Source organism: Actinomadura rugatobispora, from assembly GCF_042656285.1.
In the GTDB taxonomy this organism is placed as follows: Bacteria; Actinomycetota; Actinomycetes; order Streptosporangiales; family Streptosporangiaceae; genus Spirillospora; species Spirillospora rugatobispora.
Map to the genome: position 1 here is coordinate 1 of NZ_JBHSON010000070.1, position 53,815 is coordinate 53,815.

Annotated in this window: 56 protein-coding genes and 1 pseudogene (1 of these 57 cut by a window edge); 29 read left to right on the plus strand and 28 right to left on the minus strand. The window is 71.5% G+C overall.

Annotation, left to right across the window (positions count from 1 at the left end):
* From ACFPZN_RS38065 to ACFPZN_RS38075, 3 genes are all read left to right on the plus strand, one after another.
* On the plus strand, positions 1–612 hold a 612-nt coding region (locus ACFPZN_RS38065; RefSeq protein ID WP_378287372.1), incomplete at its 5' end, for a DUF5753 domain-containing protein.
* Positions 609–818, plus strand: coding sequence for a DUF397 domain-containing protein (locus tag ACFPZN_RS38070; RefSeq protein WP_378287373.1), 210 nt, complete (start codon positions 609–611; stop codon positions 816–818). The genes ACFPZN_RS38065 and ACFPZN_RS38070, both read left to right, overlap by 4 nt.
* A 59-nt stretch (positions 819–877) precedes the next feature.
* Positions 878–1,078 (plus strand): DUF397 domain-containing protein, encoded by a 201-nt coding sequence (locus ACFPZN_RS38075; RefSeq protein ID WP_378287374.1) that lies wholly within the window; start codon positions 878–880, stop codon positions 1,076–1,078.
* A 5-nt stretch (positions 1,079–1,083) separates the two neighbouring features.
* Here ACFPZN_RS38075 and ACFPZN_RS38080 read toward each other — a convergent pair whose 3' ends face one another.
* From ACFPZN_RS38080 to ACFPZN_RS38100, 5 genes are read right to left on the minus strand one after another with little or no spacing between them, the layout of a single operon-like run.
* Entirely contained in the window at positions 1,084–1,905 is an 822-nt protein-coding gene (locus ACFPZN_RS38080) for a phosphotransferase (protein ID WP_378287375.1), read from the minus strand.
* A gap of 22 nt (positions 1,906–1,927) precedes the next feature.
* On the minus strand, positions 1,928–2,209 hold the full coding sequence (locus tag ACFPZN_RS38085) for an aldo-keto reductase family protein (RefSeq protein WP_378287376.1): 282 nt from the start codon (positions 2,207–2,209) through the stop codon (positions 1,928–1,930).
* Between the two features lie 50 nt (positions 2,210–2,259).
* A complete protein-coding gene (locus ACFPZN_RS38090; RefSeq protein WP_378287437.1) occupies positions 2,260–2,832 on the minus strand; it encodes an aldo/keto reductase in 573 nt (190 codons plus the stop codon).
* The gene (locus tag ACFPZN_RS38095) at positions 2,832–4,016 is read right to left on the minus strand and encodes a cupin domain-containing protein (protein WP_378287377.1); all 1,185 of its coding nucleotides are present in this window, start codon (positions 4,014–4,016) and stop codon (positions 2,832–2,834) included. The genes ACFPZN_RS38090 and ACFPZN_RS38095 overlap by 1 nt, the downstream gene beginning before the upstream one ends.
* A gap of 9 nt (positions 4,017–4,025) precedes the next feature.
* Positions 4,026–4,151, minus strand: a complete 126-nt coding sequence (locus tag ACFPZN_RS38100) for a hypothetical protein (protein ID WP_378287378.1) — start codon at positions 4,149–4,151, stop codon at positions 4,026–4,028.
* A gap of 653 nt (positions 4,152–4,804) precedes the next feature.
* On the opposite strand from ACFPZN_RS38100, the gene ACFPZN_RS38105 reads away from it, so the two are divergent.
* Both ACFPZN_RS38105 and ACFPZN_RS38110 read left to right on the plus strand, forming a co-directional pair.
* Complete coding sequence (locus tag ACFPZN_RS38105) at positions 4,805–5,251, plus strand: SLOG cluster 4 domain-containing protein (RefSeq protein ID WP_378287379.1); 447 nt, start codon at positions 4,805–4,807, stop codon at positions 5,249–5,251.
* Positions 5,244–5,930, plus strand: a complete 687-nt coding sequence (locus ACFPZN_RS38110; RefSeq protein WP_378287380.1) for a RibD family protein — start codon at positions 5,244–5,246, stop codon at positions 5,928–5,930. Before ACFPZN_RS38105 ends, ACFPZN_RS38110 begins: the two co-directional genes overlap by 8 nt.
* A gap of 293 nt (positions 5,931–6,223) precedes the next feature.
* On the opposite strand, the gene ACFPZN_RS38115 is transcribed toward ACFPZN_RS38110, so the two are convergent.
* Positions 6,224–6,562: an acetyl-coenzyme A synthetase N-terminal domain-containing protein gene (locus ACFPZN_RS38115; protein WP_378287438.1), complete on the minus strand. Its 339-nt coding sequence runs from the start codon at positions 6,560–6,562 to the stop codon at positions 6,224–6,226.
* A gap of 122 nt (positions 6,563–6,684) precedes the next feature.
* Positions 6,685–7,167 carry a MaoC family dehydratase gene (locus ACFPZN_RS38120; protein WP_378287381.1) on the minus strand — a complete coding sequence of 161 codons (483 nt, stop codon included), beginning with the start codon at positions 7,165–7,167 and terminating at the stop codon, positions 6,685–6,687.
* Positions 7,168–7,345: 178 nt separating this feature from the next.
* On the opposite strand from ACFPZN_RS38120, the gene ACFPZN_RS38125 reads away from it, so the two are divergent.
* Both ACFPZN_RS38125 and ACFPZN_RS38130 read left to right on the plus strand, forming a co-directional pair.
* Complete coding sequence (locus ACFPZN_RS38125) at positions 7,346–7,555, plus strand: DUF397 domain-containing protein (RefSeq protein WP_378287382.1); 210 nt, start codon at positions 7,346–7,348, stop codon at positions 7,553–7,555.
* An 80-nt stretch (positions 7,556–7,635) separates the two neighbouring features.
* Positions 7,636–8,226 (plus strand): dihydrofolate reductase family protein, encoded by a 591-nt coding sequence (locus tag ACFPZN_RS38130; protein WP_378287383.1) that lies wholly within the window; start codon positions 7,636–7,638, stop codon positions 8,224–8,226.
* A 105-nt stretch (positions 8,227–8,331) separates the two neighbouring features.
* On the opposite strand, the gene ACFPZN_RS38135 is transcribed toward ACFPZN_RS38130, so the two are convergent.
* The 3 genes from ACFPZN_RS38135 to ACFPZN_RS38145 form a co-directional block, all read right to left on the minus strand.
* Positions 8,332–9,564, minus strand: coding sequence for a hypothetical protein (locus ACFPZN_RS38135; RefSeq protein WP_378287384.1), 1,233 nt, complete (start codon positions 9,562–9,564; stop codon positions 8,332–8,334).
* 18 nt (positions 9,565–9,582) lie between these two features.
* The gene (locus ACFPZN_RS38140; RefSeq protein ID WP_378287385.1) at positions 9,583–10,473 is read right to left on the minus strand and encodes a hypothetical protein; all 891 of its coding nucleotides are present in this window, start codon (positions 10,471–10,473) and stop codon (positions 9,583–9,585) included.
* Between the two features lie 194 nt (positions 10,474–10,667).
* Positions 10,668–12,440, minus strand: a complete 1,773-nt coding sequence (locus ACFPZN_RS38145; RefSeq protein ID WP_378287386.1) for a helix-turn-helix domain-containing protein — start codon at positions 12,438–12,440, stop codon at positions 10,668–10,670.
* Positions 12,441–12,577: 137 nt separating this feature from the next.
* On the opposite strand from ACFPZN_RS38145, the gene ACFPZN_RS38150 reads away from it, so the two are divergent.
* From ACFPZN_RS38150 to ACFPZN_RS38175, 6 genes are read left to right on the plus strand one after another with little or no spacing between them, the layout of a single operon-like run.
* A complete protein-coding gene (locus tag ACFPZN_RS38150; RefSeq protein WP_378287387.1) occupies positions 12,578–14,044 on the plus strand; it encodes an aldehyde dehydrogenase in 1,467 nt (488 codons plus the stop codon).
* A 53-nt stretch (positions 14,045–14,097) separates the two neighbouring features.
* Complete coding sequence (locus tag ACFPZN_RS38155) at positions 14,098–15,516, plus strand: MFS transporter (RefSeq protein ID WP_378287388.1); 1,419 nt, start codon at positions 14,098–14,100, stop codon at positions 15,514–15,516.
* Positions 15,513–16,703: an FAD binding domain-containing protein gene (locus ACFPZN_RS38160; RefSeq protein ID WP_378287389.1), complete on the plus strand. Its 1,191-nt coding sequence runs from the start codon at positions 15,513–15,515 to the stop codon at positions 16,701–16,703. Before ACFPZN_RS38155 ends, ACFPZN_RS38160 begins: the two co-directional genes overlap by 4 nt.
* A gap of 26 nt (positions 16,704–16,729) precedes the next feature.
* Complete coding sequence (locus ACFPZN_RS38165) at positions 16,730–17,182, plus strand: cupin domain-containing protein (protein WP_378287390.1); 453 nt, start codon at positions 16,730–16,732, stop codon at positions 17,180–17,182.
* Positions 17,179–18,153 (plus strand): amidohydrolase family protein, encoded by a 975-nt coding sequence (locus tag ACFPZN_RS38170; protein WP_378287392.1) that lies wholly within the window; start codon positions 17,179–17,181, stop codon positions 18,151–18,153. Before ACFPZN_RS38165 ends, ACFPZN_RS38170 begins: the two co-directional genes overlap by 4 nt.
* Positions 18,150–19,238 (plus strand): NADH:flavin oxidoreductase/NADH oxidase, encoded by a 1,089-nt coding sequence (locus tag ACFPZN_RS38175; protein ID WP_378287393.1) that lies wholly within the window; start codon positions 18,150–18,152, stop codon positions 19,236–19,238. The genes ACFPZN_RS38170 and ACFPZN_RS38175 overlap by 4 nt, the downstream gene beginning before the upstream one ends.
* Positions 19,239–19,332: 94 nt before the next feature.
* Here the strand turns inward: ACFPZN_RS38175 and ACFPZN_RS38180 are convergent, their stop codons facing one another.
* The 3 genes from ACFPZN_RS38180 to sigE form a co-directional block, all read right to left on the minus strand.
* Entirely contained in the window at positions 19,333–19,881 is a 549-nt protein-coding gene (locus ACFPZN_RS38180; RefSeq protein WP_378287394.1) for a YceI family protein, read from the minus strand.
* Between the two features lie 106 nt (positions 19,882–19,987).
* Positions 19,988–20,800 (minus strand): alpha/beta fold hydrolase, encoded by an 813-nt coding sequence (locus ACFPZN_RS38185; protein WP_378287395.1) that lies wholly within the window; start codon positions 20,798–20,800, stop codon positions 19,988–19,990.
* A gap of 166 nt (positions 20,801–20,966) precedes the next feature.
* Complete coding sequence (gene sigE, locus ACFPZN_RS38190) at positions 20,967–21,533, minus strand: RNA polymerase sigma factor SigE (protein ID WP_378287439.1); 567 nt, start codon at positions 21,531–21,533, stop codon at positions 20,967–20,969.
* A gap of 402 nt (positions 21,534–21,935) precedes the next feature.
* On the opposite strand from sigE, the gene ACFPZN_RS38195 reads away from it, so the two are divergent.
* The 3 genes from ACFPZN_RS38195 (at position 21,936) to ACFPZN_RS38205 (ending at position 26,276) form a co-directional block, all read left to right on the plus strand.
* Complete coding sequence (locus ACFPZN_RS38195) at positions 21,936–23,513, plus strand: acyl-CoA synthetase (protein ID WP_378287396.1); 1,578 nt, start codon at positions 21,936–21,938, stop codon at positions 23,511–23,513.
* A gap of 131 nt (positions 23,514–23,644) precedes the next feature.
* Positions 23,645–24,604, plus strand: a complete 960-nt coding sequence (locus tag ACFPZN_RS38200) for a PIG-L deacetylase family protein (protein ID WP_378287398.1) — start codon at positions 23,645–23,647, stop codon at positions 24,602–24,604.
* 133 nt (positions 24,605–24,737) lie between these two features.
* The gene (locus ACFPZN_RS38205) at positions 24,738–26,276 is read left to right on the plus strand and encodes a serine/threonine-protein kinase (RefSeq protein WP_378287399.1); all 1,539 of its coding nucleotides are present in this window, start codon (positions 24,738–24,740) and stop codon (positions 26,274–26,276) included.
* A 27-nt stretch (positions 26,277–26,303) separates the two neighbouring features.
* Here ACFPZN_RS38205 and rho read toward each other — a convergent pair.
* The 3 genes and pseudogenes from rho to ACFPZN_RS38220 all read right to left on the minus strand — a co-directional run.
* Positions 26,304–27,371 (minus strand): annotated as a pseudogene (gene rho / locus ACFPZN_RS38210) (transcription termination factor Rho); the annotation flags it as partial.
* 635 nt (positions 27,372–28,006) lie between these two features.
* Positions 28,007–28,861, minus strand: a complete 855-nt coding sequence (locus tag ACFPZN_RS38215) for a hypothetical protein (protein WP_378287400.1) — start codon at positions 28,859–28,861, stop codon at positions 28,007–28,009.
* Positions 28,858–30,813 (minus strand): PEP/pyruvate-binding domain-containing protein, encoded by a 1,956-nt coding sequence (locus ACFPZN_RS38220; protein ID WP_378287401.1) that lies wholly within the window; start codon positions 30,811–30,813, stop codon positions 28,858–28,860. The genes ACFPZN_RS38215 and ACFPZN_RS38220 overlap by 4 nt, the downstream gene beginning before the upstream one ends.
* 174 nt (positions 30,814–30,987) lie before the next feature.
* On the opposite strand from ACFPZN_RS38220, the gene ACFPZN_RS38225 reads away from it, so the two are divergent.
* Positions 30,988–31,767 carry an enoyl-CoA hydratase/isomerase family protein gene (locus ACFPZN_RS38225; protein WP_378287402.1) on the plus strand — a complete coding sequence of 260 codons (780 nt, stop codon included), beginning with the start codon at positions 30,988–30,990 and terminating at the stop codon, positions 31,765–31,767.
* Positions 31,768–31,787: 20 nt separating this feature from the next.
* Here the strand turns inward: ACFPZN_RS38225 and ACFPZN_RS38230 are convergent, their stop codons facing one another.
* From ACFPZN_RS38230 to ACFPZN_RS38245, 4 genes are all read right to left on the minus strand, one after another.
* On the minus strand, positions 31,788–32,672 hold the full coding sequence (locus ACFPZN_RS38230) for a hypothetical protein (protein ID WP_378287404.1): 885 nt from the start codon (positions 32,670–32,672) through the stop codon (positions 31,788–31,790).
* 123 nt (positions 32,673–32,795) lie between these two features.
* Positions 32,796–33,437: a LuxR C-terminal-related transcriptional regulator gene (locus tag ACFPZN_RS38235; RefSeq protein WP_378287405.1), complete on the minus strand. Its 642-nt coding sequence runs from the start codon at positions 33,435–33,437 to the stop codon at positions 32,796–32,798.
* 13 nt (positions 33,438–33,450) lie between these two features.
* Positions 33,451–34,761: a sensor histidine kinase gene (locus tag ACFPZN_RS38240; protein WP_378287406.1), complete on the minus strand. Its 1,311-nt coding sequence runs from the start codon at positions 34,759–34,761 to the stop codon at positions 33,451–33,453.
* Between the two features lie 111 nt (positions 34,762–34,872).
* The gene (locus ACFPZN_RS38245) at positions 34,873–35,565 is read right to left on the minus strand and encodes a polysaccharide deacetylase family protein (RefSeq protein ID WP_378287407.1); all 693 of its coding nucleotides are present in this window, start codon (positions 35,563–35,565) and stop codon (positions 34,873–34,875) included.
* 270 nt (positions 35,566–35,835) lie between these two features.
* On the opposite strand from ACFPZN_RS38245, the gene ACFPZN_RS38250 reads away from it, so the two are divergent.
* A complete protein-coding gene (locus tag ACFPZN_RS38250) occupies positions 35,836–36,597 on the plus strand; it encodes an ABC transporter permease (protein WP_378287408.1) in 762 nt (253 codons plus the stop codon).
* Positions 36,598–36,603: 6 nt separating this feature from the next.
* Here the strand turns inward: ACFPZN_RS38250 and ACFPZN_RS38255 are convergent, their stop codons facing one another.
* Positions 36,604–37,359 carry an IclR family transcriptional regulator gene (locus ACFPZN_RS38255; RefSeq protein ID WP_378287409.1) on the minus strand — a complete coding sequence of 252 codons (756 nt, stop codon included), beginning with the start codon at positions 37,357–37,359 and terminating at the stop codon, positions 36,604–36,606.
* Between the two features lie 109 nt (positions 37,360–37,468).
* Here ACFPZN_RS38255 and ACFPZN_RS38260 point away from each other — a divergent pair, with 109 nt between their 5' ends.
* Positions 37,469–38,740, plus strand: coding sequence for an amino acid deaminase (locus tag ACFPZN_RS38260; RefSeq protein WP_378287410.1), 1,272 nt, complete (start codon positions 37,469–37,471; stop codon positions 38,738–38,740).
* Positions 38,740–40,341: an N-acyl-D-amino-acid deacylase family protein gene (locus ACFPZN_RS38265; protein ID WP_378287411.1), complete on the plus strand. Its 1,602-nt coding sequence runs from the start codon at positions 38,740–38,742 to the stop codon at positions 40,339–40,341. Before ACFPZN_RS38260 ends, ACFPZN_RS38265 begins: the two co-directional genes overlap by 1 nt.
* A 44-nt stretch (positions 40,342–40,385) precedes the next feature.
* Here ACFPZN_RS38265 and ACFPZN_RS38270 read toward each other — a convergent pair whose 3' ends face one another.
* Together ACFPZN_RS38270 and ACFPZN_RS38275 are read right to left on the minus strand one after the other, a co-directional pair.
* Complete coding sequence (locus ACFPZN_RS38270) at positions 40,386–40,970, minus strand: hypothetical protein (protein ID WP_378287412.1); 585 nt, start codon at positions 40,968–40,970, stop codon at positions 40,386–40,388.
* A 56-nt stretch (positions 40,971–41,026) separates the two neighbouring features.
* Entirely contained in the window at positions 41,027–41,470 is a 444-nt protein-coding gene (locus tag ACFPZN_RS38275) for a YbaB/EbfC family nucleoid-associated protein (RefSeq protein ID WP_378287413.1), read from the minus strand.
* Between the two features lie 205 nt (positions 41,471–41,675).
* On the opposite strand from ACFPZN_RS38275, the gene ACFPZN_RS38280 reads away from it, so the two are divergent.
* Positions 41,676–42,035 carry a hypothetical protein gene (locus ACFPZN_RS38280; RefSeq protein WP_378287415.1) on the plus strand — a complete coding sequence of 120 codons (360 nt, stop codon included), beginning with the start codon at positions 41,676–41,678 and terminating at the stop codon, positions 42,033–42,035.
* 655 nt (positions 42,036–42,690) lie between these two features.
* A complete protein-coding gene (locus ACFPZN_RS38285) occupies positions 42,691–43,350 on the plus strand; it encodes a hypothetical protein (RefSeq protein WP_378287417.1) in 660 nt (219 codons plus the stop codon).
* A 61-nt stretch (positions 43,351–43,411) separates the two neighbouring features.
* On the opposite strand, the gene ACFPZN_RS38290 is transcribed toward ACFPZN_RS38285, so the two are convergent.
* Both ACFPZN_RS38290 and ACFPZN_RS38295 read right to left on the minus strand, forming a co-directional pair.
* Complete coding sequence (locus ACFPZN_RS38290) at positions 43,412–43,909, minus strand: DUF5825 family protein (RefSeq protein WP_378287419.1); 498 nt, start codon at positions 43,907–43,909, stop codon at positions 43,412–43,414.
* A complete protein-coding gene (locus tag ACFPZN_RS38295) occupies positions 43,906–45,858 on the minus strand; it encodes a RiPP maturation radical SAM C-methyltransferase (RefSeq protein WP_378287420.1) in 1,953 nt (650 codons plus the stop codon). Before ACFPZN_RS38295 ends, ACFPZN_RS38290 begins: the two co-directional genes overlap by 4 nt.
* Positions 45,859–45,957: 99 nt before the next feature.
* On the opposite strand from ACFPZN_RS38295, the gene ACFPZN_RS38300 reads away from it, so the two are divergent.
* Positions 45,958–47,184, plus strand: a complete 1,227-nt coding sequence (locus ACFPZN_RS38300) for an MFS transporter (RefSeq protein WP_378287421.1) — start codon at positions 45,958–45,960, stop codon at positions 47,182–47,184.
* Positions 47,185–47,218: 34 nt separating this feature from the next.
* Here ACFPZN_RS38300 and ACFPZN_RS38305 read toward each other — a convergent pair whose 3' ends face one another.
* The gene (locus ACFPZN_RS38305; protein ID WP_378287422.1) at positions 47,219–48,106 is read right to left on the minus strand and encodes an SRPBCC domain-containing protein; all 888 of its coding nucleotides are present in this window, start codon (positions 48,104–48,106) and stop codon (positions 47,219–47,221) included.
* Complete coding sequence (locus ACFPZN_RS38310) at positions 48,099–48,656, minus strand: helix-turn-helix domain-containing protein (protein WP_378287423.1); 558 nt, start codon at positions 48,654–48,656, stop codon at positions 48,099–48,101. The genes ACFPZN_RS38305 and ACFPZN_RS38310 overlap by 8 nt, the downstream gene beginning before the upstream one ends.
* A gap of 79 nt (positions 48,657–48,735) precedes the next feature.
* Here ACFPZN_RS38310 and ACFPZN_RS38315 point away from each other — a divergent pair, with 79 nt between their 5' ends.
* Positions 48,736–49,752 carry a hypothetical protein gene (locus ACFPZN_RS38315; protein WP_378287424.1) on the plus strand — a complete coding sequence of 339 codons (1,017 nt, stop codon included), beginning with the start codon at positions 48,736–48,738 and terminating at the stop codon, positions 49,750–49,752.
* Between the two features lie 16 nt (positions 49,753–49,768).
* Here the strand turns inward: ACFPZN_RS38315 and ACFPZN_RS38320 are convergent, their stop codons facing one another.
* Positions 49,769–50,290: a hypothetical protein gene (locus ACFPZN_RS38320; RefSeq protein ID WP_378287425.1), complete on the minus strand. Its 522-nt coding sequence runs from the start codon at positions 50,288–50,290 to the stop codon at positions 49,769–49,771.
* Positions 50,291–50,414: 124 nt separating this feature from the next.
* Here ACFPZN_RS38320 and ACFPZN_RS38325 point away from each other — a divergent pair, with 124 nt between their 5' ends.
* From ACFPZN_RS38325 to ACFPZN_RS38345, 5 genes are all read left to right on the plus strand, one after another.
* Entirely contained in the window at positions 50,415–51,086 is a 672-nt protein-coding gene (locus ACFPZN_RS38325) for a TetR/AcrR family transcriptional regulator (RefSeq protein ID WP_378287426.1), read from the plus strand.
* A gap of 121 nt (positions 51,087–51,207) precedes the next feature.
* A complete protein-coding gene (locus tag ACFPZN_RS38330) occupies positions 51,208–51,810 on the plus strand; it encodes a PadR family transcriptional regulator (RefSeq protein WP_378287427.1) in 603 nt (200 codons plus the stop codon).
* 116 nt (positions 51,811–51,926) lie between these two features.
* Complete coding sequence (locus ACFPZN_RS38335) at positions 51,927–52,307, plus strand: SgcJ/EcaC family oxidoreductase (RefSeq protein WP_378287429.1); 381 nt, start codon at positions 51,927–51,929, stop codon at positions 52,305–52,307.
* Positions 52,304–52,696, plus strand: coding sequence for a hypothetical protein (locus tag ACFPZN_RS38340; RefSeq protein WP_378287430.1), 393 nt, complete (start codon positions 52,304–52,306; stop codon positions 52,694–52,696). Before ACFPZN_RS38335 ends, ACFPZN_RS38340 begins: the two co-directional genes overlap by 4 nt.
* A 348-nt stretch (positions 52,697–53,044) precedes the next feature.
* On the plus strand, positions 53,045–53,815 hold the 5' portion of the coding sequence (locus tag ACFPZN_RS38345) for a serine/threonine-protein kinase (protein WP_378287431.1). 753 nt of this gene lie beyond the right edge of the window; only the first 771 of its 1,524 coding nucleotides appear in the window; it begins with the start codon at positions 53,045–53,047; the stop codon falls past the right edge of the window.

Below are 53,815 nucleotides of genomic sequence, written 5' to 3' on the forward strand. Positions count from 1 at the left end.
ACGCTGGATCGCCCGGTGGAAGGCCGCCCTCAACGCCTTCGACATCGCTTTCGAAGGCCGCCTCACCACCGCCGGCAGCTGACCTCAGCAATATCGAGTCACACCGTTAACTGGACAGACCCGACGCTCGTGAATGGTCTTCTCCAGACCGAGGGCTACGCCCGCACAGTCCTCGGAAGCAACCAGGTCCCCGAGAAGGCCGAACGTCTCTTGCAGGAGCGCATGGAACGTCAGCGGATCCTCACTCGCCAGCATCCGCCGCACGCGTGGTTCGTCATGGATGAGATGGTGCTACGACGGATCGTCGGCAGCCGGGAGATCATGCGCGAGCAACTCGCCCACCTTCTGGAATTTAGCGAGCGCCCAACCAGCATGGTGCACATCGTGCCGCTCGACACGGGCTACCACGAAGGACTCGGAGGAACGTTCACCATCCTTGACCTGAGGGACGGCAAGAACGTCGCCTACACCGAATCTACGGGCGAAGGCGTCCTCATCAATGACCGCGCCTCAGTCGCAAGGCGCCTCGTACGCTATGACATGGTGCGCGGTCACGCACTCCCCGTCGACAAGTCGCAGGACTTGATCAAGAGTGTGATGGAGGAGCTATGAGCATGGACGATCCGGCGATCATCCACTGGCGCAAGAGCAGCCACAGCGACGATCACGGCGGTGACTGCGTCGAGGTGGCAGACCTGGCTTCCGTGATCGGTGTGCGTGATTCCAAGGACCCCGATGGTCCGAAGCTGGCCTTTGACGCCGCCGCGTGGGGTGCGTTCACGCGCCGTGTCAAGGCTGGTGTGCTCGACCTGGGCTGAGGCGGATGCGTTGTGCCCACGGTCTGGACCGGGGCCGTGGGCCAGCGGATGATGCGCGCATGGATTCTCAAGCTCTCCAGTGGCGCAAGAGCAGCCACAGCGACCAGCACGGCGGTGAGTGTGTCGAGGTCGCGGACCTGGCTCCTGTGATCGGTGTCCGTGATTCCAAGGATCCGGATGGTCCCAGGCTGGCCTTCGATGCCGCTGCGTGGGGTGCGTTCACGCGCCGTGTCAAGGCTGGTGTGCACGACCTGGGCTGATCCGCTCAGATCGCTGATGCCAGCAACTGATGGACGTGCTTTCGTATGTGGGGCGCGAGGCGGGCGTGGGTGGGGTCGCGGTCGGCGGCTTGGAGGAGGATCGCGGCGACGGTGAGCCTGGCGAGTCGGCCCTGTGGTGTGGTCAGGATGTCGGCGAAGTTGTGATGGACGCGGGCGGCAAGTTCGGGGTTGGGGAGTGTGTAGGCGTGGAGGTGGGCGGCGTCGAAGCCGTGGGGGGCGGGGCCGAAGCCTTCCCAGTCGAGGATGGTGAGTTTCGGGCTGGTGAGGTTGGCCCAGTGGAGGTCGCCGTGGGCCAGGCTCCATCGTTGGACGGCGGTGTCGATGCCGATGTCGCCGAGGTATCGGGGGATGGTGCGGTGGATGTACTCCTGGCTGATGACGGGCTGGCGGTCGTGCGGGGCTGGAGTTGTGCTGAGGGCGTCGGTGGCCTGGCGCAGTTGGGTCCACCACGCGTCGGGGAGGGTGATCGGTTCGGTGAGGTCGGGTGTGGGTGAGCAGACGGGGGTCGGCTCGTAGGTGGTGAGTTCGGCGCGGTAGACGTGCGCGTCATGCGTCCAGTGGGTGGTGCGGAGCAGGCGGGGACGCGGGATTTGGGTGGGGAGCAGTGTGGTGGCTTGCTGGGTTCCGGTCCATAGCTTGCCGCCCTCCTTGCCTGCTGGGGCTTCGAGCAGGCGGAGCCATGCGCGTCCGGAGTGCGTGGTGACGGGGCCGCTGAGGGTGCGGCCACTGTGGCCCCATACCTTGGGCGTCTGGTCGAGCGGTGTGAGCTCGAGTCGCGTCGTTGCGGCGGTGAAGGCTGAGCGCATCCTTTCGGCCAAGGCGGGGTCGTCAGGCTCGGAGAAGATGGCAGATCTCCTTGAGGTGCGAGGGCGGGACGGCCGGAGTCCGGAACGCGGTCAGGGCCTCGTGCCAGTGTGCCGCAGTGGATGCTGACAGCAGGGCACCGGTTAATCCTGGTGTGGACGCCACGATGGCAAGGGTCGCCGCGACGGGTGACAGGCATGGGTTGATGAGGGCGGCGAGTTCGTTGGTGACCATGTCGACGAGTTCGCCGCCGTTCAGCGGGGCCGAAGCCCAAACCTGCAAGCCCGCTTCCGCGGCCTCGGCCACTGGGCCGACCCCGTTCAATGCTCCGGCGAGGGGCGTTATGTGTACGAGGTTCACGGGCAACTGGATCGCGCGTAGGTGGTGGTTGGTGCCGCCTGCGGCGTCTCGCGCGGCGTTGAGGAGGTGGTGCACGCTGAAGGCGCCGTGGGTGAAACCGCTCCAGGTGGCGACGCCGTAGCCGGCGATTTTGCCGTCATGAACCGCCTTTCACAGGTCGCGAAGGCTCGTGTGATCTGGTGAAGTAGGCGCCGGGGATCGGTGTGGGCGTCATGCTCGGGGTTGTGCAGGTAAAGCAGGTCGAGGCGTTGGCGGTCCAGTTCGGCGCCGGTGGTGGCGATCTGGTAGTCGAGATAGGCCGGACTGATGGAGTGGCATCGGGTGGCATCCCGCGCCGCGATGACTCCAGCGCGTAGGGCCGCTTGGGCCTGCGTGCGGGTCATGTGCCCGACCTTGGAGAAGAGGCGCACCTCGGGATGGGCGGCCACGATGTGGGCCAGCTGGGCTTGCGCGGTTCCTTGGGCGTAGACGGGGGCGGTGTCGATGGTAGTGACCCCTGCTGAGACGGCCACGCGTGCGGCGGCGGAGACGTCACGGCAGCGGTACGTCCCCAAACCCAGAAGTGCCATCACGCGTCGCTCACGGCCACGACGCCGGCCTGGAGGAACTGGTGCAGCAATTCGGCGACCTGTTCCGGAGCGATTCCCGCAGCCGCGGAGAGGCGGCCGACGCCCGTCTCCCGGCCGGAGGCGAGCATGTCCAGCAGGGGTGCCGCCTCGGCTGCAAGTATCCAGCGTTGCCCGGCGGCCTCCAACGCCACGGTTTGACCAGCATCGCGGATCAGGGCACGTGGCGCTGTCAGCCGGACCCTGAGGTCGGCGTCTGAGGGCTGCGCACTGACGGCGTGTGGAAGGGAGAAGCCGCCGTGGGACCCGTAGGCGGCGTCTCGCGCGGCCAGGTAGTTCTCGATGATCGATGGGTCGTCGAGTCGTTCGGATAGCAGCTCGGCGGCATGTCGGCGCCAGGCTGATCGGGTAGCTTCGTCAGCCCAACGCGGAAGGTCGGCGCGCATGGACTGGTGGGCTCGTAGCTCATCCACCAGCCAGGAGAGCAGATCGATGCCCGTGTGCGTGGCCAGGCCACAGGTCAGGTGAAGCGAAGGCCGTCCGGTGGACGCGGCCGCTGCGTGCCACCATCCGCGGGGGACGTGCAGAACGTCTCCTGCCTCGAGGGTGAAGGCGTCGGTGGGGTGCTCGGGTGGTGTGTCGTCGAAGTCGATGTCTCGGTAGAGCGGCGTGAGTCGTGTCGGGCCATAGACACGCCATCGTTTCGCTCCGGCCACCTGGATGACGATGACGTCGTGATCGTCCCAGTGAACGCCGAAGCCTTCTTTAGAGGTCCAAGAGGCGTATGCGTTGACCTGCACACCGGTGCGCAGGTGCCGCTCCAGCCTGCTTGCCATGTCGCGGATCGGCGGGTGCATCTCCTCGATCGCGTCCAGGACCAGGGTTGCACCGTCACGCAGCTGTGCTGCGAGGAGGTGCGGCTGCGGGGCGTTCCAGGGTTGCATCCGCCGGTATGTGCGCTGCTCGCAGTAATCGGAGGTCGGCACGGTCGTCCCGTTGATGGCCAGCCGCAGCCGGGGCGGCTCCAGACGATGAGTGTTCAGGATCTCGTTCAACGCAGGCCAGCTCAGCAGCCCGGCGAACCGGTCCCGCTCCGCAGCGGGGGCGGGGAAGACGCGGTGGGTGCGGCCCAGGTCCTGGGCGAGGAATCTCTCCCCGCCCAGGACCTCGACGATCAGGTCGATCATGATCGTGGTTCAGCCGTCGTTCAGGTCGGACTTGCCGGTGGATCCGCCGTCGGAGGGCTGAGTGGCACGCCCGCGGGCCGCCACGATCTTCTCCACGGCCACCACCAGGCCGCTGCTGCCGTTCTCGTCCTTCACTGGGACTCCTTCCTGGCCGACCGCCCCCTGCGGCCGGACTTGCCGAGCCCTACTCTGTGGTCCGTCCCGCGTTTTGCGGCAGGGAATGAGCACGTCGTCTGTGACCGTGGAACCGCCCCACGGGTCACTCCCAACGAATGCGCTTGCCCGCCGCCTGCGGGTCGCTAGGCTTGGGGCCGGGGTGACAAACCAATCAAGGACGAATGGCGACGTGGCCAGGCGCAGGGTCTTCGATCCCGGAGCCGTTCCCATGGGGTTCTGGTGCGGCGACGATGTTCAGCGATGCCTTACCGAAAGGGACGTGGCGAGCCTGTTCCGCCTGTTCCTCAACGAGTTCCCCGACTGCACACAGACCCAGCTCGCCTTTCTCACCCAACACGACCGCTCCGACATCTCCAACTGGGTCAGAGGCACCCGCCAAGGCCGAGTCTCCGACATCGAAGTCCTCCCGCATCGCCGACGGCCTGCACATACCCGACCAGAGCCGCCTCCTGCTCGGGCTCGCCCCAGCAGCCCACAACCCCGATCCCAGAGCCGACCGGCCGCCCATGCCACCGCGCGTCACCACGCACAGTGGCACTGAAGTGCGAACCAGGTCTGGTCCCGTACACATCGCCATCTGTGGCAGCCGGGCACCCGATACCGACGCCGTTGTGATCGACGCGGTCGTCCGGTGCCTGGCACGACTGGTCATGAGCCGCGGTTACAAGGTCAGCCACGGCCCGGTCGGCGTGGGCATCGAGGTCATGACCTACATCGCTGACCAGTACCGCCCACCCGACATCACCTTGGCCATAGGACTCTTCGGCCATCGCCACGTCGTCCAGGGCGCCGAGTTCGTCATCGTGCTCGGTGGCGCGGCCGGCACCCAAACCGAGATCGACCTCGCCCACTCGCTGGGCAAGAAGATCATCGTGTTGCCCGCGAGCGGAGGTAGGGCGCGGCGCTTCTACCAGCAGGCGATTCGAGACCAACGCCTGTGCTCATGGATGACCCACGAGCACTTTGCCTCTCTGAACGCCTGCGAGGACTCCGCCGAGGATTTCGTTCGGATCGTCGAGCAGTTGATCCACGACCACCATGGAGCCCCATGTGACTGAACGTCCCTACGTACTGCTGTCCTGCGCGGCCTCGATCGATGGCTACATCGACGACTCGACCGACAAGCGGCTGCTGCTGTCCAACGATGAAGACTTCGACCGTGTAGACGAAGTCCGGGCTGGCAGCGACGCGATCCTTGTCGGCGCCAACACCATTCGGCGTGACAACCCCCGGCTGCTCGTCCGGGCCCGGGAACGCCGTGAAGACCGTCTCGCCCGTGGCCTCCCCGAAAGCCCGATCAAGGTCACCTTCACCAACCATGGCGATCTCGACCCGGAGGCCAAGTTCTTCGCCGCGGGCGAGGTGGAAAAGATCGTGTACTGCGCCGGTGCCGCGGTGGACAAATGCCGTGGCCGCCTCGGCGACGCCGCAACTGTGGTGAACGCCGGCGACACAGTTCAGTTGGAGAAGGTCCTGGACGATCTCGCCATGCGAGGCGTCCAGCGGTTGATGGTGGAAGGCGGCGGCACCGTCCACACCCAGTTCCTCACCCAAGGGCTCGCCAACGAGCTCCAGCTCGTCATCGCCCCCTTCTTCGTCGGTGAGACCGACGCCCCCCGCTTCGTAGGTGGCGGAGCTTTCCCTCACCACCCCGGCAACCGGATGAAAGTCGCCGAAGTATGCTTGATCGGCGACGTCATCCTCGCGCGATACATCCTGGACGAAACCAACAAGTGAGCACCCCCACACCTCGCAGAGGTGCCCGAACCCGTGGTGTGGGCACGTCTCCCGAATGAACCGCCCCACCAGGGGCGGGTTGCGTTGCGTCGTGTGCGGGCTCGCTGGCCTGGCCGACGACATCGCCGCCGTGAAGGTCCACCGAAGGGCGCGCACGGCGTCGGTATTTGTCAGCATGCCCGCCCCTCCCCCCACCCCGTGGCGGGAGAAGGGTGATGCGACCCGCGCACCACGGCCAGTGGCGGCCGGGAGCGCAACAAGGTGTGAACGGCCGAGCCGCAAGCTCGGCCCGTTCACGGCCGAGAAGCTGACCTTGAGGAAGCCCAAGCGAAGATCAGGCGGCGCAGCCCGGCCGCCACCCGTGTCACCGTGTCGCGCAACTGGGTCGCGGTGAGGCTCTGTGGTGGCCGGGTCTCGCTGTAGGCGCGCACCACGATGTCGTCGGGGGCCACACCGGGAAGGCGGAGAACGTTGGCCGCGTAGTTGAGCCGCGACCCGGGGAACCAGACGGCGCCGGCCACATCGTCGAGTCGCGACCGGCCCGTTTCCGGCGGCACCTGCCATTTCACGTCGAAGTGCTCGGCGATCGACGTCCAGAAGTTTTCGAGATCGCGCACCGACCATTCCCACAGCGAGAGGTAATCGTCGAGGCGGAGCCCGCGGTCATGGCGGAGCCATGCTCAGGTGGGCGCCGATCCGGGAGGCGTCCAGCACACCGGGCGGGGGCCGCCAGAGGACTTCGGGCTCGTTCATCTCATCCCTCCGCGGTCCGCAGGAATATGAGGGCCTTCATGTCCAGGACGACCTTGCCGTCCTGGTTGATCAGTTGCGGCCGGAAGTGCACGAGGCCGCGGTCGGGCCTGCTGGTGGATCGGACCGCGTCAGTGACCGTGAGCCGGAGCCGCAGCGTGTCGGCCGGCCGTACGGGGACGAGCCACCGCAGGTCGTCGACGCCCGGACTGCCGAAACCGGCGGTCCTCGGCAGATAGTGCTCGGTCAGCAACCGCATCATCAGCGCGGTGGTGTGCCAGCCGCTCGCGATCAGGCCGCCGAAGGGGCCGTCCGAGGCGGCGGCCGGGTCGGTATGGAACGACTGCAGGTCGAAGGCCCCCGCGAAGTCGAGTATTTCTTTTTCGGTGACCTCGATCTGCCCATTGTGCTCATAGGTCATGCCGGGTACGAAGTCCTCGAACCGCCGGTCTTCCTGGGGAATTGCGAACAGGTCGTTCTGGGTCATGGCGATCGCCCCTCGAGGTCTGCCGGAAGACTTACCGTCCGGCACATCCTACGATCGTGGTGCCGAACTGCGAGTCGCCTGATCATCGCGGCACCCTTGGGGATAGAATCGCCATTCTCCCTGCTTTTCGGTCCCGCCGTGGCGATCACCACATTGACTCGGCGGGGTGCCTGCACGCATGGACTCTCAAGCTCTCCGGTGGCGCAAGAGCAGCCGCAGCGACGATCACGGTGGTGAGTGCGTCGAGGTGGCGGACCTGGCTCCTGTGATCGGTTTGCGTGATTCCAAGGACCCGGATGGTCCCCGGCCGGCCTTCGATGCGGCCGCGCGGGGTGCGTTCGTGTGTCGTGTCAAGGGTGGTGCGCACGACGGAAGGTGCGGGCGATGAGTTCTCCGGGCCGGGGAGGTCTACAGGGGAGAAGTCGGGGCAACGGGTGCTCCGGCTCCAGCCGATGGCCGGGAGAGCGCATGCGTGAGCTGATGGTCGACATGTTCAGCACCGTCGACGGGTACGGCGGTGGCGGGCCGCGGTCGGCCCCGTACTGGGGGTACATCGGGCCGGGGCTGTCCGAATGGATGGACGCCCAGCTCGCCGAGGAGCACGTCATGCTCATGGGCGCGACGTCGTACCGGCAGATGGCCGAGATCGTCGCGAGCGTCGACGACCCGACCTTCCCCCGGATGGCGGAACTCCCCAAGATCGTGTTCTCCAAGACGCTGCGGCCGCCGCTGACGTGGGCGAACACCACGCTCGTCGACGAGCCGGTCGAGACGGCCGTGCCCGCGCTGAAGGCCCTGGACGACGGGCTGCCGATGCGCACCATCGGCAGCGCGTCCCTGGTCCGCAGCCTCTTCCGGCTCGGGCTGGTCGACCGTGTCCGGGTGATGTTCTTCCCCATGATCCACGGTGTGGAGGGGGAAGCGCCGGTCTTCGACGAACTGCCCGTGGCCGATCTGGACCTCGTCGGCACCACCGTGATCGACGACCGCCTCGTCCTGCTCGACTACCGCACCGGCGGCGAGCGGCTCGCGACGTCCCCCCGGAGTGCCGGCGCGTGAACCGCCGCCCCTAGATCGTTGATGGGAGATGTCGGTGCTGGTCAATGGCCACAGGCCGCCCCAGGAGGCGTGGTGGGACACATCGCGCCCTTCAGCGATATCCCATCAACGGTCCAGGGGGACGGGGTCGTAGGGCGGGCCGGAGCGGGCCAGGGTGGCGGTGTCCGTCGCGTCGTGGCGGCGCAGGGTTTCGTGGACCAGGGAGGCTCCGCGGTCCAGGTCGTCGCGGACCGTGACCTCGATCATGACCTTCTCGGCGACGGAGCCGCCGCCCGGCGCCTGGCGGAAGGTGCCGCCACCGATCTCGGCACGGCCCAGCCCGGCCTGCTTGAGGGCATCGCTGAGATCGGCCGCCACGGTACGGGCGTGGGCCTGCGGGCGGCCCTCGACGGCCAGAGTCAGGGTCAGCTCCCAGAAACGGGCCGTAGCCAGGAGGCTGCGGCCGAACCAGCGTTTCACCAGGGAGCCTTGGTCGAGGCCGGCCAACGCTTCGATCGCCCAGCACGATTCCGCCCGGCTCACCGGGTCCTCCAAGGCGCGCAGCAGGACGGGCTGGGCGAAACCGGCGGTGCGCAGTGCCCGGGCCAGTGGGACGAGGTCGTGGTGGCCGCGGGCGGTGGAGCAGCGCTGCAGGGCGGAACGGACGGCGGCGTCCTGGAGAGCAGGGTCGGCGGCCACGGCGGCGAGGGCATGCCGGGCGCGGTCGAGGAGGGCGGCCCAGGCCGCGAACGGGAAGTCGTCGGAGTCGGGGGCTCGCAGCGAGTAGAGCGGCCGCTCGATCGAGATGTCGAGGGGTTGGTCGACGGCGGGATGGCCGTCCGGGCGGGTCGTCCAGAGCAGGCCGGTGCCGCGCAGATCGCGCAGCTCGTACCACTCTCGGGTCTCAGGGCGGAGGCCGCTGACGGTGCCAGGACGCACCAGGTGGAAGGCGCCGTCCACGAGCGGGGCCATCGCGTCCGGGTCGTCCTGCTCGTCCAGGACGGCGAAGCGGGCCAGCAGGGCGAGGAATGGCCCCGGGTGACGCAGCTCGGCATCGCGCAGCGCCGCGGCCCGGGCCAGCAGGTCCAGCTCGGACCAGCGCATCACGTGCGGGTGGAAGTGGGCCTGGTCATCCCAGCCGACCTGGATGGGCTCCGCCGTGCCGGGGACGGCGACGGCGAGTTCGAAGGCGCCGTAGGCGAGGTCCACGTCGAGGACGAGCGCGTGGCCGTCGCCTACGTCGAATTCAGCGCGGCAAGGCTCCTCCTCTTCAAAGTCGGGGGCATCGTCCTCGAAGAGGTAGGCGGACCAGAAGCCGGGCTCGGCCATCCGGGCCTTCAGACCGTCGTCAAGCGGCATGGAGAGCAACCTAGAGGATTAGGGGGACAAGCCGATGCGGTAGAGGGCGAGGGCGGCGAATCCGAGGAGTGAGCGGTCCCAGGGGATGGGGAACGCGGTGATCTCGTCGGGGTGGTCGGGGGCCTCGGCGAGTATCTGGAGCGCGGCGTCGGGCAGCCGGTCGCCGAGGCGGAGCGCGAGGGCGACGGCGGCGGTGAGCTGGACGGCGAGGCTTTCGGTGGTGAGCAGGGACGTCAGCCGGTGGTCGATGGCGGGTTCGGCCGGGGCGAGGTAGCCGAGGGTGAGATTGGCGCTCGCGCGCGGTATCTCCTGGGTCGCCGGGATCTCCAGGAGCCGCGAGACGGTGAGCCCGGTGGCGGGGAACCAGGCGAGGAGTTCGGCCGCGCCCGCGGCGACCAGCGGGTCGGGGTCGTCGGTCCACGCGGCGAACCGGTCGCTGAGCACGGCCGCCGCGAGGTAGGCGTCGCGGTCCCAGGACGCCGCGACCGCTTCGGCTTCCTCGGGTTCGTCGCGGTCGTCGTCGCCGTAGAGCCACGCGACGACGGCCGCTACGGCAGTGCCGGTCACGTTCTCGGCCGGGGTTAGGGCGAAGGGGAGGTGGGTGTCGTCGCGGTCTCCCAGCGCGATGATGCGGAGGAGGTCGAGCACGGCCGCCCGGTCCGGGGTCGCCGGGTCGTCCACCAGTGCGGTCAGGAACGGGACGACATGGCAGCTCACCTGCCAGCGGGTTCCCTGGTGGTAGACGTTCCCGCGGAGCCGGTGATGGGCCTGGCGGCGTTCCTCCTCGTCCGCTGACAGGAGTGCCTTGAGCTGGCCGGGGACGTCCACGGCCGGGCCGTAGGCGCGGTGGAGCTCAGCCCAGCCGACCGACTCCAGGCCGCTGAGGGGGCTCTCCGCCGAGGTGTTCATGAGCGCTGCTCGCGTTGTGGGAAGAGGCACTGCGGCAGGACGCTACTGCTCCACGAAGTCTGGGACGACGGCGGGGCGGCGTGTCAGGGTGGGTACCGGGGGTTCAACGAGCACACGCTTTACGGCATCCCCGTCCAGCACTGGGCGTGGATCCAGGGGTTCTTCGCGGTGTTCAGCGGGGTGCTGATGCTCGTCTAAGGGGCGGCGCCCTCGGCCACGTCGAGCAGGACCAGGGCGGCCCGGACGTTGACGACGGTCTCCGGCTGGGACAGGTCCAGGCCCGACACGGTTTCGATGCGGCGCAGCCGCTGGCTGACGGTGTTGGGGTGGACGTTGAGCCGCCGCGCCGTCTCGCGCCGGTCGAGCCCGGCGTCGAGGTGGACGCGGAGCGTGTGCAGGAGTTCGGTTCCGCGTTCGCGGTCGTGGTGGCGGACGTCCGCGAGCGTGCGGTCGGCGAAGGCGAGGAGTTGGGCGCTGTCGTCCAGTTGTAGGAGCAGGCCGCCGATGCCCAGGTCGTCCACCGTCACCGTGGACGCGGGCCGTCCCGCTCTGGCCGCGACGGTGAGGGCGCCGAGCGCCGTCCGGTAGGACTGGACGATGCCGTGGTGGGCAGGGGCGGACACCGCGACCATCGCCTCCGTGACCCCGGGCACGGACGTCAGCGCCTTCCGCACCCTCTCCCCGATCTCCCGAGGGCGGGCGTCCTCCGCCGGCCACAGCACCACGAGCGCTTGGCGGTGCAGGGCGACGAGGGGTCTCGGGACGAATCCGGAGGCCAGGTGGGTGACCGCGGCCAGTGCCCGCTCGGCCAGGGCGGTCTGGGCGGGCTCGATCCGGCAGACCAGTGCCAGATGCGGGCGGGACAGGTCGTGCCCGAGCAGTTCGGCGCGTTCGCGGAGCGGGCCTGAGGCGGGGTCGGTGCCGCCGAGGATGTCGGCGAGCAGTTCCCCGCGCAGCCGCTGCTCGACCTCGGCGGCGGTGCGGAGCCGGAACAGTTCGAGGGACAGCACGATCGAGGCGTGTTCGAGGGCCCGCTCGTCCAGGGGCGTGAGGGGCTCGGTGCCGCGCGGCAGCCAGAGCCGGGCGACCACCGAGCCCTCCAGGAGCACCCCGATGACCACGTGCTCCCCGTGCTGCCGGACGAGGTCCGTTCCGGGCCTGGCCGTGCTCGTGCTGCGGATCTCGGCGCCGGGCAGGTCCTCCAGGGGGCCGGCGTGCGCCATGACCTCGCCGCGGGCGTCCTCGACCAGCACCGGCCTGGCCAGCAGGTCCGACACCGCGGCGGCGATGCCGTCGACGCCGCCCGCCCGGAGGGCGACGCGGAGCAGGCTTTCGTGGATCCGTTCGGAGCGGGTGACCAGCTCGTGCTGGTGGCGGAGGTCGTCGAGCATCCTGGCGGAGGTGAGCGCGATCGCGGCGTGGTCGGCCAGCAGCCGCAGCCGGTCGATCTCCAGCGGCGTGAAGTCGTGGACGGCGGAGTGGTAGCTGTTCAGCGTGCCGACCACCGCCGGGCCCGTGACCAGCGGCACCGACAGCATCGAGCGGTAGCCCTGTTCGCGGGCCACGCCCGCCCAGCTGAAGTCGGGCTCGGCCGAGATGTCGGCGACCGCGACCGGCCGCCCGGACCGGAACGCCCGGCTCGACGGAGCCCCGCCCCGCGCGCCGGTCTCCAGGCGCACCGGCCGGTCGGAGTTGACCCGCGCGACGTACTCCTCCGTCAGCCCGCTCCAGCCGGCGATGACCAGGTTCCGCCCGGCGGCGTCCGGGACGAGGACGCCGCAGAAGTCGAGGCCGAGCAGCGACCGCGCGGTCTCCGCGATCAGGTCGAGGACCTCGCGCAGTCCGCGGCCCGAGTTGACGGCCGCGGTGAGGGCTCCGACTGCGTCCAGCCAGCGGCGCAGCTCGGCGAGCGACTCAGTGTCGGGCCGGTGGTTGGGCAGGTGGTCCGGTTCGTTCGTCGGGGTCACGATCTGAATGGTAGGCGGAACATAGATCACCGGAAAGAGTGTTCCGCCATACATATAAATCTGGTCTGTCCGATTCCATACTCGATCGCACCGGCGCATCGGGACGCCGGTCCCACCCCGCGTTGGAAAGGCACCGCATGACGCAGACAGACGCCGCCGCGGCGGCCCGGCCCGTCCTGAACCCGGCCACCGGCGAGGTGATCCAGACCGTCGCCGACAGCACGATCGCCGAGGTCGACGACGCCGTGCGCACCGCCCGCGCCGCGTTCACCGGCGGGCCCTGGCCCGCGCTGCCGCGCAGCGAGCGCGCCCGCCACCTGCTGCGCGCCGCCGACGCCGTCGAGTCCGCCGCCGAGACGCTCTACCGGCTGGAGACGCGCAACAACGGGCGCCCCATCACCGAGACCAGGGCCCAGCTCTCCCGCGTCCCCGAATGGTTCCGCTACAACGCGGGGCTGCTCGCCGCCCAGCGGGACGCCGTCCTCCCGTCCGACGGCCCGTACCTGACCTACCAGCGCCGCGCGCCCCTGGGCGTCTGCGGGATCATCACCCCGTTCAACCATCCGCTGCTGATCCTGGCGCGCAGCCTGTCCGCCGCGCTCGCCACCGGGAACACCGTGGTGGTCAAGCCGTCCGAGACCACCCCGCTGTCCACGCTGGCGCTGGTCGAGGTGCTGCGCGAGGCGGGCCTGCCGGACGGCGTGGTGAACGTGGTGACCGGCGGCCGGGACGTCGGGGAGCACCTCACGGCCCACCCCGGCGTCGCCAAGATCACGCTGACCGGGGGCACGGAGGCCGGACGCGCCGCCGCCGTCGCGACCGCCGCACGGTTCGCCCGGGTCACGGCCGAACTCGGCGGCAAGACCCCGATCCTGGTGTTCGACGACGCCGACCCGGCGGCCGCCGCCGAGGGCGCCGCGTTCGCGGCGTTCGTCGCCGCCGGGCAGTCGTGCGTCGCCGGCTCCCGCTTCCTGGTGCAGCGCGGGATCCACGACGAGTTCGTCGCCGCCCTCGCCCGCCGGGCCGAGTCGATCCGCATCGGCGACCCCGCCGACCCCGCGACGCGCCTCGGGCCGCTGATCAGCGCCGTCCAGCGCGACCGGGTGCTGCGGATGATCGACGTCGGCGTCGAGGAGGGCGCCCGCCTGGTGACGGGCGGCGGCGTCCCGGGCGACCTGCCCGGCCCGCTGCGCGGGGGCTTCTACGTGCGGCCGACGGTCCTGGCCGGCGCGACCAACGCGATGCGGGTCGCCCAGGAGGAGATCTTCGGGCCGGTCGCGGTGGTCGTGCCGTTCGACGACGAGGACGACGCCGTCGCCAAGGCCAACGACAACCGGTACGGCCTCGGCGCCGGCGTCTGGACCCGCGACGTCGCCCGCGCCCACCGGGTCGCGGACCGCCTGGTCGCCGGGATGGTGTGGGTGAACGACCACCACCGGCTCGAACCGTCGCTGCCGTGGGGCGGGACGAAGGAGTCCGGGACGGGCCGGGACGCCGGGACCGAGAGCTTCGACGACTTCACCTGGATCAAGACGGTCGTCGTGCGCACCGCCGCCGACGACGCCGACTGGTACGGCCGGGACGAACCCGGCCGCCTCAACTGACCTCCCCCACCCCCTCTGATCCACCGATCCGTCGCACGAACGAAGGGATCGCCATGCCCTCCCACCCCACCCCGGCACCGCCTCCGCGGGGCTGGCGCGCCGAGATCACCCGCACCCAGTGGCTCGTCCTGTTCGGGACGACCATGGGCTGGGCCCTCGACGGGTTCGCGGGAAGCCTCTACACGCTGGTCCTCGGACCGGCCATGACCGAGCTGCTGCCCAACAGCGGCATCGCCGTCGACGGCGGGAGCATCGGCCTCTACGGCGGGCTCACCGCCGCCCTGTTCCTGTTCGGCTGGGGCACCGGCGGCATCCTGTTCGGCATCCTCGCCGACTACTTCGGCCGGGTCCGGGTGCTGTCGGTCGGGATCGTCACCTACGCGGTCTTCACCGCGCTCGCGGCGTTCGCCGACACGTGGTGGCAGCTCGGCGTCCTGCGGTTCGTCGCGGGACTCGGCTCCGGCGTGGAGGCCCCGGTCGGGGCCGCGCTGGTGGCCGAGGTCTGGCGCAACCGGCACCGGGCCCGCGCCTGCGGCGTGATGATGTCGGGGTACGCCCTGGGATTCTTCGTCGCCGCGCTCGCGTACGCGGTCCTCGGCGGCTACGGCTGGCGCCTCATGATGGGCATCGCGGTCGCGCCGGCGCTGCTGGTGTGGTTCATCCGCCGCCACGTCCCCGAGCCCCCGGAGATCAAGGACACGATCGAGGCCCGGCGGACGCGCAAGGCGCTGGGGCATCGCGCGGAGGAGGACCGGTTCGTCCTGCGCCGCCTGCTCACCCCGCCGCTGCTGCACCGGACCCTCGTCGGGACCGCCCTGGCCACCGGTTCCCTGCTCGCCTTCTGGAGCGTGTCGACCTGGTACCCGCAGGTGCTGCGCGAGGCGGCGACGGCGGCGGCCCTGCCCGCGGACGCCGTCAAGGACCGGGTGGCCACGGCGTCCATGCTGTTCAACGCCGGAGGCGTCCTCGGCTACGCCACCTGGGGCTTCCTCGCCGACGCCATCGGCCGCCGGAAGACGTTCGCGCTCAGCTTCGCGATCTCCGCGGCGAGCGTGCTGTTCCTCTTCCCCTTCGACCGCTCGTACGGCGTGTTCCTGCTCGTCATCCCGGTGGCCGGGTTCGGGCTGTACGGGGCGCTGTCCGGCATCCTCGTGTACGGGCCGGAGCTGTTCCCGCCCAGCGTCCGCGCGACCGGCATGGCCCTCTACAACGGGATCGGCCGTTTCATCACCGCCTCCGGGCCCCTGGTCGCCGGTGTCATCGCGGCGTCCTGGTTCGGCGGTGATCTCGGCCTGGCCACCACGTGCGTGGTCGCCGTCGGCATGCTCGGCGCGATCGGGCTGTTCTTCGCGCCGGAGACCCGCGGGGCGCCGCTCCCGACCGACCCGGTCCCGGTCGTCCCGGCCCCGGTCGCTCCGGCGCCCGGTGCCGCGCCCGCCACCACGACGACCGGAGAGGAGACCAGGTCATGAGCGTCTACGACGGCGCGCGAGCCGTGGTCATCGGCGGCTCCATCGGCGGACTCACCGCCGCCCTGCTCCTGCGCGACCTGGGCTTCCGGACGGAGGTCTTCGAGCGCACCCCGGCGGCCCTGGACGGGCGCGGCAGCGGGATCGTCCTGCAGCCGGACACGCTGCGCTGGTTCAACGAGCGCAGCACCCAGCGCCCGGACGCGCTCAGCACCACCACCGAGTGGGTCCAGTACCTCGGCCCCGGCAACGAGATCATCGACCGGGACCGCCGTTCCTGGAGCTACACCTCGTGGGGCACGTTCTACCGGGCGCTGCTCGCCGACTTCGGGCTCGACCGCTACCGGCTCGGCGAGTTCGCGTGCGGCTTCGACCAGGACGAGCGCGGGGCGACGGTCCGCTTCGTGAGCGGCCGCCGGGAGACCGCCGACCTGGTGGTCTTCGCCGACGGCATCACCTCGGTCGGGCGGGAGCGGCTGGATCCCGCCGCCCGGCTCACCTACTCGGGGTACGTGGGGTGGCGCGGGACCGTCCCCGAGCACGAGCTGACCGAGTCCACGCGGGAGCTGCTGGGCGACGCCATCTCATACAGCGTGGTGCCCCACTCCCACATCACGCTCTACCCGATCCCGGGCGAGGGCGGCACCGGGCCGCGCGACCGGTTGATGAACTACGTCTGGTACCGGAACGTGCCGGAGGGCGCGGAGCTGTCGGAGATGCTGCTCGACAAGCGCGGTTTCCCCGGCAAGGTGTCGCTCCATCCCGGGCAGGTGCAGGACCGCTACGTCGAGGAGATGCGCGAGGCCGCCGGGCGGATGCTCGCGCCCGCCGCCGCCGAGGTGGTGACGGCGACGGCCGCTCCGTACGTGCAGGTGGTGTCGGACGTGCGCGCGTCCCGGATGGCCGACGGGCGGGTCGCGCTGATCGGTGACGCCGCCTGCGCCGCCCGCCCGCACGCCGCGGCGGGCACGGCCAAGGCCGCGGCGGACGCGTGGGCGCTCGTCGTGGCGCTCGAAGAGGCCAGGGGCGACATTCCGGCCGCCCTGCGCAAATGGGAGCCCGCCCAGCTCGAGCTGAGCGCGCGCCTACTCGAACGCGTCGTCGCGATGGGGGAGCGTTCGCAGTTCAGCAACACCTGGATCCCGGGGGACCCGAGCCTGCGGTTCGGCCTCTACGGCCCCGGCCAATAGCGACCAGTAACGAACGGAGAGACACCATGACGGACACCTCGTTCCTGAGCGACCTGCCCCTGGCCGGGGAATTGGTCGCGACCGGCTTCGACGGCTGGTCCGAGGAACTGCGCGAGGAGTTCGAGACGTACGCCCACGACGGGCACGTCGGGTCGCGCCTGCTCAGTGAGAACGAGCGCGTGCGGGTCTGGGAGATCCGGCTCGCGCCCGGCGAGCGCTGGCACGCCCACCGGCACGTCCTGGACTACTTCTGGACGGCGGTGGACGCGGGCCGCAGCCGCCAGCACACCAGCGACGGCACCACGCGGGAGGTGGCCTACACCGCCGGCGAGACGCGTCACTTCACCTTCGGCCCCGGCGAGTACCTGCTGCACGACATCGAGAACATCGGTGACGGGGAGCTCGTGTTCACCACCGTGGAGCACCTGGACAGCGCGAACGAGCCCCTGGACGTCCACCGTGAGAGGCGGACGCCATGAGCGGCGTGATCGACGGCGGCGTGATCGACGTCCATGCCCACTGGCTGCCGCCCGAGCTGTTCGACCTCCCTCCCGGAGCGCCCTACGGCCCCATGCGGGACCGTGACGGCGAGCTGTACCTGGGCGAAATCCCGCTGTCCATCGAGACGCGCGCGATGAGCGACGTGCGGGCGATCCACGACGACATGCGGGCCGGAGGGGTGGGCGTGCGGGTGCTGTCCGCGCCACCGTTCGCGTTCCCCGTCGCGGGCCCGGCGACCGGCTACGTCACCGCGTACAACGAGGCCCTCGGCGCCCTCGTCGCGGACGCCGGCGGCACCCTCGCCGGTCTGGGCATGGTCTCGTTCGACGATCCCGCCGAGACGAGCGCCCAGCTGGAGAGCCTGGCCGCGGCACCCGGAATCGCCGGCGCGGCGATCCCGCCGCTGGTCGCGGGCGCCTCCCTGGACCGGGGCGCGCTGCTGCACGTCCTGACCGAGGCCGAACGGCTCGGCCTGGCGGTGCTGGTGCACCCCATGCAGCTGCCCCGGCCGGAGTGGGGCGACCACTACCTGGCCAACCTCATCGGCAACCCGGTGGAGACCGCGACCGCCGTCGCCGCGCTGCTGCTGGGCGGCGTCAAGGAACGGCTCCCCCGGCTGCGGATCTGCTTCGTCCACGGCGGCGGCTGCGCGCCCGGACTGCTCGGACGGTGGGAGCACGGCTGGCGCACGCGCGCCGACGTCCGGAGAAGCTCCGCGCGCCCGCCGCGCGAGACATTCCGGGAGCTGTACTTCGACACCGTCACCCACGACGCCGGCCAGCTCCGCCTGCTCGCCGCGCACGCCGGCGCGGACGCGGTCGTCTGCGGCAGCGACTACCCGTTCGACATGGCGCAGCAGGACCCGGTCGGGTTCGCGACCGGCGCCGGGCTCGACGCCGAGGCCCTCACGGGCAACGCCCGGACCTTCCTTCACGGTGACGGATCATGACGCGCCTGTTCACACCGATCACCCTGCGGGCTCTGACGATCAAGAACCGGGCCTGGCTCTCGCCCATGTGCCAGTACAGCGTCGAGACGGGCGACGGCGTCCCGGCGGACTGGCATCTGGTCCACCTCGGCGCCCGCGCGGCGGGCGGCTTCGGGCTGATCCTCACCGAGTCCACCGCCGTCAGCCCGGACGCGCGGATCAGCCCGCAGGACACCGGGCTGTGGAACGAGGACCAGGTGGCGGGGTGGGCGCGCATCGTCGACTTCGTCCACGCGCACGGCGCCGCCGTCGGCGTCCAGCTCGGGCACGCGGGCCGCAAGGGCTCGGCGTTCGCGCCCTGGCACGGACGCGGCCCCCTGCCGGTGGACCAGGGCGGCTGGAGCGTCCTCGGCCCGTCGCCGCTGGCCTACCCGGGGCTGGCGGAGCCCCGCGAGGCCACCGCCGAGGAGCTCGCCGGGGTCGTCCGGTCCTTCCGGGACGCGGCGCGGCGGGCCGGCGCCGCCGGGTTCGACCTGATCGAGATCCACGCGGGACACGGATACCTGCTGCACCAGTTCCTGTCCCCGCTGTCGAACCGGCGGACCGACCGCTACGGCGGCTCGTTCGAGAACCGCACCCGGCTGCTCCGCGAGGTCGTCGACGCCGTCCGCGGCGTCTGGCCGGACGGCATGCCGCTGCTCGTGCGGCTGTCGGCCTCGGACTGGATCGAGGGCGGATGGACGCCCGAGGAGACCGCCGACCTCGCCGGGACGCTGCGGGAGCGGGGCGTCGATCTGATGGACGTGTCGTCCGGCGGCCTGGACGCGGCCCAGCGGATCACGGTCGGGCCCGGCTACCAGGTCCCCTTCGCACGCCGGGTGCGGGCCGAGGCCGGGGTCCCGGTCGGGGCGGTCGGGCTGATCACCCGTCCCGAGCAGGCCGAGGCCGTCCTCGCGGAGGGCTCGGCGGACGCGGTGCTGCTCGCCCGTGAGGCCCTCCGCGACCCGTCGTGGCCGCTGCGGGCCGCGCGGGAACTGGGGGCCGGGCCGGTCGAGTCGCTCTATCCCCGCCAGTACCTCCGGGCGGCCACGGGCACACCCGCCTGAAGGACGGGAATGCCGAAGGGCCGCCCGCACCACGTGGTGCGGGCGGCCCTTCGGCAAGTGGGGCGTCGCCTCGTGACCTCCCGGGAGGGGAAGGTCAGGCGCGGACGGCCTGGATCTCCAGCTGGAGGTCGACCTTGTCGCCCAGGAGGGCCTTGTCGCCGGCCAGCGGGACGTTGAACTCGATGCCCCAGTTCTTGCGGTTGATCGTGGTGGAAGCGGTGAAACCGGCGCGGAAGCCGCCCCACGGGTCGTCGCCGACGCCGTTGAACTCGACCTCCAGGGAGACCGGGCGGGTGACGCCCCGGATGGTGAGGTCGCCGTCGAGGTAGTGGTCGCCGCCCTCGGAGCGCAGGCCGGTGGTCGCGAACGTCATCGTCGGGTGGTTCTCGATGTCGAGGACGTCGGCGGAGCGGACGTGCGCGTCGCGGTCGGCGTGGCGGGTGTCGATGGAGGCCATCTTGATCTCGGCGGTGGCCGTGGAGGAGGCCAGGTCGTCGGCGATCACGATGCTGCCGGAGAAGTCGGTGAAGCTGCCCCGTACCTTGGTCATCAGGTGCCGGATCACGAAGGTGACCTCGGAGTGCGCGGGGTCGATGTTCCAGGTGCCGGCGGTCAGCCCGGGGGCCGCGGTGGCGATGCTCATGGTCACTCCAGATTTGCTTGAAGTTTCAACGACTTGCCTACGGTGAGGTTAGTTGAGACTTCAATGATATGTCAAACGCCTGGCGAAGACCGCTCCGGAGGGCCGCTCAGGCGGTGGACCTGGCCTGCGCCGCGAGGAGAGGGTGGGCGCTGCCGTCCAGAAGGACCTTGGCCACCAGCTCGGGATCGTCTCCCATCGGGACGTGACCGCAGCCCTCCATCCAGACGAACCGGGCGTCCGGCAGCGCCCGCTGGGCGCGGACGGCCTGGCTCGCGCCCAGCAGCCGGTCCCTGGTGCCCCACGCGATCGTCACCGGGACGTCCGCGCAGGCGCCCTGGAAGCGGACCCCGCGCCCCGCCCGCAGCGTCGGCTCGAACCCGGCGGCGGTGCGCATCGCCCTGGCGTCCCCCGCGAGCGCCTCGGCGTCCAGCAGGTCGGGACGGCCGTAGATCATCCCGAACATGGCCGTCCGGCGGCGCGGCGAGCGCGCGAGCAGGGCCATCAGCGGGTCCGGGAGCCTGGCCCCCAGCCGCGAGGCGCGCAGGATCGAGGCGGCCCGCGCCAGCTCGCGCGCGTTGAAGAACCCGGCCGGCGACAGCGCGGTGGCGGAGCTGACCAGCCCGCGATCGGCGGCCTCCAGCGCGAACAGCCCGCCCAGCGAGTTGCCCGCGATGTGCGGCCGCTCCACGCCGAGCCGCTCGAACAGGTCCGCCAGGACGTCGATCGTCGCGTCCACGGTGTACGGGGTGCCCGGAGGAAGCGGCGGCGAGTCGCCGAAACCGGGCAGATCCAGCGCGATCACGTCGCGCTCCCCGGCCAGCCGGTCCATGACCGGCCGCCAGCCCTGCAGCCGGTGGCCGATCCCGTGCAGCAGCACCAGCGGCGGCCCGTCGCCGCGACGCTCGAAGACGATGTCCACGGGCTGAGGGTAGGCCACAAGTTACCGGCCGGTCACGTGTGACGGTCCTCACGCCGCGCCCGCACCCCGCCGGCGGGCGCGGTGTGGACGGTCGGGGCAGGCCGACCTCGGCCGGGTTCTGCTCGCCAGGCGGTGTGAGTGCAGGTGGCGGGGGTGGCCGGGTGGGTCAGTAGGAGGTGGGGACGGTGTCGCCGTCCAGGCTCGGGGCCGGGGCGGGCTCGGGCGGGCGGCGGTGCTCCAGGGCGGCGCGGAGCTGGGCCCGGCCGCGGTGGATGCGGCTGCGCACGGTGCCGAGCTTGACGCCCAGCGAGGCGCCGATCTCCTCGTAGGTCAGGCCCTCGATGTCGCACAGGACCACCGCGGCGCGGTACTCCGGCGCCAGCGCGTCCAGCGCGCGCTGGATGTCGGCGTCCAGGTGCCGCTCGTCGTACGCCTGGGCGGGCGACGGCTCGCGGCCCTGCAGCCGGTCGGCCGCGTCGTCGCCGAGCGCGTCGAACCGGATGCGCTGCTTGCGGCGGGCGCGGTCGAGGAAGAGGTTGGTGGTGATCCGGTGCAGCCATCCTTCGAAGGTCCCCGGGCTGTAGGAGGACAAGGAACGGAACACCCGGATGAAGACGTCCTGGGTCAGGTCCTCGGCGTCGTGCCGGTTACCGGTCAGGCGGTACGCCAGCCTGAACACCCTTGTGGAGTGCTCGCTGACGATCTCCTCCCATGTCGGAGGCGTCCACGCCATCGCGCCTGCGCTCACCGCTACCCCCGTCTGATGCGAAATCGTTACGGCCAAGCATGCCGGTACCCAGATAAGAGCCGTGTAAGAACGTCGTTGGCCGGCCGGATGCGGCGCCGGGCCCTCCCGGGGTCGTTCCGGCGGAATCCCTGGTGAACTGCGGTTTCCCCGATCGGCGGGGTGGCCGGATGGGGCCAGGTCGCGGCGGTCGTGTGACGGATCGCTCATTGACCGGGGCGTTCACGCCCTTGTGAGCGATGCCATTGGACGATCCGTCAGCAGCGATTGAGCCCCGCACGGACGCCAGACATGATCGGATGACCCCACCGGCGGAACCCGGACAAGCCCGACGGAACCGACGCTCCGCCCACCCGCATACCACCCACCCCCCGACCGCGAGGACGTGGCATGGCGCGAAGCTACAACCTGGCCGACCTTCTCGAGATCCTTGCCGCCGCCGGACCGGACCGCCCCGCACTCGTCGCCGGGGACGAGCGCCGCACCTACCGTGAGCTCGACGAACGCGCGAGCCGGGTGGGCCACCACCTGGCGGCCGCCGGCGTTCGCCCGGACGAGCACGTCGCGATCCTGGCCTACAACCGGGCCGAATGGATCGAGAGCATGCTCGGCGCCTTCAAGGTCCGGGCCGTCCCGATCCCGGTGAACTACCGCTACGTCGCCGCCGAGCTGCGGCACGTGCTGTCCGACTCCGACGCGGTCGCGCTGATAGGGGAGCGCTCGCTGCTGGCCAGGGTCGAGGAGATACGGGGCGACCTGCCGAAGCTGCGGCACGTGGTCGTCCTGGAGGACGGCTCGGACGCCGACGTCCCCGGCGCCGTCGAGTACGAGAAGTCCCTCGCGGCCGTCTCCCCCGGCGACGACTTCCCGGAGCGGTCCAGCGACGACCGCTACATCATGTACACCGGCGGCACCACCGGCTACCCCAAGGGCGTGGAGTGGCGCTGCGAGGACATCTTCTTCGGCGCGCTCGGCGGCGGGAACGTCCTCGGCGACCCGATCACCAGCCCCGAGGGGATCGCCGCGAACGCTGAGCAGCCCCCGATGGCGGTCCTGGACTGCGCGCCCGTCATGCACGGCGCCGGGCAGTGGGTGGCGTTCATGGGGTTGCTCAGCGGCGCCAAGGTCGTCCTCTACACCGACCACGCGTTCGACGCGGCCCGCGCCCTGCGGATCGTGGCGGACGAGCAGGCCAACGTGCTGATGCTGGTCGGGGACGTGATGGCGCGGCCGGTGGCGAAGGAACTGGCGACCGGCGAGCACGACACGTCCTCGCTTTTCGCGATCGCGTCCGGCGGGGCGCCGCTGACCGAGGGCGCCCGGGCCGAACTGCAGGCGCTCCTGCCGAACATCCTGTTCATGGACAACTACGGGGCGTCCGAGACCGGCGCGTGCGGCCCGTCGATCGGCGGCGGCAAGGAGGGCACGGCGCGCTTCATGATGAAGCCCGGCATCACCGTCCTGGACGACGACCTCAAGGCGGTGCGGCCCGGCGAGATCGGCCGGCTGGCGCGCAGCGGGCACATCCCGATCGGCTACTACAACGACCCGGAGAAGACCGCGTCCACGTTCTTCACCGACGCCGAGGGCACCCGCTGGTCGGTCCCGGGCGACTTCGCCGCGCTGGAGGAGGACGGCACGATCACCCTGCTCGGCCGCGGCTCCCTGATGATCAACACCGGGGGCGAGAAGGTCTACCCGGAGGAGGTCGAGGTCGCGCTCAAGTCCCACCCCGACGTGTACGACGCCGTGGTCGTGGGCCTTCCGGACGAGCGCTTCGGCCAGCGCGTGGCGGCCGTCGTCTCCGCCCGCCCCGGCGCGTCCCCGACCCTGGAGGCGCTGGTCGAGCACTGCCGGGGCCGCCTGGCCGGGTACAAGCTGCCCCGCCAGATCACGGTGGTGGACGAGGTTCACCGCACCGCCGTGGGGAAGTCCGACTACAAGTGGGCCAAATCCGTCCTTACCTGACCTTATTGGGACGTTCGACCGGGCCGCCTAGCACCGGGCGTCCGGCGCGGTCGTGCGCGGCGTGGCGGGTATGGCGCAGGTTTGACGAGCCGGTGGAATGATCTTCAACCGGGTCGGGGCATCTACACGCCGTGCGAAGGACCTGCGTCTTCTTCCACGCCCACCGTGACGACGAGGCGTTGCTGACGGGCGGCACGATGGCGCGCCTGGCGGCCGAGGGCCACCGGGTGGTGCTCGTGGTCGCCGCGGCGGAGCACGCGCCGAGCGGCCTGGACGCCCGCCCGAGGGGCCAGGTCCGCACCGACGTGCTCGACGCGCCGGCGCACGTCCTCGGATGCGAGCGCGTCGTGCTGCTCGGGTACGAGGACTCCGGTCCCGACGGCAGCGCGCTCGGCGGGTTCTCCCGTACGAAGGTGGAACTCGCCGCCGAGGAAGTGGCCGAGGTGCTGCGCGAGGAGCAGGCAGACCTGCTCACCGTGTACGACCCGGCCGGAGGTTACGGGCACCCCGACCATGTGCAGGTGCACCGGGTCGGGGTCAGGGCCGCCGAACTGGCGGGGACGCCGGTCGTCCTGGAGGCGACGGTCGACCGCGACCTTCTCCTGCGCGCGCTCGGGCCGATCGCACGTTTCGGCCTGCTCCCGCGCGCGCGGCACGCGTACACCTCGCGCGGGGAAATCACGCACCGCATCCGCGTCCGCAAGTACAGCGCGACCAAGCGAGCCGTCATGGCCGCCCACGTCACGCACCGGCTGTGCGGTGATTCGGTCTGCACGTTCACGGCGCTGCTGCGTCTGCCGCGCGTGGTGTTCCGGCTCGTTCTGGGTACGGAGTGGTTCGTACGGCGGGACCTGCCGCCCGGCACCGTCCTGCACCACCCGCTGGACCGGTGGCCCGTTCCCGTCGCGCAGCCGGCTCGCGGCCGCCGCCCGGTGCCGCCCCGCGCGCAGCCGGAGCCGGAGCCGGAGCCGGAAGCGGAACCGGAGCCGACACCGACGCCAGCGCCGGCGCCGGAAACGCGCCCGCAGCCGCACCCCGAACCGGCCGCGTCCACGCCCTCGTCCACGCCCGCGCCCGCGGCTGGCGTTTGAGGAGGCGCGCGAACGCTCCTTAACTTCACGCGCGCTCCCCACGCCCCGGCTCAGCGCCGGGTCGGGGATCGGTCAAGAAAGGATTTGGTGCCCCGGAACATGCCTTGGGGCGGTTCGCGCGCATAACCACCCCATGGGGAGAGATCGGTTGATTCCGCTGGCCGAGCGGTATCGCCTCCTCTCGGTGGTCGGCAGGGGCGGGATGGGCACGGTGTGGCGCGCCCATGACGAGATGCTGGGCCGCGACGTCGCGGTGAAGGAAGTGCGCCTTCCGGAACGCTTCACCGCGGGCGAGTGCCGGCTCCTGTGCCGCAGGCTCATCGAGGAGGCCCGCGCCACCGCGGCGCTGCGCCATCCCGGCGTCATCGACGTGCACGACATCGTCATCGAGGACGGGCGTCCGTGGATCGTCATGGAACTGCTGAACGCCCGGTCCCTGCACCAGGAGATCGCCGAACGCGGCCCGGTGCGCGTCGAACGCGCCGCCCGCATCGGCCGGCGCGTGCTGTCGGTGCTGCGCGCGGCGCACGCGGCCGGCATCCTGCACCGCGACGTCAAACCCAGCAACGTGCTGCTGTGCGACGACGGCCGGATCGTGCTCACCGACTTCGGCCTGGCCGTCCACATGGACCAGGGCGGCCAGGAACCGGAGGAGACGCTCGTCGCGGGCATCGAGGGGTCTCCCGCGTACATGCCGCCCGAACGCGTCCGGGGGGAACCCGGCAGGCGCGAGTCGGACCTGTGGTCGCTCGGGGCGACGCTCTACACGGCCGTGGAGGGAGTGTCGCCGTTCCTGCGACGCCACGCGCTCGCATCCATGCTGGCGGTGCTGCTGGGCGACTACCCGCCGCCCGTGCACGCGGGCCGGCTCGCCCCCGTCATCCAGGGGTTGCTGGAACAGGACCCGTCCCAGCGGCTGGGGGCAGCCGACGCTGCGCGGATGCTGCGCGAGGCGGGCCGTCCCCCCGACCCGCCGGTCCCGCTCTGGCGGCGGCGGATTCCCAGACAGTGGTCTACGCGCCTCGGCCTCATGGTGGACGAACCCGATCCCGGCCCGGCCCGTCCAGGGCCGGCGGCGCACGCCCACGACAACCGCCCGCGCGCCCTGACGGTGGCGTGCTTCACGACGGTCGTCGTGATGGCCGTCGTCCTGGGAGCCTGGAGCGCGCGCTGGAACTCCGTCGGCAAGAGCGAACCCCTGGCCCTGCTCCCGGCCTCGGGGGACGAGCACGGGACCGCCGGGCACCGCTCACCCAGAATGATCACCTATCACGAGGTCGCCGGCTCCGGCGGCTACCACATCGACATCCCGCGCGACTGGCGGCGCGAACGGCTCGGCGGCACCGTCCAGTGGCAGGACGCGGCGGCCGAGCAGGCGCTGCGCATCACCCCGGTCTCCGGCGACCCGCTGGCCGGGCTGCGCGCGGCCGAGCACGAGGCGCTGGCGTCCGGAACCTACCCCGGCTACCGCCTGCTGCGGCTCGAGGCCGTGCCGGCGCTGCTCGCGGACGCGGCGGAATGGGAGTTCACCTGGGGCGAGGACGGCGAGCGCTCGCACGCGCTGCGCAGCCGGGCGGCCGGATACGAGTTCTCCTTCCACGCCCCCGACAGCCACTGGACACCGGCGCAACGGCGCTACGACCGCATCCTGGAATCCTTCCGCACCGGCTGACCGCCGGCGGAGGGGGAGGAGGGAGCGTCAGGTCGTCTGCTGCACGCGCAGCAGGAACTCGGCGTTGGAGGTGGTGCCCTTCATCTTCTCCAGCAGCATCTCGACGGCCTGCTGCCGTTCGAGACCGTGCAGGGCGCGGCGCAGCCGCCAGTTCAGCTGCAGCTCCTCGCGGCCGATGAGCAGCTCCTCACGCCGCGTGCCGGACGCCTCGATGTCGACCGCGGGGAAGATCCGCCGGTCGGCCAGGCCCCGGTCGAGCTTCAGCTCCATGTTGCCGGTGCCCTTGAACTCCTCGAAGAACACGTCGTCCATCCGGGACCCGGTGTCGACCAGCGCGGTCGCCAGGATGGTCAGCGAACCGCCGTCCTCGATGTTGCGGGCGGCGCCGAAGAACTTCTTGGGCGGGTACAGCGCGGTCGTCGCCACGCCGCCCGCCAGGATGCGGCTGCTGGACGGCGCCGCCAGGTTGTACGCGCGGCCCAGCCGGGTGATCGAGTCGAGCAGCACGACCACGTCGCGGCCCTGCTCGACCAGCCGCTTGGCGCGCTCGATGGCCAGTTCCGCCAGCGCGGTGTGGTCCTCGGCGGGGCGGTCGAACGTCGAGTGCAGCACCTCGCCGTTCACCGACCGCTGCATGTCGGTGACCTCTTCGGGCCGCTCGTCGATGAGCACGACCATGAGGTGGCATTCGGGGTTGTTGATGCTGATGGCGTTGGCCAGGGCCTGCAGGATCATCGTCTTGCCGACCTTGGGCGGCGACACGATCAGCCCGCGCTGGCCCTTGCCGATGGGGGAGACCAGGTCGATGACGCGGGTCGCGAGCGCGCCGCTGTCCAGCCGCAGCCGCTCCTCCGGGAACAGCGGGGTCAGCTTGCCGAACTCGGGCCGCGCGGCGGCGTCCTCGGGGGAGCCCCCGTTGACGGCCTCGACCTGGACGAGGGAGTTGTGCTTCTCGCGGCTGGAGCGGGGCGGGCGGGCCGTCCCGGCGACGACGTCACCGGGGCGCAGATGGGCCGCCTTCACCTGCGCGGGCGAGAGGTACACGTCGGACGGGCCGGGCGCGTAGCCCTGCGTCCGGACGAACGCGTGCTTGTCCTGCACGGACAGCACGCCCTGGAACGGGATGACCGTCTCTTCGGCGGCCGGCTGGTCGGGCCGCCGCACCGCAGTGCCGGCCCCCGTGGCGGCCGTCGCCTGCCGCGAGGACCGCGCCGTCCGGCGGCGCGTGGCCTGCTGCTTGGGCACGGCCGTGCGTTCGGTGGTCATGGTGGTCATGGAAATCCCTTCTCAGGCGTCCGCGGAAAGCGTTGTGCGGCGCCTGGAGTCGGTTTCCGCGTACGGCTCGCGCTCGGCGCGTGGCCCGTACGTGGAGGGAATGAGATGCAGCTCCGGTTCACCGTGCTGCCGTCGGCTCCCTTGGTGCGATGGTCCGGGACGCGGATCCGCGCGTACCCCCGGACACGAACGAATGGGGGAACACAATCACCGGGCGCTCAGATGGCCCGGGCGGGGAGGAAACGCCCTCACCGCCCAACCGATGTGGGGCGGCAACACACAGGCGCTATCACGACAGTACAGCACGCAACGCCCGTTCCGCATTCCCGCCGCCCGGCGATCCCTTCACGCCGGTCGTCCATAATGACGATCCCCCTCGCAGAGCCCCCGAATCCTTTCTCTGACACCCCGTATGACTCCGCATCCCTTTCCCAAGTTCCCCGCGCTTCCCTTCTTCACCCCTGGTCGTGCCGTACGGACAGCACGCTGAACCGCCCGTGATCGATGACCGCGTCCTGCAGGCACCCGCGCAGCCGCCTCAGCGCGTACTCCCCCAGAGCGGGCTGGACGACCAGGGCGTAGCGCCCCTCGGCCAGGGGGACGAGCCCGCCGCGCTCCAGGTAGGGCCGGGTGGAGCCTCGGCAGTACTCCCACAGCCGCGCCGTCAGCGGACCGGACGCCGCCACCCCGTTCGTCTCCGCCTGGAGGATCAGCGTGCTCGCGGTCGCGCGCATCGGCGGGTCGGGCCGGTCCTGGGTGTGGTCGGCCAGCTCGATGACGCCCAGCGCGGCCACCACCAGCGCCACGCCCGCCCCGAACACCCGCACCCGAAGGTCACGCCCGGCCGGGGGCGGCTCCGGCGCACCTACCAGCACCCCTCCCTCAGGCAACCGCAGCGAGCCCGGAACGACGTCGCCCCCGGCCGTGCCCCGACTGATGGAGGCCGCGACCCGTTCCACCAGGGCCGCCAGGCCCGACACCACGATCCCCACCCCCAGCAGGACCGGAATGAACACCTTGTACGAGGAGGACTCGGCCTCCAGCCACCGGAACCGCGGCACCTCCCCCTCCACGGGCTCTGTCTTCTCCACGGGCTCTGTCTTCTCCGCGGGCCGCCCTCCGGCCAGCAGCCGCTCGATCCGCCGCAACCGGTGCGCCCCGGCCACCGCGACCAGCACGATCAGGCACACCAGCAGCAACTCGCCCGCCATCAGCGACCGCTGCCACTCCCACCGGGCCAGGTACACCACCGTGTAACCCCCGGTGGCGGCCACCATCGCCCCGAGGCCCGCGTACACCAGCCGCCTCATGCCGCGGCCTCGACCGCGCCGGTGTCGCCGTCCACCACGATCTCGGTACCGGGCGGGAACCGGTCGAGGGCGCCGCGCAGCCCGACCACGGTCGGGACCCCGAGCTCCCGGGCGAGGATCGCCAGGTGCGACAGCGGGCTCCCCGTCTCGGCCACCAGCCCCGCCAGCGCCGGCAGCTCCGCCGCCAGCGAAGGGGCCAGGGTCCGTACCACCAGCACCGAACCCGCCGGGGGAGAGCCCGGGCCGGCGTGGACCGGCCCGGACCCCCGTCCGCCGCCCGCGGGACGGGCGCCTTCCCCGGGCGGCGGTGCCTCCGCCACGACCCGTCCGCCAGCCAGCCGGAACACCGCCGGCAGCGGAGCGGTACGCGGCGGAGCGGCGCCGCGTTCCAGACCGGCGGGGAGTGAGCCGCCCTCGAACGCCGCCACCAGCTCATCGAACCTCAGCACCCGCACCATCTCGGGGCGCGGCAGCGCGTCGTCCGAGGTCAGCCGCATCCCGGCCTCCCACGCCAGCCGGGCGCCGAGCTCCTGCACCCACCGAATCCGCAACCGCAACCCCTCCCGAGCCCCCAGGCCAGAGCCGGGCGTCGCCGTCCCCCATCGCGTCGGTGGCAGGCACGTAGGACCGATGGACGGTGGGGTGAGGGCCAGGACCGCCGGGTTCGCGGCGACGATCCGCGCGTCGTCCAGACCTCGGGCGCGGGCCCCGGTGAGCGCGGCCAGACCCTGGGCCGCGGCGGTCGCGGACTTCTCCGCGGTCACAAGGGAGCCAGCGAGCGCTTCGAGACCGTGCAGCGGGACCAGCGTGGCCCGCGTCCAGCGCAGGGCGGCGACCATCTCCTTGTCGGTGAGCTCCGCCAACCCCGGAACGGCCGCGAGCTCCGCGTCCACCCGCGCCGTGGTACGCGCGGCGATCTCGGGGAACCCGGCGCGCAGGCGGCCCACCTGCCAGGCCACCGCCAGTCTCCGGACGGCGGGCACGGGGTTGAGCAGCCGCAGCCACGGGCGGCCGCCGGGCGCGGCCCCCAGCCTCCGCAGGTCGGCCGCCGCGCGCCCGCCGACGGAGACGACCGTGGGACGCCTGCGGAGCGCGCGCCGCGACACCGCCCCCGCCGTGGCCAGCGCCTCGCCGAGCCCCCGATCCAGCGGCATCAGCCAGAGGTCCTCCTCCAAGGGCGACAGCGGATCGGGCAGCGTCTCCGCCACCGGTCCCGGCCCCAGCAGCGGTGCCCGCCGCGGCGGCACCGGGGCCAGCGCCGTGACCGGACGGCTCTGCAGCAGCCACAGCCGCCCGTCCCCGTCGAACGCGAACTCGACGTCCTGCGGGCCGCCGAACACCGACGCCGTCCGCGCCGCCAGCCGGGCGAGCGCGCGCAGCTGCGACCGGGTCAGCGGCCCGCCCCCGTGCTCTCCGACCACCCGCCCGCGCCTGGTCAGCGCGTAACGGGTGCCGTCGATCTCACCGCCGACCAGCGCGTGCGGACCGCCGGGCACCGCCGACACGATCACCCGGTCGGTGCGGCCGTCGACAGGGTCGGCGCCGAACATGACACCGCCCGCCACCGCGTCCAGCTGCGGCTGCACCAGCACCGCCATCGTGCCGGGCGCCGAGGCGGACGCGATGACCTCGTCGACGGCGGTCTGGAACCGCTCCCAGCCGCGCACGTCCAGCACCGACACGAACCGGCCCGCCATGGACGACACCGCCCCGTCCTCCTGCGTGGACGACGACCGGACCACCAGGGGGCGTTCGCCGCCCGCGGAGAGCCGGGCCCAGGCGTCGCGGAGGTCACCGGTGCCGTCGCCGGGACGGACGGGGATGACGAAGCCGGGCAGCACCGGCAGGTCGTGCCGGGCCGCGCGGGCCAGGTTGGCCGCCTTGGCGCCCGCGCGCGCGGCCGGGGCGTCGTCGAGCGGAATGGTCCAGAAGACGCGCGTGCTTGGTGGCACCACGAACTCCGATCCTCGGGCCGCCCCCACATCTAGAATCCGCCGCGGCGCCGCCGAAATCCTCACCCGCAGGTGGTGTCTTGCGCCTCACCCGGCGGAGGAGGCGGAGTCGTACCCAGGGCGGAGTCGGGAAAGGGCCGCCTCGTACGATTGCCGCGAACAGAGGGGGGCGGGATGGCGGAGCAGTGGCTGCACGGCGAGGTCGCCGGCGGCGTCGCGACGATCACGATCGACCGGCCGGAGAAGCGCAACGCGATGACCACGGCCATGTGGCACCGGCTCCCCGAACTCCTGGAGGTGTTCGCCGACGACCCGGCCGTGCGCGTGGTGGTGCTCACGGGGGCGGGCGGCAACTTCTGCGCCGGTGCCGACATCGGCGAGCTGGCGGAGATCCGCCGCCGCGGCGACGCGCACCCCTCGACCGTCGCCGAGGACGCCCTCGCCGCGTTCCCCAAGCCGACCGTCGCGGCGATCGAGGGTTTCTGTGTCGGCGGCGGCTGCCAGCTCGCCACCGCCTGCGACCTGCGCTTCGCCGCCGCCGACGCCCGTTTCGGCATCACCCCGGCCCGCCTCGGCATCGTCTACCCGGCCTCGGCGACGCGGCGCCTGGTACGCCAGGTCGGCGCGTCCGCGGCCAAGTACCTCCTCTACTCGGCCGACCTCGTCCCGGCCGAGCACGCCCTCCGCATCGGCCTGCTGAACGAGGTCGTCGATCCCGGCGACCTGCACCGGCGCGTCACCGAGTTCGCCGCCACCCTGGCCTCCCGCTCCCTCCTCACCCAGCGCGCCACCAAGGAGATCGTCGACACGATCGTGACCGGCGCCGACCTGGAGTCCACCACCGCCCGCTGGCTGGCCGAGGCCCACGCCCCCACCGGCGACATGACCGAAGGCGTCACCGCCTTCGAACAACGCCGCCCACCCACCTTCACCTGGACCACCCCCCACCACTAACCCGCAAGCAACCCCTCCTCTCAGGGGGATCGGGGGGTGTAGAGGCGGGTTGGGGGGAGGGCCTGAAGTTTGGCCGCCGTGGTGAGGGGGTCGGCGATGCGGGCGGCGGGTTCGGATTTCTGCAGGTCGGCCAGGGGGAGCACGCCGCAGATGAGGGAGTGGGGGGTGCGGGCTATGACGAGGGGGCCGATCTGGGCGCCGCCCATTCGTGTGTGTTCGAGGGCGCCCAGGAGAGTTTGGGCTGCCTCGGCCTTGGTGTCGGTGCCGGGGCCGGCGAGGGCGCGGAGCAGGTCGATGAAGTCGCGTTCCAGGCCGCGCGGGCTGCGGCCGGAGAGGTAGTAGCGGGTCTGCCAGGCGTCGGAGGAGCCGGGCATCCGGTACGCGGCGGGGTCGGCCAGTTCGACGCGGAGGCCGTACTGGCCGGTGAGGCGTTCGAAGGCGCGGCCGAGGTCGGTGCGGGGTGCGGTGGCGTCGGCGGCGAGCGCTCCGGCGACGGTGTCGACGGGGTCGGCGCCGAGGGAGGCGGCGACGGCCTGGTCGAGGCGGGCGATCAGGTGGCCGCGGAGTCCGGCCAGTTCGGAGCCGAGGCGTTCGATCGTCTCGCGCTGCCGGGTCAGGCGGGTGTTGACCTCGGGCACCATCCGGTCGTTGATCTGGCCGATGAGGGAGCTGATGCGGGCGTCGGTCTCGCCCAGGGACTCGGTGAGGTGGGTGTGGTCGGCGGCGGTCTGCTCGAACCGCTCGTCCTGCGCGGAGCGGAGCCGTTCGACCTCCTCGCGGGTGTCGGTGAGCCGGGCGCGAAGGTCGGCCAGTTCGGGTGTGGTGCCGGGGCGCTTGCGCTCGAACGCCAGGTACAGCTCACGGCCCGCGATCGCCAGGCACAGCAGGACCAGGATCCATGTCATGGCGGCCCCTCCAGAAGGGCTCAATCTTGCCTGGCAAGATAATTCACCATGTGAGGACCGGGATAGCCCGATATCGCGTTTCAGCAAGGTCATTGCCCACGCGCCGGTCGCGATGCGGCCGGGTCAGCGGTTGAGGTAGGCGAGGACGGCCAGGACGCGGCGGTTGTCGTCGTCGGAGACGGCGAGGTCGAGCTTGCCGAAGATGTTGGCGGTGTGCTTGGTGACGGCGCGCTCGGTGACGACGAGCTGCTGCGCGATGGCGCCGTTGGAGCGCCCCTGCGCCATCAGCTCCAGCACCTCCAGCTCGCGGGGCGTGAGGCGGCCCAGCGGCCGCTGCCGGGTGCTGGCGACCAGCCGGGAGATGACCTCGGGGTCCATGGCCGTGCCGCCCGCCGCGACGCGGCGCACCGCGTCCACGAACTGGGCGGCGTCGAAGACCCGGTCCTTGAGCAGGTAGCCGATGCCGCCGCTGCCGTCGGCCAGCAGTTCGCGCGCGTACAGCTGCTCGACGTACTGCGACAGCACCAGCACCGGCAGGCCCGGGATCCGGCGGCGGGCCTCCAGCGCCGCCTGGAGGCCCTCGTCGGTGAACGAGGGCGGCAGGCGCACATCGACCACCGCCACGTCCGGGCGGTGGTCGAGCAGTGCCTTGACCAGGGAAGGGCCGTTGTCCACGGCCGCCGCGATCTCGAAGTCGTGCGCCTCCAGGAGACTGACCAGGCCCTCCCGCAGGAGAGCCAGGTCTTCGGCCAGGACGACGCGCATCAGTGCGCGCTCCCTACGGGGAGGGGGGCGAGTCGAGCGTGCACGTGACCTCCAGGGTGACGATGGTGGGGCCGCCCGGAGGAGAGTTCAGGGCGAGCACTCCGTCGAAGCTACCGATCCGCCGTTCGATGCCGCGCAGCCCGGTGCCGCCTTCGAACGAGGCGCCGCCCTGGCCGTTGTCGGTGACGGTGGCGCGCAGCATCCCGTCGCTGTGGCGGAGGTCGATCCACACCCGTTCGGCGCCCGAGTGCTTGGCGGTGTTGGTGAGCATCTCGGAGACGGCGAAGTAGACGGCCGATTCCACCGGGGGCTCGGGGCGTCCAGACAGGTCGACGGTTACCTCTACGGGCAGCGGGTGGTCCAGTGCCAGCGCCTTGACCGCGTCGCCCACACCGCGGTCGGCGAGGACGGGCGGGTGGATGCCGCGGACGAGGTCGCGCAGTTCGGCGAGGGCCATGGCGGACGAGGCGCGGGTCTCGGCCAGCAGCAGCCTCGCCTTGTCGGGGTCCTTGTCCAGCAGGTGCTCGATGGCGCCGAGGCTCATGCCCATGGCGACAAGGCGGGCCTGCGCGCCGTCGTGCAGATCGCGTTCGATGCGGCGCAGTTCGGCGGCGGACGCGTCCACCGCGTTGTACCGGGTCTCGGTGAGGTGCTGGACGCGCAGGGCGAGGCGGGCCTTCTCCGTGGGGCCGAGCAGTGAACGGCCCCAGCGGCCGTACACGTCGAGCATCTTCGGGCCGATGAGGAAGCCGATCGCGATGAAGAGGGTGCCGAGCACCGCGGTGCCGACCACGTTGGCCGCGTTCGAGGTGTACCCGGCGTCCACGCGGATGAAGGTGTAGAACTCCGTCCAGCCTTGGCTGCCGATGGTGTGGCCGGCCCAGAAGGTGAGGTTCCAGCCCCAGAAGCCGTACAGGATCAGGCTCGCCGGGAGCGCGGCGGTGAACAGCGCGACGATCGGGTCGGCCACCATCCAGCCGAGGTCGCGCCAGGTGGCGGGGTCGGCCATGACCTGCTGGAAGCGCTGGAGCCTCGGGTGGGGGGAGTCGGCGGCGCCGGCCGGTTCCGGCAGATACGGACGCTCGATGCGGTGGCCGGTCCACTCGCCGATGAGGCGGCGGTAGACGCCGAGCCAGCGGCGCGCGGCCTCCACGGCGGGCGGGACGATCAGGACGCCCAGACCGATGCTGATCGCGGAGAACGTGCTGGCCACCAGGTAGGTGATGATGATCGTGGGGATCGAGAGCAGCCACAGCCGGAAGCCGCGCCAGGGCGCGCGGGCCCGTTCCATGAGCCAGGTCTGTCTGGTCAGTTCGTTTTCCACCGGTTCCTCCGTACCTCTGCGGCCGTACGGAGTCCAGTCTTGGGCGGATGCCCCGCGAGCACAGTGTGCCCGAAACCCGGACAGGGGTGTACTTATCTACACCACCCGGGTTCAGAGGGGGACGAAGGTCATGCCTCGCTTCTTGAGCTTCGGGACGACGTCCTTCAACGCCTTCACGGTCTGGGAGCGGTCGCCGCCCCCGTCGTGCACCAGCAGGATGTTCCCGGACGCGCAGCCCATCAGCGTCTTGCGGATCCTCGCGACGCCCGGCCGGGCCCAGTCGCGCGGATCCACCGCCCAGTCGATGGGCAGCATGCCGTGCTCCCCGACGACCTCCATGACCTGGGGCGACCAGGCGCCGCCGGGCGCGCGGAAGAACAGCGGGACGACCCCGGAGATCTGCGCGATGCGGTCGTGCGCCTCGCCGATCTCCTTGCGCAGCGTCTTGGTGGACAGGTCGTCGAACGACAGCGGGTGCGTCATCGTGTGGTTGCAGATCTGGTGCCCGGCCGCCGCGATCCGCTGGGTCAGCTTGGGGTATTCCTTGACCTGGGCGCCGATGATGAAGAACGTCGCGCGCACCTGGTGCTCCGCGAGGAGGTCGAGCACCTTGGGCGTCCACTGGGGACTGGGCCCGTCGTCGATGGTGAGCGCGATCGACTTGTCGGGCGCCGGCGGGATGAGCTCGGTCAGGTTGCGGATGGGTTCGCCTGGCTTGACCGCGGTGAGCCGTGTCGGCGTCCAGGGCGCGGGGCGCGGAGTAGGGGTGGGTGTGGGCGTCGGTGTCGGACTGGGGCGGTGCACCACCGGGCGCGTACGGGCCGCGTTCCCGGGCCGCGCGCTCAGGGGCGTGGTGGACGCGCCCGCACTGTCGGCGGCCAGGCAAGCGAAACCGGCCGCACCCATCAACCAGAGAGCCCTGCGGCGAGACGCAAGGCTCGAATCGACTACCCCCACGCCGCAAACGCTATCGGTGTCGGTGGGGCCAACGCGGAGAAACGATCACAATGAGTTCAATCGGCGCCACGGCCTCCGTTCGGTGCGTGCGGCGGCGGAACGGGGGATGACGCGGTCATGAACGCGGCACCCGCGGTCGGCCCGCTGCTGGCCGTCGTCCTCCTCGCGCTGGCGGCCGTCGCGGCGCTGCTGGTGCGGCTCGGCCGGCTCGGCCTGTCGCGCGATGTCGTGGTGGCCGCGCTGCGCGCCGCCGTCCAGCTGACCGCCGTGTCGCTGCTGATCGCGGCGGTGCTGCGCAGCGCGGGCTGGACCGCGGTGTTCGTGACGGGGATGGTGGTGGTCGCGGCGGCCACGGCGGGCCGGCGGGTGACCGGGTCGTTCCGCGGCCGCGCCTGGTGGACGCTGCTGCCGATCCTCGCCGGGGTGGCGCCCGTGCTGGCGTTGCTGCTGGCCTCGACGGTGCTGCCGCCGCGCCCGGTCGCGGTGCTGCCGATCGCGGGGATCTTCATCGGCGGGGCGATGACGGCGACCTCGCTGACCGGGCGCCGCACGCTGGACGAGTTGCGCACCCGGCGCGGCGAGTACGAGGGCGGGCTCGCCCTGGGGCTGCTCCCCCGGGACGCGGCGCTGGAGGTGTGCCGCTCGTCGGCGGCGCTGGCACTGGTGCCGGTGCTGGACCAGACCCGCACGGTGGGGCTGGTCACGCTGCCGGGGGCGTTCGTGGGCGTGCTGCTGGGCGGCGCCGACCCGGTCGAGGCGGGGGCGACGCAGTTGCTGGTGCTGATCGGGCTGCTGGCCATCGAGGCCACCGCGGTCATCGTGACGCTGGAACTGGTCGCGACGGGCCGACTGGCCGACGACGGCGCCTTCCCCAAATAGCCGCGGTCACCGGGGGGTCGGGGCTGTGTAGCCGTAGTGGTCGGAGATGGCGCGGGCGGTTGCCTGCAGGTCGGGGAGTAGGTCCATCACTTGTTCGCGTCCCAGAACGACGTCCGGTACTGAAATGGACACGGCCGCTATGGCGCGGCCTTCGGCGTCCCGGATGGGGACGGCGATGCATCGGATGAATGTCTCGTGTTCGGCGTCGTCCACGGCATACCCCTGGGCGGCCACGCGGGAGAGCTCGTCCAGCAGTGCGGCCGGGTCGGTGATGGTGTTGCCGGTGTGCGGGACGTAGTCGATGTCGGCGGCGACACGGCGGCGCCTCGGCTCGGGGAGGTCGGCCAGGAGCACCTTGGCGATGGCGGTGGCGTGCAGCGGCATCCGCAGGCCCACGCGCGAGTACATGCGGATGGCGTGCCGCGAGTCGTATTTGTCGAGGTAGACGACCTCGCCGCCCTCGTACACGCCGAGGTGCACGGTCTGGCCGGTGAGGTCGTTCAGCCCGGCGAGGTGGGGCGCGGCGACGTCGCGGACGCCGCGCTGTTCGAGCGCGGCCCCCGACAGCGAGAACAGGCGCGAGCCCAGGTGGAAGCGGTGGGCGTCGTCGCGGTAGGCGAAGCGCTCCTGTTCGAGGGTGCGCAGCAGCCGCAGCACGGTGGTCTTGTGCACGCCGAGGGTGGCCGCGAGTTCGTCCAGCGTGCGCGGCCCCTCGCCGAGCTCGGCCAGGATGCGCAACGCCCGCGCGAGGCTCTGGCTCATCGGGCTCCTGGGGCGGGAGTGGGGGCGTTGACCCGGGGTGCGACGCGATGTTACAACCGCAGAAGCGTGTGACGCAATGCACATTGCATATCACGCAACATAGGAGGTCATGATGGTCGACGCCATCGACAACGACGCGGTCGACGCACTCGGCGAGGAGATCCTCGACTGGCGCTTCAAGGCGATCCCGGCCTCGGCGCACGGCTCGACCGTGCGCGAGCAGGCCCGCGCCAGGCGACCGCTCGACGACTTCGGTACCCCGTTGCTGACCCTTGACGCGGGCGCCCTCGACCACAACGTCCGCCTGATGGCCGAGTGGACGCGCGCGGCGGGCGTGGAGCTCGCCCCGCACGGCAAGACCACCATGGCCCCGCAGCTCTGGCGCAGGCAGCTCGACGCGGGCGCATGGGGCATCACCCTGGCGAACCTCCCCCAGGTGCGTGTCGCGCGTGCCTTCGGTGTGCGCCGCGTGCTGCTGGCCAACTCGCTCTTGGACGAAGCCGGGCTCGCATGGCTGGGGGGAGAACTGGACCACGACCCGGACTTCGAGTTCCTGTCCTGGGTCGACTCAGTGCGCTCGGTCGAGTTGATGGACGAGGCGCTGCGCGCGGCGCGCGCGCAGCGGCAGGTCGATGTGTGCGTCGAACTCGGGGGTCCGCACGGCCGATCAGGGGTGCGCGACGAGGACGACGCCGTCGCCGTGGCCGAGGCCGTGCGCAAGGCGCCGACCCTGAGGTTGGCGGGGGCCGGCGGCTATGAGGGGGCCCTGTCCCACGACGCGTCCGCCGATGGGCTCGCGGCGGTGGACGCCTACCTGAGGCGACTCGCGAACCTGCACGACCGCCTCGCCTACGAAGTCGACGCGCCGGTGGTGACGGCGGGCGGCAGTTCCTTCTTCGACCAGGTCGTGGACCTACTGGGCGGCCTGGACGGGCGGCTGGTGCTGCGCTCGGGCGCCTACATCGCGCACGACGACGGCTTCTACCGGAACATCTCCCCCTTCGCCCGCCCGCACACCGAAGCGACCGCCGGACGGTTGCGGTCGGCCATTCACGGGTGGGGGCGGGTGGTGTCGCGGCCTGAGGCGGAGCTGGCGTTGCTGGACGCGGGCAAGCGCGATCTGCCGTTCGACGAAGGCATGCCCGCGCCCCAGCTCGTACGCGGCCCGCGCGGCGCCGATGCGGTCGCGGGCGCGCGCGTGACCGCCCTCAACGACCAGCACGCCTTCCTCAGGGGCGCCGACGTGGACGTGGGGGACGTCGTACGGCTCGGCCTGTCCCACCCGTGCACGACGTTCGACAAGTGGACGCTCATCCCCGTCGTCGACGACGCCGACGCCGAGCGGCCCGTCGTCGTCGACTTCGTCAGGACGTGGTTCTGATGGCCGACCTGGTGATCCGGGGCGCGACCGTGATGGACGGCACGGGCGCTCCAGGCCGCGTGGCCGATGTGGCCGTCACGGACGGCCGGATCGAGGACGTCACGGGCACGTCCACGCCCACGGGACGGCGCGTCCTGGACGCCACCGGCCTCGTCCTGACGCCCGGCTTCATCGACATGCACGCGCACTCCGATCTGGCGCTGCTCGTGGAGCCGGACCATCTCGCCAAGGTCAGCCAGGGCGTGACCTGCGAAGTGCTAGGTCAGGACGGCCTCTCCTACGCCCCCGTGGACGACACGACGCTCGACGCCACGCGCCAGGCGATAGCGGGCTGGAACGGGAATCCGGCCGGCTTCGACTGGAATTGGAGGAGCGTCGCCGAATACCTGGACCGGCTCGACGACCCGGGTATCGCGGTCAACGCGTGCTACCTCGTCCCCCAGGGGTCGGTGCGGATGCTGGCGATGGGCTGGGACGACCGCCCTCCCATACAGGCGGAGATGGATCGGCAACGTGAACTCGTGGCCACGGGCATGCGCGAGGGGGCGGTGGGGATGTCCAGTGGGCTCACCTACGTGCCGGGCATGTACGCAGCCGACGACGAGCTGACCGAGCTGTGCCGCGTCGTCGCCTCGCTCGGCGGCTTCTACGCACCGCACCACCGCTCGTACGGCGCTGGAGCGTTGCAGGCCTACGCCGACATGGTCGAGGTCTCGCGCCGCTCAGGCTGCCCCCTGCACCTCGCGCACGCCACCATGAACTTCGGCGTCAACAAGGGACGCGCCCCCGAACTGCTCGACCTCCTCGACGAGGCCATCGCCGAGGGCTGCGACATAAGCCTCGACACCTATCCCTACCTGCCCGGTGCCACGACCCTCGCCGCGCTGCTTCCGAGCTGGGCGTCCGAGGGCGGCCCCAAGGCGACCCTGCGACGGCTCGCCGATCCGTCCGATCGGGAACGGATCCGGTACGCCATGGAGGTCGAGGGCTCCGACGGCTGCCACGGCGTCCCGGTGGAATGGGCGACCGTCGAGATCGCCGGTTCGCCCGCGGACGCGTCGGCCGTGGGCCGTACCGTCGCCGAACTGGCCGAGTCGGCGGGACGCGCACCGTTCGACGTCTACTGCGAACGCCTCCTCGCCGACGATCTCGGCACCACGATCCTCCAGCACGTCGGCGACGAGGACAACGTGCGAGCGATCATGCGGCATCCCGCCCACACCGGCGGCAGCGACGGCCTGCTCGCCCCCGCCAAGCCCCACCCCCGCGCCTGGGGAACGTTCCCGCGCTATCTCGGCCACTACTCCCGCGACCTGGGCGTCCTGTCGCTGGAGGAGTGCGTCGCGCACCTCACCGGCCGTCCCGCCCGGCGCCTGCGGCTGGCCGGGCGCGGCCTGGTCCGGTCCGGCTACCGGGCCGACCTCGTCCTGTTCGATCCCGCGACCGTCCGGGACACGGCCACGTTCGACGACCCCAGGCGGCAGGCCCAGGGCATCCCGCACGTCCTGGTCGGCGGCGTGCCCGTCATCGAGGACGGCCGCCACACCGGCGCCCTCCCCGGCCGCACCCTCCGCAGGCGCCCCGACGGCACCACCTACTGAACCGACTCCGCGCCCCTGCCCCGTCCACACCCCAGCCTGCTCGTCTAGGACGGCGAGGGGCGGGGTGGTTCTTCCGCTCCACGCTCTTCGGCGGCCAGCCGCATCAGCTCGGCGGCGACCTCCTCCGCCTCGTCCCCGCCGCCCTCCCGGCCGGCGGCGATGGCCTGGGCGAGCGCCCGGAGCTCGTCCGCGGAGGTCGAGTTCCACGACTCGTTCAGCCGCAGCGGCACGGTGATCGGCCGAGTGCCCGGCCCGGTCGCCGTCAGCCGCCGGCCCCCCAGGCCGTTGGAGCCGCGGTGCAGCCTGACCGACGCCCGCGACAGGTCGCACCGGACGGGCTCGCCGACGCGCCGCGCGGTGAGCACCGTCCCGTTCAGCCAGAAGGCGCGGTGATAACGCCTGAGCACGCTGAGGACCGTCTCGGAAAGGGCGACCGCCGCCAACACCCCGAACATCACGGCGAACGGGGCGGTGCCGCGCCCGTCCCGTGCCAGAATCACCGTCTGGATCGCCAATGCCACGCCCGCGGCCAGCATGAACGCGCAGTACAGCGCGGTGAGGAACCAGGTGCCGCGATCCGGGCTCACCGACAGGCTGCGGCCCCATTCCGGGTGGTCGCGCCCCGTCATCGGCCGTTTCTCCTTCCGCGCCGGAACCCGGTCCCGAGAATTCCCTGTGTTCCGGGTCAGGGAATGTTTCGGCGGACCTCGTTCAATTCATCGTGGTTCTGCCGGAAACGGCGCTGGGCGGCCTCGGTGACGGTGCTGATCTGGTCGCTGACGTCGCCGGTGTCCGGATCGGTGGGCAGCCCGTAGGCGGCCAGCAGTTCGGTCACCATTCCCTCGGACCGGTTCACCGCGTCGTCCTGGGCGGCCTGGATCGCCTCGGTCAGCCCTTCGGCCAGCGCCGTGCTGTCCAGCCGCATCGCCCGCGGATTGATGTCGATCGACTTGAGCCGGCCGCCGGAGTCCACCGTGGCGCGCAGCAGGCCGTCCTTCGACTCGCCCTCCCCGACCATCTCCGCCATCTCGTCATTCGACTCGCCCAGCCGCTTCATCAGCTCGTCGGCCTGGTGCATCACGCGTTCGAGATCCTCGATGCGGAAGTTCGCGGGGTTGAGGTCGAACATCGCGGGCCTTTCGTGAGGGGAAAGTGGCGTACAGTCGACCAACCGAACATGAATAACGCGGTAATAAGCCAGGAATCACATGTGTTGATCTCTTGAATCGGATGGGAAAGATCGGCTGTTCCGGAGAACCGCTTGTCCTGTTGCGGGCGGCTGCGGTAGAAGGTGGGGCTGGACGAGGCCGGCTCAACGGGGAAGGGGCGTCGGCATGGCTCCGGGGCAGGAAAAGTACGTCACCTCCGAGGGAATCGAAAGTATTCGGGTGACCCTCCAGCAGGAGGCCATACCGTTTTTCCAGCAGGTCAAGAAGATGGTCGGTGAAACCGATGTCGGCTTTCCGGGGTTCGGCCTTCTCGGGATGATCGCCATCTCGCCCACGTACAACAATGTGCAGACCGAGATGGAGCGGTACATGCAGGACGCCGTCGACGTCATGGAGGCGTGGCGGACCGCCCTGGAGGACATCAAGCGGGTCTGGCGGGCGGCCGAGGACTACAGCGCGCCCAAGGTCGTGCAGGGCCCCAACGGACAGGACGTGAACATCACCGGTCCCGCGGTCTACCAATGACCGTGCGCGCGACCGTTCGTGCTCGCCCCGAGCCGACCCGTTCCGGTACGGCCGTCTCGGCCCCGCGTGGAGGTGAAGGCAGATGACGACACCCAACCAGCCCCCCGACCCTCGCCTCCCCGGGGGTCCCTGGCCCGCGCAACCGGCGCCGGGCGGTCCGCCTCCGGGTTATCCGACCGCGGGGTATCCGCCGGGGGGCGGGGGGTATCCGCCAGGGGGGCCGTACCAGCCGGGAGCGCCCTACCACGGCCCGTCGGGGCCGCCGGGCGGCCCGCCCGGTCCGCCTCCCGGGACCGGTCCTGTCGGTCCCGCCGGTCCGCCCGGACCTACCGGGCCCGCGGGCCCCACGGGTCCTCAGGGGCCGCCCGGTTACCCGGGCCAGCCGGGTCAGCCGGGCCCCACAGGGCCCACAGGCCCCACCGGTCCTCAGGGGCCCGCCGGCACTCCCGGCCAGACCGGTCCTGCCGGTCCGCCCGGTCAGACCGGTGCTCCCGGCCAGCCCGGCCAGGCGGGTCCTTCTGGCCGGCCCGGCCCTCCAGGCGCGACCGGTCCCCGGGGCCCCGCGGGTCCGCCCGGACCTCCGGGGAGTGCGGCGCCGAAGGGGCCCGCGTCCGCGGGATCGCTGGTCGACGATGTCCTGAAGAACTTCAAGAAGGTGGCGAAGAAGGAGTACCTGATCTTCGTCGGCATCGCCATGGCCACCCTGGGCATCGCCAACATCCCGGGTATCTACCAGGCCTCGTCGAACTGGAAGACCGGTATCTCGGGGCAGCTCGACAAGCCCGCCAACCAGCTCATGCGCGGCATCGCGACCAATTCGGGCACGGACTGGATCGCCGACGACCAGGAGGCGTTCGCCCGCGCCGTCGAGGAGTTCATCGGGCACGTCGAGGTCGTCCGCAAGCACGCGGAGGCCGTCGGCGGGACGGTCGAGAGCATCGCCAAGATGTACATGGACTACTGGTTGTCCATCGGCAGCCTCATCCTTTCGGTCGCCCCGATGATCTTCGCGCTGTGGGCGCTGGCCAAAGTGCCGCACCCGGCCGTGAGCATCCCCGCGCGGATCGCCAAGGCGGTGATCGGCGTGATGGTGGTCGTGTCGGTGGCCATGTTCGTCGACGCCGTGCGGGACTTCCTGAACACGGCCAACAACATCTTCTCCGCCGTCCTGGGCGCCGGCTCGACGATGCGGCTGGCCACCCTGGCGCCCACCGGCACCGCGGCCGTCAACTTCACCGACTCCAAGATCACCTGGACGCCTCCGTCGCAGTTCGTCGAGCCCAACCGCCCCACGCCCGCTCCTCACGGCCCCTGAGCCGAGGGCTGGGGGCCGCGCGGACCCCCAGCCCTCAGCCCCGTCGAGCCGCTCGCGGCGGTCAGATGGCGAAGAAGGGGACCGGCCACCTGGTCAGGCGGTAGGGGAGCGTCACGGCGAGGTCGTCCACGAGCAGGAGCAGCCGGCGGCGGACGAGGTCGCGCAGGGCCGCGGCCTGCAGGGCCCGTACGCGGGTCGGTGTGAGGCAGGTGGTGAAGGCGTCGATGAGTTCCGGGTCGTCCAGGACTGTCTGGGTCGGGCTGGAGGGATTGCGGACGTCCTTCACCTGAAGGAAGCCGGGCCCCATGCGGTAGTAGCACGAGCCGAAGTCGTGTGAACGCGCCCAGGCTTCCTTGGCATCGGTCCCATCGCCGGGGCCGTGTTCGAGTTCGGCCGGGGGCGGCAGGTGGTGCAGCAGGCTGAGGTCGATGGGGCCGGTGACCCTGCCGCGCCAGTCGACGTGCTGGCCGGTGGGCGCGAGGTCGCGGAGGAGCGCCACGGCCTGGGTGGTGGCCGCGGGGTCGCCGCCCAGGTCGAGGGGCTTGTCGATCGCGGTCATACGTGGGGCCTCCAACGGGAGGTTTCCTCCATGAGCTCCGACACCTTGTGGACGGGGGCGCCCCGGCTGGCCAAGGCCAGGTAGACCGGCCCGTCCCGGAACAGCAGGCCGCGGCGGACCTGCTCCTGGAGCCACGCCTCGACGGGGACGTCCCCACTGACACCGAAGTCCTCGGCGAGGGTCTTGATGAGCGCCTTCGCCGTACGGCCGCGTTCCAGGGCGCGGTACGCGTCGGCCTCCCACCCGGTGAGGACGTGGTCGGCCCTGGGCCAGCCCACGCGGCGGTCTTCGACGCGCAGGCCGTCCTCTGCGTCGTCATAGAGGACGAGGGTCGATTCGGGGTAGGCGTCGCGCCACCGCGCGGCCGCGTCCTGGAGCCGCTTCTCCAGGGCGCCGGATATGCCCGCGGGCGGGGTGTCGAACAGGTAGACCAGGTCGTTCAGCTCCTCCTCCGGGAGGTCGTAGACGTGGTCGTAGATGCGGTGGGGGCGGCGTTCGGCGAAGCCCAGCTCGGGCCGTTCGAAGTACGGGCTGAACCGTTCGAGGAGGATGCGGCCGACCGAGCCCGGCGGCTGGAGGTGGACGAGCGCGGGCATCTGCTCGATGACCTGGAGGTAGTCGTCGTCGGTCTCGCCCGGGAAGCCGCAGAGGTGGTTCCAGGACGTGGTGATGCCCTCGGCCTCGCAGTCGCGCAGCATCCGCACGTTGATGGTCGCGGTGGTGCCCTTGTCCATCAGCTCCAGGACCCGGGTGCTGAGGCTCTCGATGCCGGGCTGGACGCAGTGCACGCCGGCGTCGGCGAGGAGCCGCAGCTGGTCGGCGCGCAGGTTCGCCTTGACCTCGTAGTGGATCCGCAGGTCCCATCCGGACGCCGCCAGTCCCGGCAGCAGGTCGCGGAAATAGGACATGTCCATGATGTTGTCGACGGTGATGACGTCGAGAATGCGGTGCCGTTTCACCAGGTGGTCGATGTCGGCGCGGAATCGTTCGGCCGGGCGGGACCGGAAGGTGATGGACGAGCCGTTGAGCCCGCAGAAAGTGCACTGGTGTTTCTCGCCCCACCAGCACCCCCGGGAGCCTTCCAGGAGCAGTTTCGGCTCCACGAACGGGCGCACCGGCGAAGCGTCGAGGACCTGCTGCCAGCCGTCGAAATCGGGGCGCGGGACGAGCATCGGCGGAACGGGGCGGGCGGCGGCCTCATTGGCCACCGAGTCCTCGCCTTTCCACCAGCAGACGCCCGGAAGGTGCTCGGGGGAATTGCCGGCCCGGATACGGTCGAGCAGCTCGGGGAAGACCACCTCGCCCTCGCCCCGCACGACGTAGTCGACGAACGGGTGGTTGCGGTGCAGGGCGTGCCCCATCGCGCCGTCGCAGTTGCTGCCGCCGATGACGACCGCGACGCCGGGGGCCAGCTCCTTCAGCCGCCGGGCCAGCGCGAGACTCGCCACGTTCTGCATGAACGTCGAGGTCAGGCCGACGACGTCGGGCTCGCCCGCGAGGATCTCGGCGGCGGCCAGGTCGATGAACCCGGCGGCCAGCGGCCGCATCCGGCGGGCCGGGCCGAGGTCGAGCGGGCCGCCGCCGCGGGCCCGCGCGGCGTACGACTCCAGCTCCCCGGCCCGCCATTCGGGGTCGTCGTAAAGCGCGCCCGCGAAAATCCAGTCGCCGATTCCGTGGAATACGTCATCGACCGAAACCCGTTCGCAGGTGGCGGGGGTGATCTCGCCCCCGGTCTCTTCCAGGACGTGCTCCGCCCACCGCAGGTAGCCGTGATATTCACCTACCGTGTCGGCGGGGCGTACCTCGGCGAGCCGGGCCTTCAACAAGGCCAGCGGCAGGGACGGCAGTTCGAACGACTGCCAGGGCATCGACGCCAGGGTCACGCGCAGGCCGGGCGTATTGCGCCCGGGTGCGTCGCGGCCGGGCGCATTGTCGCGGGGTGTGTGCATCCGGCCAGTGTTCAGCATCTTGACAGATTCGTAAAATGGTCCTGACCGCATAAGGTCACCACCTTGAAGTGATGATCATCTTGTGATGTGGTGCGCTGCATGCTCGGGGCCCTGAGGCATCGCCATTTCGCGCTGCTGTGGGCCGGGCAGTCCCTCAGCGCGGTCGGGAACCGGATGTTCCCGGTGATCCTGGCGCTGGTCGTCCTCGACCGGCATTCCGGCGCCGCGGCGCTGGGGGTGGTCCTCGCCGTGCAGAGCGTGGCCCTGGTGGTCGGGACGCTGCTGGCCGCCGCCGTCACCGACCGTCTCCCCCGCCGCGCCATCATGCTGTGGACCGACCTGGCCCGCGCCCTCGCCGTGGCGGCGCTCGCCTTCACCCCGGACACCGCCCTGGTGGGCCTGGTCATCGTGATCGCCGTGGCGGAGGGCCTGTTCCAGCCCGCCTACGCCGCGGTCATCCCGCGCACGCTTCCGGCCGGGTGCCTCCAGGCGGGCAACTCCCTGACGTCCTTCTCCCAGTACACGGCCCTGGTCATCGGCCCGTCCCTGGCGGGCGCGGTCATAGCGACGGCCGGAACGACCGCGGCCCTGTGGGTGGACGTCGGCACCTTTGCGATGAGCCTCGCCACGCTCGCGTTCGTCAGGGAGTCCCAGGCGGAGGCCGCGACCAAGCCGCCGCCCTGGAGCCTCAGGCAAACGGCCCTGGACCTGGGCGAGGGGTTCCAAGCGGTCCGGAGGCGGCCCTGGCTGGGGGCGTCCATGGTCGCGTCCATGCTGGTCATGAGCATCACCGTCGCGCCCATGATGCTCATAGCACCTCTCGCCACGGACAGCCCGCAAGCCTATGGGGCGGCCTTCACCGCCCTGGGCGTCGGCTCGATCCTGGGGGCGCTCCTGGCGGCCAGGCTGAGAACGCGCCGTCCCGGCGCCACCGCCGTCATCGGCATCGTCCTCGTGGCGGGAGCCCCCCTCTCCCTGGCCGCGCTCCCCCTGCCGGGGGTTCTCCTCCTGTGGGGGACGGCCGGTGCGGGCATCACCATCTTCGAGGTGCTGTGGACGACCGCCGTGCAACGGGACGTCCCCGACGAGGTCCTCGGACGCGTCATGGCCCTCGACTGGCTGGGCAGCGAGTCGCTGACACCGATCGGCTACCTCCTGGCGGGCCTGGCGGTGGCGCGGTTCGGCACGGATCTCCTACTCCTCGTGGGGGCCTGCATCGCCGCGCTCGCCGCCCCGCTCCCGCTGTTCGTAAGGGGCGGCTGCACGTTCTCCAGCCCCGCCTGCGGGCCGACCGCCGGCGGTGCCACGTCCCGTCCACCCGGGTGACCGCCCCCACTGTGCCGACCCGGCACGACCCGGCTCAGGTCGGCTCGCCCTCCTCGGTGCCGGGGAGCTCAGTGATGAGCGGGGTCCACGCGTCCCCCAGCTCGTGCATACGCTTGAGCTCGGCGATACCGCCCAGCCAGCCCGCCTCATGCTGGGCGGCGCTGTCGAGCTCGTCCTCGGAGTAGCCGCTCTGCACGAACGTCAGGAACGTCCTGCCCTCGGACCCGGCCAGCTCCCAGTTGACGACCGTGCCCTCGCCGTCCCCGTAGACCAGCTGCTTCCCGGGCTCGAACGCGGAGATCTCGCCCTCGAGGCCCAGCGTCATCCGGCCGCCGACACGGGGTTCGACCTCGGCCTCCCAGCCGAACCAGCGGCGGATCCGCGCCGGATCGACCAGCGACGCGAACACCTCCTCCGGCGAGGCGCCGATGACGACCTCCGCCCTGATCTCCCGTGGCCGGGCCGGGCCGAAGTCGGCCTTGGGCGTCAGCGGCCGCCCCTCCACGTACTCGGCCAGGTTGGCGACGGCCAGGCCCCAGAACGTGTGCATCGAGTGGCGGCCGTCGCGCCGCCCCGGCGGGGCCATCAGCTCCTCGAGCGTGGGCATCTTGTCCTGCCGGAACCGCAGCGTGGTGCCGTCGGCCCCGTACGGCTCCAGCCGCAGCTCGACGGTGGTCCGCTGGTCGTCGAGCGTCCAGGCGAACACCAGCCGCCGGTCCTCCTCGGCCGCCACCAGGGTCTGCCGCCCGATCTCGCCCTGCGGGGTGTGCCGGCCCCAGAAGGCGTACTCCCGCCGCTCCGGGGCGGACGCGGCGTGCTCGGCGAGCCAGGAGCGCAGCGCGCCGGGGTCGGTCAGGGCGTGGTAGACGCGCGGCGGCGGGGCGCCCAGCCGGGCCTCGATCGACAGCTCGTCACTACTCATCCGGGTTCTCCTTCGGGTAACAGGCCACGGCCAGCCGGAAGGCGTCTCCCTCGGCGCCGCCGTGCCGGGCGAACAGGTCTTGGAGGGTGGTGCGCAGGTCGTCCAGGAACTCCCCGCGGTTCCCGGCCGGAAGGCGGATCTCCCCGGAGACGGCCAGCGTGGCCAGCTCGTCGATCGCGGGGTCGAGCGCGGCGAGGTCGGTCTGCACGTCTTCGAGGAGGTTCAGCAGGTAGCCGAGGCTGAGCTCGTCGCGGACGCGGCGCCGCCCGATCGTGCCGACCAGCCGCGGGGACAGCCAGTACGACTGCGCGCTGGCCTGGTAGACGCCCTCGTGGATGCCGCGCACCCGGCGCTCGTCGACCTGCGCCGCCAGCCCGGCGTCCACCAGCTTCTTGACGTGGTAGTAGACCCGCTGCGGCGACTGCCCGAGGGCCGTTCCCACCTCCGTGCACGAGCGTGGCCGCGCCAGCTGCCGCAGGACCTCGACCCGCTGCGGCTTGAGCAGGGCCTCCGCCTGCTCGAAGCGCTCAATGCAAAAGATCTCCTTCATGATGAAACAAGTCTTTATCGTAAAAGAGTTCTTTGTCAATGGCCCGCGGCTCGCGGCGGCGCGCCGCTAGGCTGTCGCGGTGGCTCTGGACGATCTCGACCTCGAACAGTGGCGTGACCTGGACGATCGCGACGCCGGCCGACTGGCCGACCGGATCGCCTCGCGCGCGGACGCCGAACCGGTCGAGACGGGGTGGCGCCCCGGCCCCGCCGGACCCGTCCGGTACGTGCTGTTCCGCCGCGACGGGGAGCTGTACGGCCTCGTCCCGGGCGGCGGCGTCGAGGTCGGCTACGACGGCGCCCGGTTCGTCCCGTCGGAGGGGCAGCTGGCCTCCTACGCCTCCTCGTACGAGGAGTACGGGGCGCCGGGGGAGGACTACGGCCTTCCGGCCGACATCCGCGAGACCGTCGACACGCTGACGTCCCCGCCGCGCGCCGTGGACGTCCCGCCGCTGCTGGTGGCGGTCGAGGCGCGGGACGCGGGCCTCACCCGTGTCGCCCCCGACCACCCCCTGATCGCCGAGGCCGCCGCCATGCACCGCGCCGATCCCCGGGAGGATCGCGCCGCGGAGCCCCGGGAGGTCCGCGTCATGTGGCCGCCCGGGAAGCACGCCGCGCGCCAGGCCCGCGTGCTCCTGACCCCGGACGGGACGGTCACCGAGGCCTGGCTGATGTTCTCGCTCGCCGACGACCTGGAACGCATGGCGTCCAAGGGGATGCGGCTCCTCACCCCGGACGAGTGGGAGCACGCCTGCGGCGCGGGCGCCGCCACCCTGTTCCGCTGGGGCGATGACTGCCCCGCCGACCGCTACCCCGGCGCCACCATGCGCGGGGACGGCAGCGTCGAACCCGACCACGGCCCGCATCTGGAGCCCAACGCGTTCGGCCTGAACATCGGCCAGCGCTCCACCCTCCGCGAAGCCACCGCCGACCCGGCCGTGCTCTGCGGCGGCGACGGCGGCAGCGCGGTGTGCGGCGGCTCCGGCTTCTTCCTCGGGTGGCTTCCCCTGGCCACGTCCTACCGCGACGGCGCCGAGGGGCCTACGGCCAACGAGGCCCGCGACGTCCTGGTCCGCCCGGCCATCCCCCTGCACTAGGCGGACGCCGAGGCCGTCACGCCAGGCCGACCGCCACCAGGGCGATGATCGAGCCGGCGAAGGCGATGCCGTGCCGGACGTTCTGGAGGATCGGGGTCCACGACGGGAAGCCGCTCCCGGCGGCCTTGAGCAGCGCCGGCACGTCGACGCGCTCCAGCATGGGGTCGCCCTTGCGCTTGAAGGCCCTCTGGACGGACTGCACGGCGGTCAGCTGGCTCCACAGGATGAGCCCGTTCCCGACCAGGACGAGCGACGAGAAGACATAGGTCAGGGTCTGTCCCCACTCGTTCCCGGCGAGGTTGAGGGCCGCGACGGCGGCCATGACCGCGGCGACCGAGACGGGCACGGCGGTCTCGTGGCCGCCGGCGTCGAAGGTGAGCTTGTTTTCGGCCAGCACGCGGGTGGGGATGCCCTGGCGCCTCAGCTCGGCCTCGGCGTTGGCCTTGGCGGTGGTGGCGCCGTAGCGGTGGCGCAGCATCGGGATGCTGACGAAGGCGAGGGCGACGAGGATCTGGGCGACGGCGGCGACGGTCGTCATGGGGGCTCCCGGGGCGAGTGACTTGTACTTTGTTCAAGTGCGACCCTAAGCATGACTTGAACTAAGTGCAAGTGGTCGACTTGAACTTTGTGCAGGAGGGTCGCCGCTGCCGTATCGTGGCCGCATGCCGCGCACCACGCTGACCAAGGAGCAGATCGTCCGGACCGCCATCGAGCTCCTGGACGAGGAAGGGCTGGAAGGCCTGAACATGCGCGCCCTCGGCCAGCGCCTCGACTCGGCCGCGACCGCCGTCTACTGGCACGTCAAGAGCAAGGACAACCTGCTGCTGCTGGCCGGCGACCAGGTGTGGCAGGAGATCGGGCTGCCCGACCCGGACGCGGTCGGCTGGCGCGCCGCGGCCACGGCCATGGCCACCGACCTGCTGGCGATGTTCACCCGCCACCCCTGGGTCGTGCAGGCACTGGCCTCGCACGTGCTGTACGGTCCGGACAAGGCCCGCCACGACGACCACAGCCTGGGCGTCTACGAGGCCGCGGGCTTCACCGGCGCCGAGGCGGACCAGGCCACAGCGGGCGTCTTCATGTTCGTGCTCGGCAACGCCCTCGGCGAGTCGTCCACCGCCTCGCTGACCAGGAAGCTCAACCGGATGGGCGACGACGCCGGGGAACGCCTGCGCGAGACCATGGCGCAGGCTGCCGAGGTCGGCAAGCAGTTCCCGCGGCTCCGTGCCCGCCTCGGCGACGCCTCCGCCCAGCAGTACGGTGCCGCCCCCGAGAGCAGCTTCGAGTTCGGCCTCCGCGCCCTGCTCGACGGCCTGGAGACCCGCCTCCACTGACCCGTCCCGCGAAATCGGGGAGGGCGTACGACCGCTTACCCCTATATTGCAAATCGCACTATGGCGCTATGCTGTAGTGCACTGCCGCCGACGCGGGTGTCCCACGAGGGAAGGGGGAGGCATGGCGCGGCGTCCCGACCTGGTCGGACTGACCGTGCTGGCGATGCTCTCGGTGCGCGCCGGCCACCCGTACGAGCTGCACCGCTTCATCGTCGACACGCACAAGGACTACGTGACGGGCCTGCCCCGGAGCCTGTACCACGCGGTCGAGCGGCTCGCGGGCGAGGAGCTGATCGTCCCGGTCGAGACCAGCAGGGAGGGCCGCCGGCCGGAACGCACCGTCTACGAGATCACCGACGAGGGCCGCCGCGAGCTGGCCACCCGGCTCCGGGTGCTGCTGGAGAACCCGGGCGCGGAGCGCCGCACCTTCACCGCGGCCGTCTCGCTGCTCGGCGTCCTGCCCGTACCGGACGCGCTGCAGTCCCTGCGCACCAGGGCGGCGGCGCTCGAAGGGGCCCTCACCGGGATGAACGCCCAGCTGAAGGCCCTGAAGGACAGCGGCCTGCCCGACATCCTGGTGATCGAGATCGACTACGAGCGGGCGCTGACCGAGACCGAGCTGGCCTGGGTCCGCGGGCTCGTCGCACGCCTGGAGTCGGGCGAACTGGAATGGTCGAGCGCCGCCGAAGCGAAACCGCTGGCCCAGGTGCTCGGCGAGACCTGAAGAAAGCGGCCGCCGGGGTGCGCCAACACCCCGGCGGCCGGACATCCGAACAAGGCGCCTGCCCTGCCTGGACGCGCGATCCAAGGATAGGCGCCGCGACCGTGAGGAGCCGCGCCATGTCCGTGAACGCGGAAATCGCCGGCCTGCTCTCCCGCCTCGCCGAGGCGTGGAACGCGGGCGACGCCACCGCCTACGCCGCCGTCTTCACCGACGACGCCGACTACATCGCCTTCGACGGCACGCACACCCGGGGGCGTGCGGCCATCGAGTCGTCCCACCGGTGGCTGTTCGACGGGCCGCTCAAGGGATCCACCATGTCCGCGCCCGGCGACACCGCGGCCAAGCCGCTGGCCGACGGCCCGGTCCTGGTGATCGCCCGGGGCGGCACCGCCCTGGCGGGCGGCCCGCCGCGCGACTCGATCGTCTCCTTCACCGCCGTCGGCACGCCCGAGGGCTGGCGCTTCGCCTCCTTCCAGAACACCAGGGCGGCGTCATGAAGACGATCGCCGAGGTGTCCGGGATCATCGAGGCCCCGGTCGCCCGCGTCTGGGACGCCCTCGCGGGCGACCTGCTGCCCGACGGCAGGCGCACCGGCCGCTTCACCGTCGAGGACGCCCCCGGTCACACCTCCACCGTGGAGGTGACCGGTCACACCATCGCGTTCCAGGGCGGCTGGTGGTACCGCGGGGAGTGGAGCGTCAGGCCGCATCCCCAGGGGGCCCTGCTCGTCCACCGCGTCATCAACGTCGCACAGTGGATGCGCTGGGGCGTCCCCTTGGCGAACCGCTTCTTCATAGGCTTCGCCGACCGCACCCGCGAAGCCTTCAACGAGAATCTCACCCGCCTCGGCACCCGCCTGAACGTCCCGACCCACCCGGTGGCGTGATGGTCAGGCGACTTCGGCGTCGCGCAGGGGGTGACGTGCGGCGCTCCACTCCTGGACGGCCTTCTTGCGCATCATGATGACCAGAACGCTCATGGCCCGCGATTGTCGCAGAATGACTCCAATCTTCCAATGGGGTCATTGATCGTCGCACATAAAGATCATTGGGCGGCCGTCCCGCGTTACCGGCAGATGATCTTCTGCTCAGAGTGCGATCTCTCGGATTGCCGTACTGGTTCCCCCAGGGCGCCGCGCTTCGACTAACTTGTTTCCCGGGACGGGGACGCCCTTTCGGTGGCGGCTCGCGTTGCCGTCCTCGGGGCGACCGGCGAACCAGCAGTGGGGGCTTGAGTGGATCCTCTGGGGCCTGGCGATCCGACCCATGCCGGGAAGTATCTTCTGCTGGGACGCCTTGGCGAAGGCGGAATGGGGCGGGTGTTCTTCGGCCGTTCCCCTGGCGGGCGGCCGGTCGCGGTGAAGTTCATCCGAAGCGAATACGCTCACCGGCGCCGTTTCCGTGCCCGTTTCGCCCGCGAGGTCGAGGCCGCTCGCCGGATCGGGGGATTCCATACCGCGCTGGTGATCGATGCGGACCCCGACGCCGATCCACCGTGGATGGTCACGGCCTACATTCCCGGTCCGTCCCTGCAGCGCGCCGTCGACGAGCACGGTCCGCTCGACCTGCAGGCCGTGCGCACCCTGGGCGCCGGGCTCGCCGAGGGCCTGCTCGCCATCCACGCCTGCGGGCTGGTGCATCGGGACCTCAAGCCGGGCAACGTGATCCTGGCGGCCGACGGGCCCAGGATCATCGATCTGGGCGTTGTCGGCACGCAGGACGCCGACCGGATGACCGCGACCGGCGCTGTTCTGGGGACCTACGCCTACATGTCCCCCGAGCAGGTGAACGGCGATCCGGCAGGCCCCGCGAGTGATGTGTTCGCCCTCGGCTCGGTCCTGGGCTTCGCCGCGGGCGGTCGCAGCCCTTTCGGCGCCGAGACGGTCGCGGCGACCCTTCATCGCATCACCGGCGGACCACCCGATCTCGGCGACATACCCGTGGAGAACGGGTATCGCGATCTGATCGCCGGGTGCCTGGCCAAGGATCCCGCCGCCCGTCCGGAA

What these genes read in the sequence shown, in the direction of transcription:
- ACFPZN_RS38215 (WP_378287400.1), bottom strand. Translation starts at nt 28,861, where the DNA reads ATGAGGCGGCTGGTGTACGCGGGCCTCGGGGCGATGGTGGCCGCCACC.
- ACFPZN_RS38075 (WP_378287374.1), top strand. Translation starts at nt 878, where the DNA reads ATGGATTCTCAAGCTCTCCAGTGGCGCAAGAGCAGCCACAGCGACCAG.
- ACFPZN_RS38230 (WP_378287404.1), bottom strand. Translation starts at nt 32,672, where the DNA reads ATGACATGGATCCTGGTCCTGCTGTGCCTGGCGATCGCGGGCCGTGAG.
- ACFPZN_RS38140 (WP_378287385.1), bottom strand. Translation starts at nt 10,473, where the DNA reads ATGAACACCTCGGCGGAGAGCCCCCTCAGCGGCCTGGAGTCGGTCGGC.
- ACFPZN_RS38150 (WP_378287387.1), top strand. Translation starts at nt 12,578, where the DNA reads ATGACGCAGACAGACGCCGCCGCGGCGGCCCGGCCCGTCCTGAACCCG.
- ACFPZN_RS38120 (WP_378287381.1), bottom strand. Translation starts at nt 7,167, where the DNA reads ATGACCCAGAACGACCTGTTCGCAATTCCCCAGGAAGACCGGCGGTTC.
- ACFPZN_RS38095 (WP_378287377.1), bottom strand. Translation starts at nt 4,016, where the DNA reads ATGATCGACCTGATCGTCGAGGTCCTGGGCGGGGAGAGATTCCTCGCC.
- ACFPZN_RS38270 (WP_378287412.1), bottom strand. Translation starts at nt 40,970, where the DNA reads ATGACGGGGCGCGACCACCCGGAATGGGGCCGCAGCCTGTCGGTGAGC.
- ACFPZN_RS38225 (WP_378287402.1), top strand. Translation starts at nt 30,988, where the DNA reads ATGGCGGAGCAGTGGCTGCACGGCGAGGTCGCCGGCGGCGTCGCGACG.
- ACFPZN_RS38325 (WP_378287426.1), top strand. Translation starts at nt 50,415, where the DNA reads ATGCCGCGCACCACGCTGACCAAGGAGCAGATCGTCCGGACCGCCATC.
- ACFPZN_RS38275 (WP_378287413.1), bottom strand. Translation starts at nt 41,470, where the DNA reads ATGTTCGACCTCAACCCCGCGAACTTCCGCATCGAGGATCTCGAACGC.
- ACFPZN_RS38165 (WP_378287390.1), top strand. Translation starts at nt 16,730, where the DNA reads ATGACGGACACCTCGTTCCTGAGCGACCTGCCCCTGGCCGGGGAATTG.
- ACFPZN_RS38135 (WP_378287384.1), bottom strand. Translation starts at nt 9,564, where the DNA reads ATGCCGCTTGACGACGGTCTGAAGGCCCGGATGGCCGAGCCCGGCTTC.
- ACFPZN_RS38080 (WP_378287375.1), bottom strand. Translation starts at nt 1,905, where the DNA reads ATGCGCTCAGCCTTCACCGCCGCAACGACGCGACTCGAGCTCACACCG.
- ACFPZN_RS38180 (WP_378287394.1), bottom strand. Translation starts at nt 19,881, where the DNA reads ATGAGCATCGCCACCGCGGCCCCCGGGCTGACCGCCGGCACCTGGAAC.
- ACFPZN_RS38155 (WP_378287388.1), top strand. Translation starts at nt 14,098, where the DNA reads ATGCCCTCCCACCCCACCCCGGCACCGCCTCCGCGGGGCTGGCGCGCC.
- ACFPZN_RS38295 (WP_378287420.1), bottom strand. Translation starts at nt 45,858, where the DNA reads ATGCACACACCCCGCGACAATGCGCCCGGCCGCGACGCACCCGGGCGC.
- ACFPZN_RS38160 (WP_378287389.1), top strand. Translation starts at nt 15,513, where the DNA reads ATGAGCGTCTACGACGGCGCGCGAGCCGTGGTCATCGGCGGCTCCATC.
- ACFPZN_RS38265 (WP_378287411.1), top strand. Translation starts at nt 38,740, where the DNA reads ATGGCCGACCTGGTGATCCGGGGCGCGACCGTGATGGACGGCACGGGC.
- ACFPZN_RS38175 (WP_378287393.1), top strand. Translation starts at nt 18,150, where the DNA reads ATGACGCGCCTGTTCACACCGATCACCCTGCGGGCTCTGACGATCAAG.
- ACFPZN_RS38070 (WP_378287373.1), top strand. Translation starts at nt 609, where the DNA reads ATGAGCATGGACGATCCGGCGATCATCCACTGGCGCAAGAGCAGCCAC.
- ACFPZN_RS38125 (WP_378287382.1), top strand. Translation starts at nt 7,346, where the DNA reads ATGGACTCTCAAGCTCTCCGGTGGCGCAAGAGCAGCCGCAGCGACGAT.
- sigE (WP_378287439.1), bottom strand. Translation starts at nt 21,533, where the DNA reads ATGGCGTGGACGCCTCCGACATGGGAGGAGATCGTCAGCGAGCACTCC.
- ACFPZN_RS38205 (WP_378287399.1), top strand. Translation starts at nt 24,738, where the DNA reads ATGGGGAGAGATCGGTTGATTCCGCTGGCCGAGCGGTATCGCCTCCTC.
- ACFPZN_RS38340 (WP_378287430.1), top strand. Translation starts at nt 52,304, where the DNA reads ATGAAGACGATCGCCGAGGTGTCCGGGATCATCGAGGCCCCGGTCGCC.
- ACFPZN_RS38310 (WP_378287423.1), bottom strand. Translation starts at nt 48,656, where the DNA reads ATGAAGGAGATCTTTTGCATTGAGCGCTTCGAGCAGGCGGAGGCCCTG.
- ACFPZN_RS38195 (WP_378287396.1), top strand. Translation starts at nt 21,936, where the DNA reads ATGGCGCGAAGCTACAACCTGGCCGACCTTCTCGAGATCCTTGCCGCC.
- ACFPZN_RS38090 (WP_378287437.1), bottom strand. Translation starts at nt 2,832, where the DNA reads ATGGCACTTCTGGGTTTGGGGACGTACCGCTGCCGTGACGTCTCCGCC.
- ACFPZN_RS38280 (WP_378287415.1), top strand. Translation starts at nt 41,676, where the DNA reads ATGGCTCCGGGGCAGGAAAAGTACGTCACCTCCGAGGGAATCGAAAGT.
- ACFPZN_RS38170 (WP_378287392.1), top strand. Translation starts at nt 17,179, where the DNA reads ATGAGCGGCGTGATCGACGGCGGCGTGATCGACGTCCATGCCCACTGG.
- ACFPZN_RS38235 (WP_378287405.1), bottom strand. Translation starts at nt 33,437, where the DNA reads ATGCGCGTCGTCCTGGCCGAAGACCTGGCTCTCCTGCGGGAGGGCCTG.
- ACFPZN_RS38305 (WP_378287422.1), bottom strand. Translation starts at nt 48,106, where the DNA reads ATGAGTAGTGACGAGCTGTCGATCGAGGCCCGGCTGGGCGCCCCGCCG.
- ACFPZN_RS38300 (WP_378287421.1), top strand. Translation starts at nt 45,958, where the DNA reads ATGCTCGGGGCCCTGAGGCATCGCCATTTCGCGCTGCTGTGGGCCGGG.
- ACFPZN_RS38250 (WP_378287408.1), top strand. Translation starts at nt 35,836, where the DNA reads ATGAACGCGGCACCCGCGGTCGGCCCGCTGCTGGCCGTCGTCCTCCTC.
- ACFPZN_RS38290 (WP_378287419.1), bottom strand. Translation starts at nt 43,909, where the DNA reads ATGACCGCGATCGACAAGCCCCTCGACCTGGGCGGCGACCCCGCGGCC.
- ACFPZN_RS38335 (WP_378287429.1), top strand. Translation starts at nt 51,927, where the DNA reads ATGTCCGTGAACGCGGAAATCGCCGGCCTGCTCTCCCGCCTCGCCGAG.
- ACFPZN_RS38130 (WP_378287383.1), top strand. Translation starts at nt 7,636, where the DNA reads ATGCGTGAGCTGATGGTCGACATGTTCAGCACCGTCGACGGGTACGGC.
- ACFPZN_RS38330 (WP_378287427.1), top strand. Translation starts at nt 51,208, where the DNA reads ATGGCGCGGCGTCCCGACCTGGTCGGACTGACCGTGCTGGCGATGCTC.
- ACFPZN_RS38320 (WP_378287425.1), bottom strand. Translation starts at nt 50,290, where the DNA reads ATGACGACCGTCGCCGCCGTCGCCCAGATCCTCGTCGCCCTCGCCTTC.
- ACFPZN_RS38255 (WP_378287409.1), bottom strand. Translation starts at nt 37,359, where the DNA reads ATGAGCCAGAGCCTCGCGCGGGCGTTGCGCATCCTGGCCGAGCTCGGC.
- ACFPZN_RS38260 (WP_378287410.1), top strand. Translation starts at nt 37,469, where the DNA reads ATGATGGTCGACGCCATCGACAACGACGCGGTCGACGCACTCGGCGAG.